We start from the raw sequence: 41,720 nt of genomic DNA, 5'->3' as shown, positions 1-41,720 counted from the left end.
ATGTTCATCGACGACGCCCACATCTTGCGCGCCTCATCCGACACCGTCTGCGCGTGCATCTCAAAACGGCCCGCCATCGCACGCATCGCGTGCGGATCGGTCATAAAACGTGTTGCCATACTGCCTATTCCTTAGCTGAACGGACGTAAACCCTCTGACCTGCCGACCCCTGGCCGGCCGCCTTTCCCTCTCAGCCGGCCCACGGAGAATGCGGTACAACGCGGCCGGTTCGTGGCGCTTCGAAACGAGGTTCGGCGTCGCCTCCCCATTCGTTCCAATGCCCCCATTCCTTCTTTTCACTCATGCCGTCGGCCGTCGCCTCGGAATCCGGCCCGTCGGTCACCTTGCCATCGGCATCGGCGAGCTCTTCGCGCTCCGGTGCCCAATGGTCGTAGTCGTCCGGCGGAACGGCCACGCCCCAACTGAGCGGAACCGTCAAGCGACCGAGCATGCCTGACTCACCTCGAACTGCCGCGACCGAATCGTCCGGCAGAGGTGAACCAAGAGGCAAAAGCATGATGCCCCCTTTCCACACCCGAAACTCTGTTCACACAGACCTCAACGGCGCGAAATCACCGCCGAGTATTTTTCATACTAAAGCAAAGCTAAGGACAATTGTTGGAAATTTACGACTTCTGTCGACGTTAATGACGAAATTCGGCCACCCGGTAACCCGGCAGCGCGAGCGGCTCGAGCCGCTCGGTCGCCGCATTGACGGACGCCACCGTACGGGGTGGCACGCAGTATCAAGCAGCCCGGGGGCGGTGAGTACGAAAACCGTTGCTCGACAGGGATTCTGCGGGCCGACGGCAGTTCCGTTCGTGGCAGGGGTCACCGCACGCCCTCGGCGCGTGAGCCGCTGGTGCACGCCCGTCAGATCCAGGAACAGTACCGGCGCCCAACGATGGGGCTGCCTGCGGTACGCGTGTTCTGGCGAACATTGCGCGGGTCGGAATCATTCGCCCTCGCAAACCGTACCTAATAGTTTGATTAAGCGGGTAACCGATGAATAGCAGTTGGCTGCATGTTGAGAAATTTGCGACACGCTGAAATCATTCGTATGACCGCCCCGGCAATTGCACCCGGGCTCGCTCACGCCCCCCTCACGCGCCCTTTCTAGGCACCACCTTGGGCCGGGACTGCACCACGTGGGTCGCACTGGTTCCGGCCCGGCCCACCATTTCGGCCGGTTTGTCATGATCCGCGGCCGCCCGCGCCGGCATCGGCATGCCGCTGGTCGATCCGACCGGCTCCGCCACGGCGCCGGACGCTCCCGCCCCCGCCATCGCCGAGCTGACGATCGGGGCCGGCGTCGAGCCCTGCCAGACCGGGGGCACCGATATCGCGCCCACCAACCGCGCCCTACCCAGACTGGCCGAGATGGACGAGCCCCAGCTCCCGTCGCCGCTCATCATTCTCATCGCCGGTGCGGTCGAACCGACGGTCTGCGACGCACCCGTGGCCGTCATATTCGTCGCACCGGCCAGCGACGTCACCGGCGCGGTGCCCTGGGCCAGCGCCATCATCGGCGGCAACGCGGTCGCCGGATAGACCCCGACCTGGGCCACCGACATCAACGACGAAACGGGCGCCGACGTGACGATTGAGCCCACCTGGGTCAACGCGGACTGAATCGCGGTCACCGCCGACGAAAAGCCCGGGCCGAAGATCTGACCCCCCACCGACGACAACGCCCCGGCGAATTGCGACGCCAACGTGCTCAGCGGCGTGGTCAGCAATCCGGCCAAACTCGACGGTGCCGAACTGATCGACGGCAATGCCGCCATGACAGATTGCGCCCCGGCGTGATACCCGAACATGGCCATCACGTCCTGAAGCCACATCTCCATGTATTCGAATTCGGTGGCCGCGATTGCCGCCGTGTTCTGGCCCAGAATGTTCGTCGCGATCAACACCATCAGCTGGATACGGTTCGCTGCGATCGCCGCGGGAGGCACCGTCGCGGCGAATGCCGACTCGTACGACGTCGCCGCCACCCGGGCCTGCACGGCCGACATCGAGGCGTGCGCCGCGGCGGTGTGCAACCACTGCAAATACGGCGCTGCCGCCTGCGACATCGACTCCGACGACGGACCCGTCCATTGCCCATTCGACGCCAGGCCCGAGACCACGGAGTCGAAGGACGACGCCGAGGCCCACATATCGGCGGCCAAGCCGTCCCAGGCAGCGGCCGCAGCCAACAACGGCCCTGAGCCTGCACCCGCGTACATCAGGGCCGAGTTGATCTCCGGCGGCAAAAACGCAAAATCCAGAACCATCTACTACCTCGACACGACCAGCCGTTTAAACGGCCTTACAACTGCACCCCGACAGTCACAGCGACTGGACACTGCGTATAAGACTAAGGCTGGATCGTAGGGCAGCACCACACCAAAATGGCCCGGTTTATCGAAATAGTCGGTTAAACGGCCGTTAGGCGCCCTTGAGTCGAACCGCCAGGTAGTCGGCGACAGCATCCATCGCCACCCGCTCCTGCGTCATGGCGTCGCGTTCGCGCACGGTGACGGCGTTGTCCTCCAGGGAGTCGAAATCCACCGTCACACAGAACGGCGTGCCGACCTCGTCCTGGCGCCGGTAGCGGCGCCCGATCGCGCCGGCGTCGTCGAAATCGATGTTCCAAGACTTCCGCAATTCGGCGGCCAGGTCCCGGGCCTTGGGGCTCAGGTCGGCGTGCCGGGACAGCGGCAGCACCGCCGCCTTGACCGGGGCCAGCCGGTGGTCCAGGCGAAGCACGGTGCGCTTGTCCACGCCGCCCTTGGCGTTGGGGGCTTCGTCCTCGGCATAGGCATCGATCAAGAACGCCATGAACGACCGGGTCAGTCCGGCCGCGGGTTCGATCACGTACGGCGTGTAGCGGGTGTCGCTGGCCTGGTCATAGAAGGACAGGTCGGCGCCGGAATGCTTTGCGTGCGTTGACAAGTCGAAATCAGTCCGGTTGGCGACGCCCTCCAGCTCACCCCACGGGTTGCCCTGGAATCCGAACTTGTACTCGATGTCGACCGTGCGGTCGGAATAGTGCGACAGCTTTTCTTTGGGGTGCTCGTAGAGCCGCAGGTTCTCGGGGTCGATGCCGAGGTCGGTGTACCACTGGTGCCGGGTGTCGATCCAGTACTGGTGCCACTCCTTGGCGGTCGACGGCTCGACGAAGAACTCCATCTCCATCTGCTCGAACTCGCGGGTGCGGAAGATGAAGTTGCCCGGGGTGATCTCGTTGCGAAAGCTCTTGCCGATCTGCCCGATGCCGAACGGCGGCTTGCGCCGCGCGGTGGTCACCACGTTGGCGAAGTTGACGAAGATGCCCTGGGCGGTCTCGGGCCGCAGGTAGTGCAGCCCTTCCTCGGTCTCGATCGGGCCGAGGTAGGTCTTGAGCATCATGTTGAATTCGCGCGGCTCGGTCCACCGACCTGGCTCCCCGGTCTCGGGGTCGCGGATATCGGCCAGTCCGTTGGGCGGCGGGTGCCCGTGTTTGGCCTCGTAGGCCTCGATCAGGTGGTCGGCGCGGTAGCGCTTGTGGGTGATCAGCGACTCCACCAGCGGGTCGTGGAACACCTCGACGTGGCCTGAGGCCACCCAGACCTGCCGCGGCAGGATGATCGACGAGTCGAGTCCCACGACGTCGTCGCGGCCGGTGACCACGGCGCGCCACCACTGCCGCTTGATGTTCTCCTTGAGTTCCACACCCAGCGGCCCGTAGTCCCACGCCGATTTGGTGCCGCCGTAGATCTCACCCGAGGGATAGACGAATCCACGCCGTTTGGCCAGGTTAACGACGGTGTCGATGACGGACGCCACGGGGTGGTCCACTCCCTTTCGGATGAATGAAGAGGCGGGGCGGCGAATCGTCGCCCGCGAAACATCAGCAATCGTATCGACAGGGCCGTGGTCTTTGACATGCGTCATCATGCATGTGACAGTGGAAGTCGTTCCCTATAGTGGGCACTCCACGTACTCGGCACTTTCGAGGAGATGACGCACGCATGGTGATGCCCTCCTCATCGCCGACCGCCGCACCTGGCTCACCGTCGCATTCGGGGTCGGATCTACGTGCCCACCGGCACGGCGAGACAGGCTCAGGGGGGCACGCTCCGTTCGCCGAATATCCCGAGCCGCCGTCGCGAGAAATCCTGGATGCCGCCGGTGAGCTGCTGCGGGCCCTGGCCGCACCGGTACGGATCGCCATCGTGCTGCAACTACGCGAATCCCAGCGCTGCGTGCACGAGCTGGTCGACGCGCTGGGCGTGCCACAACCGCTGGTCAGCCAGCATTTGAAGATTCTCAAGGCGGCGGGAGTGGTCGCCGGGGAGCGGTCCGGCCGCGAGGTGCTGTACCGACTGGCCGACCACCACCTGGCCCACATCGTCGTCGACGCCGTCGCCCACGCCAGCGAGGACACGCCATGACGCGCGCCTGCGACGATGCAGAGCGCAGCGAAGAGGTGGGGGCACCTCCCGCTTGCGGGGGAGAGTGGCGCCAATGACCGGACCGAGCGTCCGTTCCACCCGTCAGCGAGCGGCGATCTCGACGCTGCTGGAAACGCTCGACGAATTCCGCTCGGCCCAGGAGCTGCACGACGAGCTGCGCCGCCGCGGCGAGAACATCGGGCTGACCACGGTCTACCGGACGCTGCAGTCCATGGCATCGGCGGGAATGGTGGACACGCTGCGCACCGACACCGGCGAGTCCGTCTACCGGCGCTGCTCGGAGCACCATCACCACCATCTGGTGTGCCGCCACTGCGGCTCCACCATCGAGGTGGGCGACCACGAGGTCGAGGAGTGGGCGTCGCAAGTCGCCGCCAAGCATGGCTACTCCGAGGTCAGCCACACCATCGAGATCTTCGGGACCTGCGCGGACTGCGGCCGCTGATCGCCCGTGACTGCCCGGCTGGCCGGGCGCTCGGCGGTTAGTGCCCGGGTGGCCGGGCGGTCGGCGGTTGTGCAGCGTCGGCCGGCTCAGGCCGTCAGGACACGCCGCATCTGAGCGCCCGAATCGAGCACCAGCAGGATCAGGGTGCGCAGGGCGTCGTCGGCCAGGCCCGCACCGGGAAAGTTGTAGCGCAGCATCACGTCCGCGGTCTTGGCCGCGCCCTTGCCGGAGTTGCGCTGCGCGGCCTTGTCGCTGACCTTGTCGACCATGGTCACATTGCCGAAGTTGCTGTTGTGCGCCTGCTTGGCCACCTGATCGCTGAGCCTCTTGGTCAGCGGCAGATCCCACGCGACGACCTGGGTAAGCGACACCAGGTCGAGCCCCTCGGCGATGTTCACCACTCGCAGCGACGCGAAGGTCCCGTCATGGTGCACCGTCAGTCCGCCGTCGGGTTCGTCCTCGACGGTCAGCACGTCACGCAGAATCGACCCGAGGCGCTCCTGCAGAGATGGCATCAGGCGCTCCCAAACCGTCGGTTGCGGTCCGCGTACTCCTCGCACGCCGCCCACAGGTCGCGACGGTCGTAGTCGGGCCACAGCTTGTCCTGAAAAATGTATTCGGCATACGCCGCCTGCCACAGCATGAAATTGCTGGAGCGTTGCTCCCCCGAGGTCCGCAGAAACAGATCCACGTCGGGGATGTCGGGCCGCTGCAGGTGATTCGCCACCGTCGCCTCGGTGATGCGCTCGGGGTTCAGCCGGCCGGCAGCCGCCAAGCGTGCGATTTCCTTTGCAGAGTCCGCGATTTCGGCGCGGCCGCCGTAGTTGACGCAGTAGTTGACGGTGATGACGTCGTTGCCTTTCGTCATCTCCTCGGCGACCGCCAATTCATTGATCACGCTGCGCCACAAGCGGGGCCGCGAACCCACCCAGCGGATCTTGACCCCGATTGCCTTGAGGTTCGCCCGCCGCATGCGCACCACGTCGCGGTTAAAGCCCATCAAGAAGCGGACCTCCTCGGGAGACCGCTTCCAGTTTTCGGTGGAGAAGGCGTACAGGCTGAGCCACTTGATCCCGATTTCGATTGCGCCGCAGACGACGTCGATGACGACGGCCTCCCCCGCCTTGTGGCCGTCGGTGCGGGTCAGGCCTTGTTGGGTGGCCCAGCGGCCGTTGCCGTCCATCACGATCGCCACGTGGTTGGGCAGTCGATCCGCCGGGATCGGCGGTGCGGCCGCCTTCGAAATGTGCTGCGGCGGCCGGCTCGGTCCGCCGTCCGGAGACGGCGGCAACTCGGGGAACGCCACTGGCCACGTCGACTTGTCGGGAAACGTCGGATAGCTGTCGGGCGCGGGGGGCAGTTGCGGGAAGGCCGGAGAGTCCCGGGACCTCAATTTGCGCTCGTGGTTCCTAGCCACAGGCCTCATCCTGCCCGATCAGCGCGGCGCGCTGATCGGCGACAGTGGGGGCACTCCCCGGCTCCGCGGGGGCCCCACCCGCTTGCGGGGGACGGTCGACCCGATAATTTCGCTCCACCAGCGGCAACGTCTTGAGCTGGCGTTCCAGATGCCATTGCAGGTGGGCAGCCACCAATCCGCTGACATGGCTGCGGTGGGATTGCGGCGTCGCCTCGGCGGCCTGCCAATCGCCGTCGTGCAGCGCGGACATCAGTTCCAGCACGCCCAGCGGCGGTGTCGTCGAGCCCGCGGGACGGCAATGCGGGCAGACGCTGCCCCCGGCGGCGATGTGAAAGGCCCGATGCGGGCCGGGCGTGGCGCAGCGGGCGCACTCGGTCAACGCCGGCGCCCAGCCGGCGATGCCCATGGCCCGCAGCAGGTAGGCGTCCAGCAGTAGGTCACGAGGGCGGCGTCCGTCGGCCACCGCCCGCAGCGCGCCCACCGTGAGCCGCTGCAGCGCCGGGACGGGCGCGCGCTCCTCACCGGCGAGACGCTCGGCGGTTTCCAGCATCGCGCACCCGCAGGTGTACCGGCCGTAGTCGCTGACGATGTCGGTGGCGAACGCGTCGATGGAAACGACCTGGGTGACGATGTCCAGATTGCGGCCGGGATGCAGCTGCACATCGATGTGCGCGAACGGCTCCAGCCGCGCGCCGAATTTGCTGCGGGTGCGGCGCACCCCCTTGGCCACCGCACGGACCAATCCGTGATCACGGGTCAGCAGGGTCACGATTCGATCTGCTTCGCCGAGCTTGTGCTGGCGCAGCACTACCGCTCGGTCTCGATACAGCCGCATATCAACAGTTTTGCACCCCGCCGCGACATCGCGGGGATCCGCGCCGATAGTCTCGTACCCCGTGATCGGCGCTTCCGAGTCGGCTTCCGGGTCCGTTTCCGGGTCCCGCAGCACGCGCCTGCCCACACTCACTGACCTGCTGTATCAGCTGAACAGCCGTGCGGTGACATCCGACACATTGGTGCGCCGTTCGCTGCACGCGATCGATGCCAGCCAGTCCACGCTCAACGCGTTCCGGGTGGTCCTGACGGAGTCGGCGCTGGCCGACGCGGCCGAGGCCGACCGCCGACGGGCCGCCGGCGAAACGGCGCCGTTGCTGGGCGTCCCGATCGCGGTGAAGGACGACGTCGATGTTGCTGGCGTGCCTACGGCCTTCGGCACCGACGGCCATGTGCGTCCCGCTACGGAAGACTCCGAGGTGGTGCGCCGTCTTAAGGCCGCCGGAGCGGTGATCGTCGGCAAGACCAACACCTGCGAGCTGGGACAGTGGCCGTTCACCAGCGGGCCCGGATTCGGGCACACCCGCAATCCGTGGTCGCGGCGACACACCCCGGGCGGCTCGTCGGGCGGTAGCGCCGCCGCGGTGGCCGCCGGTCTGGTCACCGCGGCGATCGGCTCCGACGGCGCCGGCAGCATCCGCATCCCGGCGGCGTGGACGCATCTGGTCGGCATCAAGCCGCAGCGCGGCCGCATCTCGACCTGGCCGCTACCGGAGTCGTTCAACGGAATTACGGTCAACGGCGTGCTGGCCCGCACAGTCGCCGACGCGGCGCTGGTGCTCGACGCGGCGTCGGGCAATGTCGAGGGTGACCGGCACAAGCCGCCGCCGCTGCGGGCGTCCGACTATGTCAGCATCGCGCCCGGACCGTTGACCATCGCATTGTCAACCCGGTTCGCGTACACCTTCTTTCGGGCCAAGTTGCATCCGGAGATTCTGGCCGCGACCCGAGCAGTGGGCAAGCAGCTGCAATTGCTCGGCCACACGGTCGTGAGCGGGAATCCGGACTACGGCGTGCGGCTGGGATGGGATTTTCTGGCCAGATCGACTGCGGGACTGCGGGAATGGGAGGAGCGGCTGGGCGACGGCGTGGTGTTGGACCCGCGCACCCTGTCCAACCTGCGGATGGGCCATGTGCTGGGACAGGCGATCCTGCGCAACGCGCGCGTGCACGAGGCCGCGCTGCAGCGACGGGTGGGCTCGATTTTCGACATCGTCGACGTGGTGGTCGCGCCGACGACCGCGCAGCCCCCGCCACTGGCCCGATCCTTCGACCGGCTCAGTGGCTTGGGCACCGACCGGGCCATGATCAAGGCATGCCCGGCGACCTGGCCGTGGAATGTGTTGGGCTGGCCGTCGATCAACGTGCCGGCCGGGTTCACCGCGGAGGGCTTGCCGATCGGTGTGCAGTTAATGGGCCCGGCGAACAGCGAGGGCATGCTGATCTCGCTGGCCGCCGAGTTGGAAGCCGTCTGCGGCTGGGCTGCCAAGCAGCCGAAAGTCTGGTGGGAGCACGACCACTTCCGTCCACACGATTAGGACAAAGCGCTAAACGCTCACGCGCCCAACGCATTTCCTCGCGACGGAATGAGTATCGTAATCATCCTGCTCAGAAGTGTCTTGACGCCATCGCGCCAATTTTGTTTGCGTCATTCGGGTCGGCTACCCGCAGTCGGCATGCGCAAACGGTCTCTACGGGTACCTGGATAACCGCGTTTGGCACCCAATGCCCCGGGTACCCGCCTGCGCACACCAGCCGTGCCGACATGCCAGGAGGCAACCAATGTTCATGCATAACAAAGATCTTCAGTTCGAAGTACGGGTCACCGAACCCGACCCACGATTCGCGTCGCTGCTCATGGAGCAATTCGGCGGTGCCAACGGCGAACTCACCGCGGCGCTGCAGTATTTCACCCAGGCATTCGTGCTGCGCCAAAAGAACCCCAAGATGTACGACCTGTTCATGGACATCGCGACCGAGGAGCTCAGCCATCTCGAGATGGTCGGATCGATGATCACCATGTTGCTCGACGGACTCAGCGACGATCTCAAGATTGCGAATCAACGCTGCGACTGGATGCCGGCCGTCGCCAGTACGAACGGGCGCGACAACATCATTCATCAGGTCGCCGTCAACCCGATGTTTCTCGTGCTCAGCGGCGGTGGACCCGATGTCAAGGATTCCGGAGGCAACAACTGGACCGGGGCATTCATCGATGCCAACGGCGATCCCACCGTTGACCTGCGCAACAACGTCGCCGCCGAGTCCCGAGCCAAAGTCGTCTACGAGTACCTCAAGCAGTTCACCGATGATCCGGGCGTGCAGGAAACCCTGACGTTCTTGATGACGCGTGAGGTGGCGCACTATCAGCAATTCACCGCTGCGCTCAACGAACTTCCGGTCAACTTTCCGCCCGGGCAGTTGGCGGGCGATCCGCGCTTTCAAAATGTGGCGTTCAACATGTCCAACGGCGGCGGCGAATCGGTACGTGGGCCGTGGAACCAGGGGCAGGGTCCGTGGCCGCAGGGCATGGAATGGGAGTACGTGGAAAAGCCCGAACAGCAATGGCTGGGTGGAAAGACGCGTCAAAACAAGGGAACCGAACAGAACCCGCAGGGCTCACCGGCGGTCGAGGCCGACAAGCCGTTCACGCACGAACAGCATTCGCCCACAACCTGATCGGGTAACAACGAAGACTGGGCATCGGTGCTCCGATGCCCAGTCTTCGCGTTGCCTAATGGACCTGCGGGTCCGGCGGATTGTCTTGGCTGCGGCCGGTGATCGCATCGCGTACGTGGTCCACAACCGCGGCGCCCACTCCCATCGTCTTCTGCACCGCAGAGTTCGGCGGAGTGTCGGGGTGCGGCCTGGTGGGCGCGATTTTCTTTGCGGCTTCCAGCTTTTCGCCGATCTTCTCCAGATCCTCGCGGCTGATCGCCTGTTCGACCTGCGGCCACACCACCTCTTGCTCGTAGGCGATGTGTTCCCGGCCCGCTTCGACGAATTGCTGCAGCGCTTCGTGGTAATCCGGGTCGCCGGGCTTGCCGCCTTCCAGCCGCTGCAGCAATTTCTTGCCGGTCTGCTCCTGTTCGATCGCCTTGTCTGCGAACGCATCACCGAGCGCCTCGCGCACCGCGGGCCAGAAGAACTGCTCTTCGATCGCTTCATGCTGCGACTCGGCGATGATCAGGTTGTTCACCATGGTTTCCAGGCCGCTGACTTCAGCGCCGGAGCCCGACGGTGCGCCATCGAGCGTCTCGAACAAGCCGAGCACGCTTTCGTGGTCTTGACGGAGAAAAGTTAATGCATCCATGCCTTGCCTTCCGATTGTGGCTGTATCGGTCGGTGGTACCCGGGCAACGGACACTAAAACGTTAACCACTGGTGCTACCAGCGGCGCTCTGAAAATTTTGTGGCGCAACCCTTCTCCGCTTCTGGCGAATCGGCAATGACGCCCTCCCACCAGCGGTGGGAGGGCCTCCTCCGATCAGCGGCTAACGAGCTGCTTGTCGATGTTGCCGGCCGCCTGTTCGTCGGTGCTCGCGTAGGCGGCGGCGGCCGTGCCGAGCTTGACGGCGAGGTCCTGGCAGACACTTTGCATTGCTTCGACCGCGCCACGGCGCGCGGCCTCGACACGTGTCAGCGCAATATTGGAGGGCTCGCTGCCCACGCCGTGGGTAAGCCAGACGTCGGAGCTGATCCCTTTGGTCGCCGCGGCCGCCGATGCGATCCTGGCGGATGTTTGGTTCTCAATTGTGGCCAGCTGGCCGAGGTAGTTCGGGGTGACGACTAAATCGGACATGGGTTGTTCTCCTTTTTGATTCTCGAGTCTGTATTGGTTGCTTCACAACAGTTTTGGCGGCGCTTTCGGCTTTACCCGACGCGTTGTACGGTGGCCGCGGCCGCCGCGAACTCGATCGGTGCGCGCTCGACGCCCGAAGTACCAGGGGCCGCGGCGTCGTCGACGTTTTCGGCGGACCCGTCGTTCTCGATGAGGCCCGCCTTCTGGCCCGTCCGGGACACGGGGTAAATCGGCCGCGGCCCCGCACCCTGACCCAGTTGTGGCACTTTCACTGGCATTTGAGCTACCGGAGCTACGGTCGGCGCGCCGGACGACAACGTGGTCGCGAAAGTCGCCTCATCCGACGCTTCCAACACGCGCCGTCGCTGCGAGGTTTCAGCCGCGCCGGTGGGAGTACTTTGCTTCGTCGAAACATCCGGGCGTGCCGGCGTCGCGACGTCGATCGCGCTGAACACGCCGGTCGTCTTCCTCGAGACCTCCCCGAAGTCGGGCGTGGTGGACTTCAGCGCGGCGGCCACGTGAGACTCGGCCGACGTGGTACCCGTTGAAACCGGGGCCAGCTTTTGGTATTCGGAAATCATCTGGTTTGCCTTGTCCGCATTGTCTTGCGAGTAGCGGAACAGCGTCAAAACGAAGGAGCTGGCAGCGCCGATCCCTAGGACGGCGACCGTGGTGGCGAATGTTTGGGCCAGGGCGAGGCCGGCCGGCTGGGGCACCGATATCTTCAGGGCCAACTCAATGGCGAATGCCGCCATCAGGAGGTCCTTCAATATGCCGAAGGCCAACCGCATATGGGTGACCCACTCGGCCTGATTCTTTGTGATGTCGGCGAGCTGGCGGTCCAGCTCAGCCATCCCCTGCGCGAGAGTCCTCAGTGCGGTTACCTGTTGGGCGTAGGCCTGCGAGGCGTCGCCCTGCCAGTCGTCATCCGGGAGCGCCGAGGTCAATTGGTCGGAGATTTCGATGAGCTGTTGCGATCCTGCGGCGAAATCCGCTCCGTCGCAGGGGGGCCCGAATCCGGTCATCAGTTCCACGAGGTCGACGACGGTGAGCGTCTTGAGGATGAGGCTGGTGCTGTCCTTCATCCCCTTGTTCATCTCTTCCAACTCTGCGGGAGACATATTCTGGGACAGTCGATATTGCTGAACCATCTTGTAACCGACGAGGCCGCCGGACAGCGCGTCCGCGCTCATACTGGTCACACTCGACGCAATGTATTCACCGCCGTAGCTCGCGCTGCCTGAGCCGTTGAATTGTGCGCCTATGCCGCCCAGATTGGCGATCAGCCTTGCGGCATCTACGAATACGTTCATCTGCGTTTCCTTGCTCTCGATGCGCTTGGTGCGGTTCGGCGATGAACCCGGCCGGCGACTTTCCGGCCGTTGCGTAAATTTTCGGCGATGACCCTTGACAGATTCTTGGAATGAATTCCGCGAGTTACGCCGCCTCGGCGAGGGTGTGGTCGAGTCGCCCGGTGAGGTGATTCCAGTACAGCCAGTCGGCGACGGTGTGGCGCTGGGCGGCCGGATCCACCGTGGTGCGGGCCCGGTTCAGGAGTATCTCCTGGGTGTGGACGGCGTAGGCGTGCATGGCCCGCAGATGTGCGGCTTGGCGCCCGGCAAGTTGGCTGGCCAGGGGCTGCATCACCGCGATCCACAACGTGGCACGTCGATCGGCCGGCGGATCGCCGGCCGGTGCCGGACCAAGTAGTTCGAGCAGATCCCGATCCGGGGTCGCTGCCAACCGATCAGCCGCTCGCGGGTCCACCACTTCGAGCCGGGTTCGCCCCACCATCGCACCGCTGTCCGGAATGTCATCAGAGTTCAGGACGATCTTGGCCACGCCGGGATCGCAATTGGCCAATTGCTTCTCGGTCCCGATCACCGCCCTCAACTGGCTGCCACGATGGCGCGCCCAGGCCTGCACGGCCAGCACCGGATAAGTTGCCCAGCGCGCCCGCTCGGCGGCCGGAACCGCCTCGTCGGCGCTTGCCATGTTTACCTTCTCGGGCAACTGCACGCCGTCGGGAATGTAGGCCAGCCCGTAGCTGTTGGCCACCACAATCTCGCCGTCGATGGTCAGCGCGGTCAGCCAGAAGAAACCCAAATCCGGCGTGCTGCCGACGACCGGCGCGTTCAAAGCAGCCGCGATCCGACGCGCCAACCGCAGCCGGCCAGACTTGACGTCACGCGCCGCGTTGCCCACGGTGGTATCGGCTATAGCATCACGCGCGGCCCGCGCCGCTGAAACCGAAACAAGCTGCACTGCAACGCTATCCGGTGTGCGCTCAGCGGGTTCCTGGCGCGAAGCAGCCGCTTGCCGCGGGGCTGCCCTGTTAGTTGCGGCCGGGCGCACAGCGGACTTGGTCTGCCCGACTGCAGGACGCGAACCCGAGCCCTGGTTCCCACCGGCCGCGGCTGGCGTCGTCGGCCCGGCCGGCGCCATGGGCATGCCCGGCATGACGGCGGCCTCCTCGGCCTGTGTCGCCGACGGGTCGCCCGACGAGGGTCGAACCGACACCACACCCTTACTTCGTTCGCCGCCATGCGAAATTAGATGTGTCGCGGAACTTTTCGTGACGGCAGGTCCCCCGCCGGAAGTCCCCGGCATCGCCGTGGCAGGGCGCCCGGCGGCCGCCGACGTTACCGGCACCGATGCGGGGGCTGAAGACGGCGAAGCCGGTGTGGCCCCCGGCAACGAAGGCAGTCGAGGAGTGGGCCGCGGGCCCACGCCCGGAATTGACGGCAACAGCGTTGCCGGCGCAACGCGCGCCGGCGTTAGCGACGCCGGCCGGTCGGGAGCGTCTGCCTGGGAATCGTGGTCAACGGGCGCTAATGCCAGCTGGCTCAGCAGGATCCGCGGGGCACTGGCGGGCGGCGTTGTCTGCTTGATGGCCCGAATCTGTTCGGCGGTGTCGCTCACCACGCCGACATTGGCCGCCAGCGTCGCACTCACCAGCGTTTCGATCGCGTCGGTTCGCTCGGCCGTCTCGAGGCGGGAGTCCTTCTCCAGTTCGTTGATCTGCCGGTCAGCGAGCTCCACGTTGTCGCCGATCTCCGACTTGGCTCGAACCACCGCCCCCGCGATATCCCGTTGCCAGGCAATCACTCTCGCTAGATGACGCTGCAGCGTGGTCAGCTCATCGATACGTGTGGCAAGCTCGCCGCCGGCGGCGCCGGCCGCCCCGCCCGTCCAGACACCGATCTCGAAGATCGAAATCTGCTCGTGTCGACAGGCTTCCAGGACTGCAGTGACCTCCGACATCACCCGCGTGAACTCCCGGGCACGGTCATAGAAGGTGTCCTCATCGACCTGCGGCCACCCGTTCGGTCCCAGCATCTGCTCGGCATACCGACCCGTCGGCTTCACGATGCTCACGGCTTCTGGCCTTTCTGGTCGGTAGCGCTCTTCGCCGCCGGGAGTCGCCCGATGATGCCCTCGGTCCATGCACGGTTCTCGGTATAGATCGCGTCATCGTCTTGCTGCAGGCGCTTGCCCTTGCCGGCACCTCGATCGCCCTGGGCGCCCAGTGGGGCCGCGCCCATGCCGCCGCCACCCATCGCACCGCCCGCGCCCCGGCCGGGCACCGCAAGGCCGGGGCCCTCGGCACCCTTCGCCGCGGCGCCTGGCGACGCCGTGGTGTAGTGCGGATCCTGCAACGGAGTCGACGGCATTGCGAGCCCGCCGAGGCCGACCGACGCCGGCTTGAGCCCCGGCGCACCCGCTTTGGGCAGGCCCGGGGCCTTGGTGTCTTTGCTGCCCGCCAAGGCCGGACCGGGCTGCGCCGGCGTCTTCGGGGTGGCGCCCATCGGCAGACTCGGGATGCTGGGGACGCCAGGTACCCCGGCCGGTGCGTCGCCGGCTGAGCCGTCCGGATACAGTGACCCGCTGCCGTCAGGAAGGTTGTCGTCTGACGGCGGCTGGATTCCGGTGGCCGCCGGCGGCGTCGGAGGGTTGATCGGTGCTAACGGCAGGTTCGCCTTCTGCTGGTATTGCCCGACGAGCTCGTCCGACTTTTCCTGAGCTTTCTGGAAAAACTCGATGTAGGACTGCTTGTATGCGGCCTGCGCGGGGTCGTCCCAAATGCGTTCCCAAGTTTCTTCGCAACGCAGAATTTCCGCGTAGTCGAGGACGTAATCGCCGCCGGCGGGGTTGAGATCGGGAAATACGATGTGCGCACTGCGCATCCAGCGGTGCGCATCTACGACGGTGTGGGCTTGAGTGACCAACTGGTTGCACAATTCCGCCATGCCGGTCAACCACGATCGCTGTTGATCGAAGTTCGCCTCAACCGCCGAGCACGCCGTGCCCGACCATTCGGTGAAAGGCCGGAAGCGAACGACAGCTTGCAGCAGCGCGACCCGGTGGGTCGCCCATGCATCCGCGAAGGCGAGAAATGCGGCACCTTGGTCGGGTTGCTCCAGGTCGAACGCCCGTTGTTTGACCGTCTGAAATTCGCCCGGCAACGGGTCGGCCGCCAGGCGCGTGTCCTTCAGCGATGCTCGGTCCACCGCCTGATCGGCGTGCTTCACCGGCCGGTTCGACACGGAGGTTTCGTCGTGCAGAGCGTGCGCGGCGCCCTCGTCCGCGTCCTCGTAGGCATCGGCCGCGTTACGCAGCGACTCCGCCAGATTTGCCCGCTCCTTTTCGCCCACCGCCAAATAGATCCGCATGTTGTTGGCGGACAACACAAGTTGTTCGGCCGCCGCGACGATCGGCGCAAGGTTGCACGGCGCCTGCAGGCCTTGCAACTCGGAGGGCAGATTCGGGATCAGTTGCTCCAGCTCGCTGGCCCGGGCCAGAAGCTCTTGCTTCTCCACATTGACCGTCAACGGTTGCGTCATCGCGAGCGACCCTCCTTAGCTGCCAGGTGTCTGGACTCCGTCGGCCGTTGTCTCTTCGACCGTTAGGGGAACCATCTAGCAGAGCCCTCAAAGGATTCTTGGCGCGGATCGGCTCGATTCGCGCAGCGGATCGGCACAGTTGTTGGGCACCAGCCGGTGCGCCCGTCGGCCGTGAACTCTGATTTCGCTAAAAGCCTAGTCGCCCAAGTTGTTTGGGGTCGCTTTGCCAGTTCTTGGCGACCTTTACGCGCAGTTCGAGATAGACCTTGGTGCCGAGCAGTTTCTCGATTTGCGCGCGCGCCGCCGTGCCCACTTCGCGAAGCCGGGCCCCGCCCTTGCCGATGATGATGCCCTTCTGGCTGTCCCGCTCGACATAGAGCAGCGCGTGCACGTCGATCAGGTCGTCGCGGTCCTCGCGCGGGTTGACCTCGTCGATCACCACCGCCAGTGAATGCGGAAGCTCGTCGCGAACACCTTCCAGTGCGGCCTCGCGGATCAGCTCGGCCATCAAGATCTCTTCGGGCTCGTCGGTCAGCTCCCCGTCGGGGTAATACGCCGGGCCGGGGGGCAGCGCGGCGGCCAACACGTCGATCAGCACGTCGACCTGGGTGCCGGCCACCGCTGACACCGGAACGATTTCGGCCGCACCGTCGACGAGTTCACTGACCGCGAGGAGCTGGGCGGCCACCCGGTCCTTGGGCACCTTGTCGATTTTGGTGACGATGACGACGAGGGTGGTCTTCGGGGCGACCGAACGAATCTGGTCGAGGATCCAGCGGTCTCCGGGTCCGATGGCCTCGTCGGCCGGGATGCACAGCCCGATCACGTCGACTTCGGTGTAGGTGTCCCGGACCAATTCATTGAGCCGCTTGCCCAGCAGGGTGCGCGGCCGGTGCAGGCCCGGGGTGTCGACCAGAATGATCTGAAAGTTCTCCCGGTGCACGATGCCGCGGATGGTGTGGCGGGTGGTCTGCGGGCGCTTCGAGGTGATCGCCACCTTGGTGCCGACCAGAGCGTTTGTCAGCGTCGACTTGCCGGTGTTCGGCCGGCCCACCAAACATACGAAGCCCGAACGGAATTCGCTCATAGCGGGGTGCCGCCGCGATCGGTCAGGATGATCGCCGCGGTGGGGCTGAGCTCGCGCACAGCGGCGATGCCGGCGTCGTCGGCCGACCCCGCCACCAGCACGGCGGCCTCCAGCCCCGTCGCCCCGCTGGATACGGCCGCGGCGACCGCGGCCTGCAGTCCGGTGAGCCGCAGCGCCGACAAGTCCACGGGCGCAGCCGCATACGTGCGGCCGTCGACGTCGCGCACCGAGGCGGCGCTGCGGGCGTGGGCGTGGGCCATTGCGGCGCGGGCCAGCACCACCAGCTTGGCGTCCTCGGAGTCGAGTTGCTCAGCCATGATGCGTGCCCTCGAGTTCGTGGTCCGCCGGCTCGGCCGGGCTCAGCAGCACGGTGCCGATCCGCACCCGCCCGCGATGGTCGGTGCCGCCTTCGGCGCGCAGCCGCAGGCCGTGCGAGACCACCTCGGCACCGGGCAGCGGAACCCGCCCCAACTCGAGTGCCAGCAGGCCGCCCACCGTGTCGACGTCGAGATCGTCGTCGAATTCGACGTCGTAGAGTTCGCCGACGTCTTCGATCGGCAGCCGCGACGACACCCGAAAGTGCTTGTCGCCCAAATCTTCTATCGGTGCCACCTCGGCCTCGTCGTATTCGTCGGCGATTTCACCGACGATCTCCTCCAGCACGTCTTCGATGCTGACCAGACCGGCGATCGCGCCGTACTCGTCGACGAGCAGCGCCATGTGGTTGCGGTCGCGCTGCATTTCGCGCAGCAGCGCATCCAGCGGCTTGGAGTCGGGCACGAAGACGGCCGGGCGCATCACCTGCGCCACCTTGATGTCACGCCCACCGTCAGCGGCCAAGAACGTCTGCTCGACAAGGTCTTTCAGGTACACCACGCCGACGATGTCGTCGACGTTCTCGCCGATCACCGGGATGCGCGAATGTCCGCTGCGCACCGCCAAGTTCATCGCCTGGCTGGCGAACTTGTCACTCTCGATCCAGATCATCTCGGTGCGCGGCACCATCACCTCGCGCGCCGGGGTATCGCCGAGTTCGAACACCGACTCGATCATCCGGCGCTCGTCGGCGGCCACCACGCCGCGCTGCTGGGCCAGGTCGACGACTTCGCGCAACTCGATCTCGGACGCGAACGGTCCGTTGCGCAGGCCGCGGCCCGGGGTGAGCGCGTTACCGATGACCACCAGCAGGCGGCTGACCGGCATCAGTAGCGACGAAATCACCTGCAGCGGAATGGCCAGCACCAGCGAGATCTGATACGCGTGCTGACGGCCGAGCGTGCGCGGGCCCACCCCGATGACGATAAAGCTGGTCAGCACCATGATGGTCGCCGCGCCGAACACCGCCCAGTTCAGGCCGAAGTTGTCGTACAGAAAGACCACCAGCAGTACGGTCGCGGTGACCTCGCATGTGATGCGCAACAGCACCACGAGGTTGATGTAGCGCGGCCGGTCGGCCATCACCTTCGACAGCGATCGCGCACCGGGCCGCTCGTCGCGCACCAGCTCGGCCACTCGGGCCAGCGACACCGTGCTGATGGCTCCGTCGATCGCCGCGAAGACCCCACCCAGAACAATCAACGCGAGCGCACCGAGGAGCTGAGATATCCCGGTCAACGGTGCTAACGCCTTGGCTCGGTCGCGGACTCTTTCTTGACCTCATCACCCTTGGCTCGACGATTGAGCAAGCCGGCAATGAACACGACCGCCAGCACCAGCAGCCCGTACCGCACCGCCCACGGCCACCAGGGTTGGGGCGGCGGGGCGGACGCGGCGGGTTGGGTTTGGTCCCCGTGGACGGCCAGCGTCACCAAGAAGTCGCCGTTGTCGGTCGGCCCGAAGCCGGGCAGCGACTGGGTCTTGCTGACCCTGATCTGCACGCCGCTGGTGGGATCGCTCACCTGGCCCCAGGCAACGGTGGTGTCGTCGAGCAGGAAGCTGTCCTGGCTGCCCGTTGGTTGACTTTCGTCGCGCCCCAGCACCGCCACCTGGCCGACTTGCACGATCTGGTTGTCGGCGGGGACTTCGGCCAAGACGTTCTGGTACAGCGTCGGGGGCGCCGGCGCGGCGTACTTCGGGGGCGGCGGACCCTGCGAGTTGGGCGGCGGCACGAAGGCCCCGCCGTAGAAGCTGCCGGCGACCAGATAGCTCTCGCCGACCGCGGTGAACGGGACCAGGCCCGCGATGCCGGCATCCAGCACGATCCGGCCGCCGGCCGGCAGATACGCATCCCGGGACGCGCCGTCGTAGGTGTAACGGAAGGTCATCGCCTGGCTGAGCGGGTTGTACAGCGTCGGGCGGTGATACTCGTCGTAATCGACGAAGTCCCAGTGGCGGGGGCGGACCAGCACCTTATTGTCGGCCCTGATCTGGTCGATGTTTTCGCTGTGGTTGCTGACGACGTTCTGTACCTGCTGGTTGAAGTCCGTCGAGGTCGGCGGTTTCGGCGGGTCGGCGGGATTGAGCCGCGCCACCGGTGCGGCCTTGGCCGCCGCGACCGCCTGCGGGGGTGCATCCAGCTTCTTCGGCGGGGTCACCACCCCGACGTTGCGTGGCCCTCCGGGGGCCGGCGGATTGATCTTCGGGGTCTGCACCGGCGTCGGCGCCGGGCGGGTGGGACTCGGCGGTATGGGCAACGACGGCGGCTCGGGGATATACACCGGGGTACTCGTCGGTGCGGGGGCCGGTCGCGGCGCCGGGGCGTTGCACACGTTCGCGGTGTGATACGCCTCCACATAGAACATGCAGTGCTGGCAGGAGACGGGGTTAGCCCCCTCGCCGGCGCACGGAGACGCCGCTGCCACACCGGACATGCTGACCAGCACCACCGAGGGTGCAAAGGCTATGGCGGCCGAAACCGCGATCCAGAGTGCTCTCTTCAAAGGGCTTTTTAGTGGGCTCAATTGTCGAAGTACCTTGACTTGTCCAGCAACCGGCGGTCGCGCTCATCCTGCCGGTCGTAGTGGTACGCCTCGACCTGGTCGGCTACCCACTCTTCGAGAAGCCGCCCCTGGAGGGCGAACATCTCCTTCTCCTCGTCGTGCTCGGCGTGGTCGTAGCCGAGCAGGTGCAGCACGCCGTGAATCGTCAACAGCGCCAACTCTTGTCCGAGACTGTGGCCCGCCGCGGCGGCCTGCTCGGCGGCGAATTCCGGGCACAGCACGATGTCGCCCAGCATCGACGGCCCCGGCTCGGGTGCGTCCGGACGGCCACCGGGCTCGAGCTCGTCCATCGGAAAACTCATCACGTCGGTCGGGCCGGGCAGGTCCATCCAGCGCATGTGCAGGTCGGCCATCGCCGCGGTGTCCAGCAGCACCATCGACAGCTCGGCGCCCGGATTGACGTCCATTTTGGCGATGACGAAGCGCGCGACGCTCACCAACTCCGCTTCGGAGATGTCGATGCCGGATTCGTTGGACACTTCGATCGTCATGGCCTGCTCACCGCACCATCATTGGCGACTTCGGGTTCCGGATGCCCGCCGAGCCGCCCGATTCATGCCCGAGTTGGGTTCCTCAAACCTCGCATAGGCGTCGACGATCTCCGAAACCAGCCGATGGCGCACCACGTCCACGCTGGTCAGCTCGGCGATGTAGATGTCGTCGACGTCATCGAGGATGTCGACGGCCGACCGCAAGCCGGACCGGGCGCCGCCCGGCAGGTCGACTTGGGTCATGTCCCCGGTCACGACGATCTTGGACCCGAAGCCAAGTCGCGTGAGGAACATCTTCATCTGTTCGGCGGTGGTGTTCTGCGCCTCGTCGAGAACGATGAATGCGGAGTTGAGCGTGCGTCCCCGCATGTACGCCAGCGGCGCCACCTCGATCACCCCGGCCGACATCAGCTTCGGAATCAGCTCGGAGTCCATCATGTCGTACAGCGCGTCATACAACGGACGCAGATACGGATCGATCTTCTCGCTCAGCGTGCCGGGCAAAAAGCCCAGGCGCTCACCGGCTTCCACCGCGGGCCGGGTCAGGATGATCCGGCTGACCTGCTTGGACTGCAGCGCATGGACCGCCTTGGCCATGGCCAGGTAGGTCTTGCCGGTACCGGCCGGGCCGACCCCGAACACGATGGTGTGGGCGTCGATGGCGTCGACGTAACGCTTCTGGTTGAGGGTCTTGGGCCGGATGGTCTTGCCACGGCGCGCCAGGATGTCGAGGGTGAGCACCTCGGCGGGTGACTCGTCGCCGGTGCCGGCCAGCATCGCGACACTGTGGCGCACCAATTCCGGGGTCAGCGATTGGCCGCTGGCCACGATCGCGATCAGTTCGGAGATCGCGCGCTCGGCCAGCGCGACGTCGGCCGGTTCACCCGAGAGGGTGACGGCGTTGCCGCGAACATGCAAGTCGGCGGCCAGGATGCGTTCGAGGGCGCGCAGATTCTCGTCCGACGAGCCCAGCAAGCCCACGACGAGATCGGGAGGAATGTCGATGCTGCTGCGAACCTGAGCGTCGGCCTGCAGGGCCCCAGCTGCGTCAGCAGCGTTGGTCTCGCGTGACGTCACGTGGTTTCCGGTGCCTGCCTTCTCGGCTCGTCAGGGGTTGATCGGATGCCTCAGTCTACGCCGAGGGCTCCGTCTGGTCAGCTCCGAGCGGCTGCGCCGACTCGACCTCGGCGGTTCGCTCCCATCGCGCGGTGAGCACGCCGAGTGCGCCCAGGGCCACCGCGGCGGCCGTCGAAGTCCGCAGCACCTGCGGGCCCAGCCGGGTCGCGACGGCGCCGGCGTCGGTCAGCAACGCGAGCTCATCCGGCGCGATGCCTCCCTCGGGACCGACCACCAGGAACAGCGAATTCGCCCCCGCCACCGCGACGTCCGCGATCCGTTCGGTCGCCGACTCGTGCAAGACCGCGACCGCCGCGCCGGCTGCCACCTCGTCGCGGATCCGCTGGACCAGTGCCGCCGTCGACAACACGCCGTCAACCGGTGGGAGGTGGGCCCGTCGCGATTGCCGGGCCGCCGACCGGGCCACGGCACGCCAGCGGCGCAGCCCCTTCTCGACGCGGGCGCCCTGCCAGCTGGCCACGCAGCGGGCCGCCTGCCAGGCCAAGAACGCATCCGCGCCGGCCTCGGTGGCCAACTCGATCGCCAACTCCGAGCGCTCGGATTTGGGCAGCGCCTGCACCACCGTCACCGGCGGCGCGGCGGGCTCGACGGTCCAACGGTCGAGCACCCGGGCCCGTAAGCCGTCGCGTCCGGATTGTTCGACCACGCAGCGGGCCACGTTCCCGGCGCCGTCGCCGAGCACCAATTCCTCCCCGGACCGGATCCGGCGCACCGTCGCGGCGTGGAACCCCTCGTCGCCGTCGACGACGGCCAGCCCACCGGTGTCGGGCAGTGCTTCGACGTAGAACAGCGTCGCCACCATGTGCGGGCCCCTCGGATCGTGGCTAGCGCCCGGTGAAGGTCTCGCGTAGCCGGCTGAACAGCCCGCCGCCGGCGTGCGTCGAGCGGACCTCGGGCACGTCGCGGCTGCGGCGGTTCTTCAACTCGCGCAACAGTTCGCTGTCGTGGCCGTCCAGCCGGGTGGGAACCACCACCTCGACGTGGACGTGCAGATTGCCGCGGGTCGCCGAGCGCAGCTGCGGCATCCCGTGGCCGCGCAGCGTGATGACCGAACCCGGTTGTGTACCAGGCGGAATGGTGATCTCGCTGGTGCCGTCGAGGATGGCGTCGATGCTGACTGTGGCGCCTAGTGCGGCGTCGACCATCGGCACCGAAACCGTGCAGTGCAGGTCGTCGCCGTCCCGGACAAAGATGTCGTGGGCCTGCTCATGCACCTCGACGTAGAGGTCGCCGGCCGGCCCTCCCCCGGGCCCGACCTCACCCTGAGCGGCGAGCCGCACGCGCATGCCGTCGCCGACACCGGCGGGAATCTTGACGCTGATCTCGCGGCGCGCCCGCACCCGGCCGTCGCCCATGCACTGATGACACGGGTCGGGGATGACCACGCCGACGCCGCGACAGGTGGGGCACGGCCGCGACGTCACCATCTGACCCAGCAGCGAGCGCTGCACCGATTGCACCTCGCCGCGACCGCCGCAGGTGTCACACGGGATCGGCGCGGAATCGCCGTTGGTGCCCTTGCCCTGGCAGCGGTCGCACAGCACCGCGGTGTCGACGGTGACCTGTTTGGTCACGCCGGTCGCGCACTCCTCGAGGTCCAGCCGCATCCGCAGCAACGAGTCCGAGCCCGGCCGAACCCGGCCGATCGGGCCGCGCGACGTGCCGCCCCCGCTGAAGCCGCCGCCGAAGAACGCCTCGAACACGTCACCCAGGCCGCCGAATCCGCCGAATCCGCCGCCGGCGGCCGCGTTCTCCAGCGGGTCCCCGCCGAGGTCGACGATCCGGCGTTTCTCCGGGTCACTCAGCACTTCGTAGGCGACGCTGATTTCCTTGAACTTCGCCTGCGCGGCCTCGTCGGGGTTGATGTCGGGATGCAGTTCGCGCGCCAGCTTTCGGTATGCGCGTTTGATCTCCGCATCGCCGGCGTTTTTGCTCACGCCCAGCAGCCCGTAATAGTCGCGTGCCACGCCTGATTCTCCTGTAAGGGGTCTTTCGCCGCGCTGTTACGCGGCTGTCCACAAATCCTGGGGGTGCGCGATCATCGAGCACCCAGGACTTCGCCAATATAAAGAGCAACCGCGGCCACGCTGGCGATAGTTCCCGGATAGTCCATTCGAGTGGGCCCCAGCACACCCATCCCGCCGTACACGGTGTCCATGGTGCCGTACGCGGTAGACACCATCGACGTCCCCGCCATTTGCTCGACCGCCGTCTCGTGGCCGATACGCACCGTCACCTTGCCGGCCTCCTGCTGAGCCGCCAGCAACCGCAGCACCACCACCTGCTCCTCGAGTGCCTCCAGGATGGAGCGCAGCGAACCGCCGAAGTCCGCGGAATTGCGGGTCAGGTTCGCGGTGCCGCCCATCAGCAGGCGCTCTTCGGTGTGCTCTACCAACGACTCCAGCAACACCGTCGCCGATCGTCCGATCGCGTCGCCCAGCCCACCGTGGCCGCCCAGTTGCTGGGCGAGGTCGGCGACCGCGACCGAGGCCGCGGAGAGCTTCTTGCCCTCCAACGCCTGGCCCAAGATCTCGCGCAGCTGGGAGAGCTGGTGATCGTCGATGACGTCACCGAGCTCGACAATGCGCTGATCCACCCGCCCGGATTCGGTGATGACCACCATCAGCAGCCGCGCCGGCGTCAGCGCGATCACTTCCAGATGCCGAACCGTCGACGTCGACAGCGTCGGGTACTGCACCACCGCCACCTGACGGGTCAGCTGAGCCAGCAGCCGCACCGCGCGGCGCAGCACGTCGTCGAGGTCGACGCCGGATTCCAGGAAGCTTTGAATCGCCCGCCGCTCGGCCGACGACAACGGCTTGACGTCATCGATCCGGTCGACGAATTCGCGGTAACCCTTCTCGGTGGGCACCCGCCCGGAGCTGGTGTGCGGCTGGGTGATGTAGCCCTCGGCCTCCAGCACCGCCATGTCGTTGCGGATGGTGGCGCTGGACACGCCGAGGTTGTGCCGCTCGACCAGAGACTTCGAACCGATGGGTTCTTTGGTGGCGACGAAGTCGGCGACGATGGCACGCAGCACCTCGAAGCGACGGTCGTCAGCACTGCCCATTGGTTGCTACCTCCTTGATCGCGTCCATTTTACGGTCTCACACGACGCGCTGACCTCGCTGCGCGAGCGTCTGCCGCGCACTTTCGGCAACTTTGCGGCTAGCCTGTCCACCAGGTATTTGCAGGGGGCTCGACGACGCATCGGAGAAGATCCGCCAATGATTTTCAAGGGTGTACGAGACGGCAAGCCCTACCCGGAACACGGGCTCTCCTACCGGGACTGGTCCCAGATACCGCCGCAGCAGATCCGGCTCGACGAATTGGTCACCACGACCACGGTGCTGGCCCTGGACCGGCTGCTCTCGGAGGACTCCACCTTCTACGGCGACCTTTTCCCGCACGCCGTGCGGTGGAAAGGCGTCATCTATCTCGAGGACGGCCTGCATCGCGCGGTCCAGGCCGCGCTGCGGAATCGCACCGTGTTCCATGCCCGGGTGTACGACATGGACGTACCGCTGAGCCAGCAGACCCAGGGATCGGGTTCGACGTTCGGGCACTAGCCCGGTCACGTTTACGCGCCGCCGGGTGTCGACGTAGTGAGGGCCATAAAGGTCCGCACGTTGACTGTTCAGGACTATTCGGGAGGTTCGCCATGTCCCGGCTTCAGGGAGTCTCCGACCACGACGCCAGTCTGGGCGCCAAGATCGCGTTCTTCTTCACCAAACGCAAGCTCGGGCAGATGGCCGGGCTGGAAACGGCCGGCATGCTCGAGCCGCTGCGCATGTATGCCCACATCCCCAAATTGCTCAGCGCCATCGGCAAGCTGGAAATGGCCGAATCGAAGCTGGACATCCTGCGCCCGCGCCACCGCGCGCTGGCCGAGCTGAAGGCGGCGACGACGGTGCGCTGCGAGTACTGCATCGACCTCGGCTCGCAGATCGCCCGGCAGTGGGGAATCACCGACGAAGAACTGCTGTGCATGGCCGATTACCGCAACGCCGCATGCTTCGACGACGTCGACAAGCTGATCCTCGGGTACGCCACGGCGATGAGCCGGACCCCGGTCGAGGTGACCGACGAGCTGTTCGACGCGCTGCGCGCCCACTTCGACACGCCGCAGCTGGTCGCCCTGACCCACGTCATCAACCTGGGCAACCTGCGTGCCCGGTTCAATGTCGCGCTCGGCATCGGCTCGTCCGGCTTCTCCGGCAACCGGGTGTGCGCCCTGCCCGAATCCGGCCGCGCGTGACGGCTTCGTTGACAGCCCGGTTCGAGGCGGCCCGGCCGCAGCTCGGCGCCATCGCCTACCGGATGCTGGGCTCGATCGACGACGCGCAGGATGCCGTGCAGGAAGCCTGGCTGCGGCTGGACCGTAGCTCCGCCGACGACATCGACAACCTGGATGCCTGGCTGACCACCGTGGTGGCCCGCATCTGCCTGAACACGTTGCGCGACCGGCACGCTCGCCACCGCGAGGAGCCGGTCGCCCAGCTGCCGGATCCGATCGTGGACACCCGGGGCGAGTTCGACCCCGAACACCGCGCGATGCTGGCCGACGCGGTGGGCCTGGCGTTGTTCGTCGTGCTGGACACCCTGACGCCGGCCGAGCGGCTGGCATTCGTTCTGCACGACGTCTTCACCGTCCCGTTCGACCAGATCGCACCCATCGTCGACCGCACTCCGGAAGCGACCCGCAAGCTGGCGAGCCGCGCGCGCCGTCGGATCCAGGACGCGGACCCGCTTCCCGACGCCGACCTCACCGCGCAGCGCGAGGCCGTCGACGCCTTCTTCGCGGCCGGGCGCTCCGGGGACTTCGACCGGCTGGTGTCGGTGCTGCATCCCGACGTCGTGCTGCGGGGTGACTTCGGTTCCGGCGCAGGGCTTTTCCGCGCCCAGGGCGCGTCCTCGGTGGCCCAGCTGGCCCGCGGCTACTCATCCCCCGAGCGCGAGGTCCGCGCCGCGACCGTCAACGGCGCGGCCGGCGCGGTCGTCTTCGTCACGGGCCGGCCCACCGCGATCATGGCGTTCGTGGTGCGCGCCGGCGTGGTCGCCGCCATCGACGTGCTGGCCGACCCGCAGCGCATCGCCCGGCTCGACCTGAAAGCCGTGTCCGGCTAGTTGACCGCGGTCGCCGCCTGCAGCAAAGCGAGCGCGGCGTCGTGTTGCAGCACCCAGTTGCCACCCTGCTGGACGAACACCAGTTGCTTGGTGACCGGCCCGGCGAACTTCGGCCCCGCGATCGCCACCTGAGCGGCGGCCGTATTAGGACCGGCCGGCACGATGTTCGTCACGGTGAAGGTCTCCGGAAAGTTGCCGTTGCGGTAGGCCTTACGCAGGTCGTGGTCGGCAACATGGCCCTCGTCGGGATTGATGCCGTTTTCGACCAGACCGACCTTGACGGAGTAGCCGACGCCGGGATCGGTGGCCTGGAGGCACAGGTTGCTCAACTGCTCTGGCGTCGGAAGGCCCGGCCCCACCGGCGCGGGCGCGGGGGGCGGCGGCGGCTCTTGCGGCAGCGGCGCCCCGACCGCGGCCAGTTGCACTGCAGGCACTGGCGTTGCGACGGAAGCGATGCCGACGGCCGCGCCGCCGATGACGGCCAGCGCCGCCGCGCCCATAGCTACGGATTTCATGTTTCCCCCTTTAGCGGCCCGGTCCAGGCCAACCTGACGGATGCTACTCACTGTCCGGCGGCTTGCAGCAGCTCCATCGCCGACGAGCGCGACAACATCCAGCTGCCCTGGTTGACGAAGGTGACGTTCTGCATCACCGGGTTCGTCAGCTTGGGGCCCGAAACCGCGACATCCGCCGTCACCGATCCCGCGGCGGCCGGCGCAATGTTGGTGATGGTGAACGACAACGGCAGGTCGCCATTCTTCGCCGCCTTCTGCAGCTTCTTGTCCGCGATGTGTGCCACCGTCCCGCTGACGCCGCCTTCGACCAGATTGCCCTTGTTCGTGAACGACACGCTGGGGTCGGCGAGGGTGTTGAGCAGCCCGGTCAGCTGGTCGGCGGTCGGAACGTCGACGGCGGGAGCCGGCAACGACGGTGGGTCCTGCGGCAGCGGCGCGCCGACGGCGGCCAGTTGCACCGCGTTTTCAGCCGGAACAGACGCGATCGAGGTGACGCCGATGGCTGCGGCGCCGACGGCGCCCAGGGCTGCCACACCCGTCACAATGGCTTTTAGCGATTTCATGATTCCCCCTTCGATGTGCAGCGACGTGACGGAATGTCACCCACACTCTCACCTGGTGTAGATGGTGTGGTTGTGCACCTTGTGACAGATGCTACGCGGGATCACCCTGACTAATCTGTGCGCGACCTGTGTAGCAACCCAGAATTGGGCTTCGCCGGCTAACCGGCCGAACGACTCCCGGAGAGGGATTCGCGCAGGCTCTTCGGACGGATGTCGGGCCAGTTTTGTTCGACATAGTCCAGGCATTCGGCGCGGGTCGCTTCACCGTAGACCACGCGCCAGCCCGCCGGGACGTCGGTGAACACCGGCCACAGGCTGTGCTGTTCTTCATCGTTGACCAGCACGAAGAAGGTGCCGTTGTCGTCGTCGAATGGGTTAGTGCTCATCGTTTCTCCACCATCGTTTGGACTCTGGACAGACCACCCGCCGGACCGACCCAGGACCCCAGGACGCGATCCGACAGCAGGCCAAGACAGCTCAGGTTGGGAAAGCCCGGCCCCTGGGTGAGGCCGGACAGGTTGGGCAGGAACAGCTTGGGGGTGACATCGCTGACGGACAGGTCGTAGCCGATCCCCTCCTGCAGGCGATCGGACGCCAGCGGGCCGCCCAGACCCAGCTCGAGCAGATCGAGCGCGTCCTGGCTGAACAGTGAGGTGAACCAGAGCGCATCGGCGCCGGAGCCGTCGATGACGAGATCGAATCCGTGCACCGTCTCCAGGTTCTCGCTGAACCGGTTGGTGGACAGGGTCAGCCGGATCTGTCCGTCGCGGCCCACCGCGTGTGCGACCCGGCCGCGCAGGTGGTGGATGCGGTCGTCGGCCAGCAACGCTTCCTGCACGTTCGCCGAGAACACGCCGCGGTCGGTGCGCGCCAGCGCGTCGCGGCGCTCGTCCAGCGTCAGGGCGGTCCAGTCGGTGGGGTCAGAGAACAACGAGTTCTCGAAGAAGCTCTCGCCCCGCGTGAACAACGTCACCTGTGGCGAGATGACCGTGATGGTCGAAACCCGGTGCCGGAAAAGCTCATTGAGCATCGAGGCGGCCGTCTCACCGCCGCCGATCACCGCAACCCGCTCGGCGTTGATGCGGTCGTGGCCGGCGGCGCGATCCCAGAACTGCGCGATCGACATCATGCGCGGGTTGCCGGGCAACAGCGATTTCTCGGCCTGACCTGGTCCGGTGATCATCAACGCATCCGCGTGCACGGTGGTCTCGCGGGTGTGCAGTGCCCAGCGGTCACCGACGACACCGAGCCCGTCGACCTCGCCGTGCACCACCTGCATGCCGACCTGGTCGGCGACCCAGCCCAGGTATTGGCTCCATTTGCGATGCGGCGGAGCGGGTCTGCCGCGGTCGATCCACTCGGCGAACGACGCCGTCGCGATCAGATAGGACTGCCAGCTGTACCGGGTCATCAGCTCGTCGAGCTCGCCGTTGCGGCGCGGCACCAACGCCGACCGGTAGGGAAAGCCGACATCTTTTTCCGGGCTGGTTCCGAGCCGGTGCGCCCCGTCCGTCCAGCCGCCGCTCGCCTGCCAGTTCGCCCCGACTCCGGTGCGTTCGACGGCGATCACGTCGGGGACCTCTGGGATATCGGGGCCCATGTCGCGCAATGCCTTGGCCTTGGCGGCCACCGCCACCGCCTTGGCGCCGGCGCCGAGGATCGCTAACGTGCTCATGTCACCACCTCCCGCAGTGATTCAATCCAAAGGTGTTGCAACGCAGAGACGTCCGCGTCATCGAGAATGCCGGGCAGTGCGCGCCACTGCGCGGCCAGGACACGCTGACCGTCGAAGGGCAATACGGTGGCCATGATCGTGAGTTCGTGGCGCACCGCCAGATCCGGCTCCGGCTGCGGCGATACCCCGGCCAGCAGTCCGCGCTCCAGCTTCAGCACGGCGCCGCCGCCGGTGTGGGCCGCCCCCAGGTAGTTCAGCAGCACCTGCGGACCGGGCAGCGGGCCCAGCCGCTCGGCGGTGTCGGTGCGCAGATAACGCAGCAGGCCGTAGTCGAGTCCGTCGCCGGGGATGGCCGCCAACTGCGCCCCGACCTGCCGCGGGTCGGCCGAGGCCACCCGCACCGGATAGATGGAACTGAGCAGCCCGATCGTGTCGCCGGTGTCGACGGCGTCGTCGACCAAACTGTCTGCGCGGCCGTGGGTTTCCAGCGCCAGCAGTGGCGGCGGCGTGGCCTGGTGTCGCTGCCGGCGCCAGCGCGTCACCGTCGCCGCCGTGGCGGCCACCAGCAGATGCGGCAGCGGCAGCCCGGAATCCAGGAGCCGGCGGGTGGTGTCCGCATCGGCGGCGACCATCCGGACGATCAGATCGCCGGCCCGGTCACGACTCGGATCCACCCGTCGGGCACCGAGATTGGGGTCGTCGCCTTCGAGCTGCGCCGCCCAGAACTGCGTGGTGTCCAACGTCTCGGCACGCGCGGCCAGCGCTTCGGCCCAGCGCCGGTAGCTGGTGTGCTCCCGGATCGGCGCGGGCGGGTGGCCGGAGGCCGAAGCCTGCAGCGCGGCGTCCAATTCGCCGAGAACGACCCGCCACGACGCCGGGTCCATTGCCAACACGTGGGCGGCCAGCAGCAGCACGCTCGGTCCAATCGGGGGGCGAAGCCAGACCGCGGCCAGCAGCACTCCGCGTTCGGGGTCCAGACGTTCGACGGCCGCTGCGACGTGCCCGGGGACGACGGCATGCAGATCCCCGGAAACCGTTACCTCGTCGACAAGAGCCGCGGCGACCTCCGTCGGAACCAGGGTCATCGTGGCGCGATCCAGTCGCGTGCGCAGCACTTCGTGCCCGGCGACGATGCGCGCCAGCGCGGCATGCAGGTGCTCGCGGCTGACGTCGTCGGGCAGCTGAATGGCTTCGGTCTGCGCCAGCCGACGAGGCTCGCCGTATTCGTAGAGCCAGCGGCCGTTGGGCAGAACCGGGATTGGCCCGACGCCGTCTTCGATATCGCTTGCAGCGTCGGCACTTTCGGAGTCGATGGCCTCCGCCAGTTCCCGGATGTTGACGCAGTCGAGGATCAGCCTGGCACGCAACGCCAGACCCCGCGCTCGTGCCGCCTGCACTACCGACAGCGCCATGATGCTGTCCAGACCCAGCTGCAAGAAGTCAGCGGCGACGTCGACCGCAGGCAGGTGCAGCAGGTCCGAAAGCACTTCGGCCAGTATGGTTTCCGTGGGCGTTTCGGGCTCGGCCCCGGCCGAGCTCGCGGTGTCGGCCGCATCGAACGCGCGCAGCGCGGCTTCGTCGAGTTTGCCGTTGTCGGTCAGCGGGATTTCGTCGACCCTGATGATGCGTTGCGGAATCATGTAGCGCGGCAACCGGGTAGCGAGCGTGGCGCGCAGCTCCGCGGTCGACGGCTGGTGCGCGGGTGAGATCATCACGTAGGCAGTCAGCCGCGCTCCGGTTTGCAGGCGCCGCACCAGAACACCGGCGTGCCGGACTGCGGGGTGCGACTCGAGCGCGGCGGCGATCTCAGCCGGCTCGACCCGGTAGCCGCGAATCTTCACCTGCGCGTCGGCGCGCCCCACGTACTGCAGCGAGCCATCGACACCCCGGCGCACCACGTCGCCGGTGCGGTACATCCGCTCGCCGGGGGCGAATGGATCGGCGAGGAAGCGGTGGCTCGTCTCCCCGGGACGGCCCAGATAGCCGCGGGCCAACTGCGCGCCGGCCAGGTAGAGCTCGCCGGTCGCCCCGACGGGCACCGGATGCAACCCGGAGTCGAGCACGTAACCGCGGGTGTAGTGAGTGGGCCGTCCGATCGACGGCTCGTCGTACTCCGTGATCGCGGCCACCACCGCCTCGACCGTGGTTTCGGTCGGGCCGTAGCAGTTGTACGCACGCAACCGGGTTCGTGCGCACTCGCTGCGGATCAGGGTCCACGCGGACTTACCCAGCGCTTCCCCGCCCAGCGCCAATACCGCCAGCGGAACCGTCGTGAGCAATCCGCAGGCGGTGAGTTGGGCGAACATCGACGGGGTGGTGTCGATCATGTCGACGCCGTGCTCGGCGATCGCGGCGACCAGGGCCTCGGCGTCGGTCTGGGTCCGTTCATCGACGACGTGCACGCCGTGGCCGTCGAGCAGCGCGACCAGCGGCTGCCAGGCGGCATCGAAGGCGAACGACCACGCGTGTGCGATGCGCAGCGGGCGGCCCAGCCGGGCGGCCGCGGGCCGCAACACGCTATCCAGATGATCGTCGGCGTACGCGCCGACGGCTGCGTGAGTTCCGATGACGCCCTTGGGTTCTCCCGTCGTCCCCGATGTGAAGACGACGTATGCGGCCTGCTCGGGCGGCACCTCGACGGCGTGGAAGTCGGCGGCGTGTCGTTTCCCGGCCCGCAGCAGCTCGTCGTCGACAATGATCGACGCCCCTGTTTGGCGCAGCATCGACTCCACCCGCTCGGGGGGCAGCCCCGGCTCCATCGGCACGCACACGCCGCCGGCTTTGAGCACCGCGAGTATCGCGACGATGTACTCCGGGCCGCGGAAAAGCCGTATGGCCACTGGGGTTTCGGATCGCACCCCGCGCTCGGCGAGCCGGGCGGCCAGCCCATTGGCGCGACCGTTGAGCTCGCGGTAGCTCAGCGTGCCGCCGGCCCAGCTGACCGCGACGTTGTCGGGCGTTGTCGCCGCGATCGCGGCGAACCGGGTGTGGATGCCGATCGCGCGCGGGGCCGCCGCGCCGGCGGGCGTGACGGCCTCGTCGTCAAAGAGCACGCTGACCTCACGCAGCGGCCGATCCCAGCCCTGCAGCAGTCGCTCGGCGGTGACCAGCACGCGCCGGCCCAGCCGCTCCGCGGAGGTGGCGCCCAGCGCGCCGTCCAACACCTCGACCAGTACCACCAGTTCGCGGCCCTGCATGTGGGCGGCGATCGCGACCGGGAAGTGTGACAGGCTCTGCAACGCGGATGGCCTGAATATCGCACTGCCCGCGGTCAATTCGCCGCCGGCGACCAGCCCGTCCATCGGGAAGTTCTCGTAGACCAGCAGGGTGTCGAACATCTCGCCCACGCCGCCCAACGCGCGCAGCTGTGCATGCCCGAGATAGCCGTGTTCGCGCAGCAGCGCGGCATTGCGTTGCACGGCGCGACATTGGTCGCCCACGCCGGCGGCCGGGTCCAGCTGCACGCGCATCGGCACGGTGTTGATGAACAGACCGATCATTGTCTCGACGCCGGCGAGTTCGGCCGGCCGGCCGGAGACGGTGACGCCGAAGACCACGTCGTGGGTGCCGGTCAGTCGCGACAACACCAGGGCCCACGCCATTTGCAACAGGGTGTTGACGGTGACGCCGCGCGACCGGGCGCCTTCGACGAGCCGATCGGCGACTTCGGGCGCCAGCCGCAGTTCGGTGGTGCGCGGCAGGCCTGCCGGCTGCCCCTCGGCCGGGCCGAGCGCGGCAGCCAGCAGGGTGGGGCCGGCCAGGCCGGCCAGGTGCTGGCGCCAAACCTGTTGGCTGGCCTCCGGATCGCGACTCGCGAGCCACCCGATGTAGTCCCGGTACGGCCGGGGCGCCACCGGAAGCGCCGCGGGGTCTCCCCCGGCGGCGTACAGGATCATCATCTCGTTGACGAACACCGGCAACGACCACCCGTCGATCACGATGTGGTGGGCGGTGATCACGAAACGCCATTGCGGGCCCGGCAATTCGATCAGCAGGAAACGAATGGCCGGCCCGCGTTCCAAATCGAACGGTCGCCGGCGTTCGCGGACCTCCAGCGCCGCTACTTCATCGGGTGCGGCCGTGACGAATTGCCAAGGCAACTCGACTCGGGACGGCACGATCTGCACCGGGCGCGCAATGCCCCGACTGAAGAAGCTAGCCCGCAGGTTCGGGTGTCGGGCCAACATCTTGGCCGCACAGTCGCGCAACAGCTCGATGTCCAGTACGCCAGAGATGTCCGCGGCCATGCCGATCATGTAGGGATCGTCGGCTGCCTCGCCTTCGACGAATTCGGTGAGCGCGCTCAGCGAATACAAGCCCTCTTGCAAGGGGCTCAACGCCATCACGTCCTCGATGTCAGGTGGTGCGACATCGGTTTTGGTAGCGGTCATGACGTCCCGTCACGCGACGACGACCACAGCTGCGACACCGCGGCCAGGTCGTCGGCCGACAGTCCGGACGCGGCCATCGGCGCGAAGCGGGTATCGGCCTGCTCGGTGTCGGCCTTGCCGTCTCCCACAGCGTCCAGGGCGGCGGCCAACTGCTCTACGGTCGGATGCTCGAAGACCATGCGCGGGCTGACCGCCAGGCCGGCCGCGCGGGCCCGCGATGACAGCTGCACCGACAGGATGCTGTCGCCGCCGAGGGCGAAGAAGTCGTCGTAGCGGCCGACTTCCGGGGTGCAGAGCAGTTCGGCGAACACCTTGGCCAGCGCTCGCTCGGTGTCGGTGCGCGACGGTTCGATCCGTCCGCCGGTGCTGACCGCCGGCTTGGGCAGCCCGGGCCGGTTCAGCTTGCCCGAGTCTGTCTTGGGCATCGCGTCCAGCACGGTCAGCGACGAGGGCATCATGTAGCCGGGCAACGTCGTCGCGACCGCGGCGCGCACCGCGCCCGCGAAGCCGGCCTTCTCGGCATCGTCGACGATCGGGCGTTGCGGCACAACATATCCGGCCAGCGAGAGACCTCCGTGCACCTCCCAGGTACGGGCGGCCGCCGCGGCGACGCCGTCGACGGCCGCCAATGCGGACTCGACCTCGGCCAACTCGACGCGGAAACCGCGCACGCTCACCTGATGGTCGGCCCGGCCGGCGAACTCCAGCTGGCCGTCCTCGGTCCAGCGGGCCAGGTCGCCACTGCGGTACAGCCGCGAACCGGGTTCGGGCGCATAGGGATTGGCAATGAACCGCGTCGCGGTCAGACCGGGTCGCTTCCAGTAGCCACGGGCCAGCTGGTCGCCGGCGTAATACAGTTCGCCGACCACACCGACCGGAACCGGGCGCAGGCCGTCGTCGAGCAGGTAGGCAGCGCTACCCGGGACCGGCTTGCCCACAAGCGGATTCGGCAGACCGAGCGGCCCGCGCGACACCGCACCGGAGGTCTCGGTGGAGCCGATGTTGTTCAACAGCTGGATGTCCGTATTGCCCGCACACGCGGATACCAGGCGCTCCAGCAGCGACGTGCTCACCGGCTCGCCGCCGCACACCAGCCGCGACAGGGATCGCACCACGTCGGCCCGGATATCCACCAGTGCGGAAACCAGGCTGGGCACCGCGGTCACCTGCGCCACCGAATGCCGGTCCATCAGCGCGGCGAGCGCTTCGGCATCCCGGTGTTCGGCATCGTCTGCGAGGATCATCGTGGCCCCGGCCGCCAGGCCGGCCAGCATTTCCATACCGCCCTCAAGGAAAGTGATCGAGGCCTGAGCCAACCGAATGTCGCCGGCGCAGGGCGGGTAATGCCGCAACTGCCAATCCAGCCGGGCGGACATCGATCGATGCGTGCCCACCGCGCCCTTCGGCTTGCCGGTCGAGCCGGACGTGAACACCAAATACATCGGGTCGTCAGGATGGGGCACCGGTAGGTCCGGACGAACCGTGCCGTTCTCCACCACCTCACGCACCTGCGGGTCGTCCAGCGAAATGACCTTTACCCCAGACACTTCCGGCGTGCTGTCCACGGCCTCGGCCGTCGCCAGTACGACCGGCGGCGCCACGTCGTCGAGCATGAATTGCTTGCGTGCCAGCGGATAGCCAGGATCGATCGGGAAGTAACCGCCGCCGGCTTTCATGATGGCCACCAGCGCCACCACCATGTCGATGCCGCGCCGTGTCGAGAGCCCGACCAGCGACCCCGGCGCCACGCCGTGTTCGGCGAGCAGCCCCGCCAGGTTGTCCGAACGGCGGTGCAGCGCAGGGTAATCGAGCTGCTCACTGCCGCAGCGCACCGCGATCCGGTCGGATCCCCAGTTGCGGCTGGGAGCGAGTAGCTCCGGGATGGTGCGCGGCCGGTCGGGTGGCGCCGGGGCGCCGCGGCTCCACTCGTCGAGAATCCGGTGCTGCTCGTCGTCATCGATCACCGCAACGTCGCGCAGGGTTTGGTCGACGTTGTCGGCGAACCCGGTGATGACCCGGGCCAGCCAGCCGGCCAGTCGCTCGATCGTCGACCGGCGGTACAGCTCGGTGCGGTAGATGACGTCGCAGTTGTATCCGGCGCCGTCACTACCATCGGCGCCCAGGAAGTTGACGCTGAGGTCGGCATGCGCCATGTCGAAGATCGGGTCCAACGAGGTGCACACCGTGTCCTCGCCGTCACCGGCGCCGGGCCCCGAATCGATGACCCGGGTGGCCGGCAAGTGATCGCGCACATGCACCACGACCTGGAACAACGGGTTGCGCGACAGCGAACGCACCGGGCTCACGCTGTCGACCACCCGGTCGAACGGCAGATCCTGGTGGGCGTAAGCGGCCAGCGCCGTCTCGCGCGCCCGGGCCAGTGCTTCGCGCAACGTCGGGTTGCCGTCCAGGTCGTTGCGCAGCACCAGGATGTTGACGAAAAAGCCGATCAGCTGGTCCAATTCGGCCTCGGTGCGTCCGGCAACCGGGGTGCCCAACGGGATGTCGACGCCGCCACCGGCCTTATGCAGCACCACGGCAACGGCCGTTTGCAACAGCATGAATTCGGTGATGCCCAACTCGCGGCACAACTCGGCTAGCCTGGCGCGGGTGGCCGAGTCGATGCGGAAGGCAACGGATTCGCCCACGCCGCTGGGCACCGGCGGGCGAGCGAAGTCCGGCCGCAGTCCGGTGTCTTCGGGCATCCCCGCCAACTGCCGGGTCCAGTACTCGCGCTGCTCGGCGGCAATCGCGGACTCCTGGCCGCTGGTATCCCCCAGGAACGCGCGCTGCCATGCCGCATAGTCGGCATACTGCACCCGAAGCGGTGCCCACGACGGTAGCTCCCCGGACCGCCGGGCCCGGTACGCGGTGAGCACATCGGAGAACAGGACGCCTGCGGACCAGTGGTCGGAGGCGATGTGGTGGACCACGAACGACATCACATGATCGCCGTCGCTGCCGTTGCGCAGCAACGCAATCCGGATCGGCCGTTCGGCGTCAAGCTCGAAGCAGTGCTGACGCTCTTCGTCCAGCTGCTCTTGCAGCCAGGCTTCGCTGTGCTGGCCGGCACCCTCGAAGGAAGCGCGGCGGATCGGCAGATCACCGGCCGGATTGACCACTTGATACGGCACGCCGTCGATTTCGATGTAGCTGGTGCGCAAGATTTCGTGACGTGCGACGACGTCGCCGATGGCCGCGATCAGTGCCTCGATATCCCAGGGACCGCTCAGTCTCGCGGCGAACGGAATGTTGTTCACCCAGCTGGGCCCGTCGATACGGTAGGCGAACCAGCTGCGCAGCTGTGACGCCGACAGCGGCTGGGGCTCGTCGTGAGCGGTCGCGATCAGCTTGGGTCGAGACTCGACGAGTTCGCCGGACCCGAGCTCGTCGACCCGCTCTGCCAGCCGGCCCACCGTCCCCAGCTCGAAGACATCGCGGATGCCAAGCTCCACACCGCAATCCGACCGGATCGCGGTGACCAGTTTGGTGGCCACCAGAGAGTGGCCGCCCAAATCGAAGAACGAGTCGTCGACACCCACCCGGTCGTGACCGAGCAGGGTGGCAAACAGGGCGGCGATGCGGCGTTCGGTAGGTGTCGTCGGGTCGCGATATTCGGCGCCGGCGGCGATCTGCGGTTGCGGCAGCGCGACGCGGTCGATCTTGCCGTGCGCGGTGATCGGAATCTCGTCGAGCACCACGTAGCCGGCCGGCGTCATATAGTCCGGCAGTGCGGCGGCCACTCGAGCCCGGATCCGTTCGACGTCAACGGATTCGGTGCCGCAGTCCGCTGCCGGCGTCACATAGCCGACCAGGCTCTTGCCCAGTCGGGGGAGATCCACGGCCAGCACCACCGCCTGTCCAACGCTGGGGTCGACCGAGATGGCGGCGGCGATTTCGCCGAGCTCGATGCGGAAGCCGCGGATCTTCACCTGCTCGTCCGCGCGGCCGACGAACTCGATGTCTCCGTCGGCGTTGCGGCGGGCCAGGTCACCGGAGCGATACATCCGACCGCCCGCGGTGAACGGGTCGGCGACGAAGCGTTCGGCCGTCAGTCCCGGCCTACGGTGATATCCCTGCGCGACATGCGTTCCGGCGATGTAGATTTCGCCGATCACGCCGACCGGGACCGGCTGCAGCGCATCGTCGAGTAGGTACACCTGTGTGTTGATCTTCGGCCGGCCGATCGGAACTATGCGGGTGCCCTGCGTGCCCTGCACCGGGTAGCTGGTGCAGTTGACGACGGTCTCGGTCGGTCCGTAGAAGTTGTACAGCAGCGCATCGAAGGTGGCGTGGAACTTGTCGGCGATCTCGCCGGGCAGGGCCTCGCCGCCGATCGGGACCCGCCGCAGGGTGCGCCATTGGTTGACGCCGGGCAGCGACAGAAACAGCCCGAGCAGCGACGGCACGAAGTGCATCGAGGTGATGCCTTCGCGGCGGAGCAGATCGGTCAGGTAGCCGATGTCGCGCAGCCCGTCGGGCCTCGGGATGACCAGCCGGGCGCCCATGATCAGCGTGCCGAAAATCTCGCCCATCGACACGTCGAAGCTGGGCGAGGCGACCTGCAGCAGCGATTCCGTTGCGTCGACCTGGTATTCGTCGCCGAACCAGACGAAGTACTCGGCGATCGGTGCGTGCGGAACGGGAACACCCTTGGGCAGCCCGGTCGAACCGGAGGTGTAGATGAGGTAGGCGGTATTGTGCGGAGTCAGTGGCCGAATCGGCTCGGGCGCGGTCACCGGGTAGTTCGACAGGCCGGTAACCGGTTCGCGCAGCACCAGTTTGGCATCCGCATCACCCAGGATGAACGCGATGCGATCCTGCGGGTAGGTGGGGTCCACCGGCAGGTAGACCCCGCCCGCTTTGAGGATGCCCAGCGCCGTGATGACGAGTTCGGGTGACTTGTCCAGCAGTAGCGCGACCCGGTCCTCGGTGCCGATCCCTTGTTCGATGAGCCAGTGCGCCAACCGGTTCGACTCTTCGTCGATCTCCCGGTAGCTGTAGTTGCGGCCTTCGTAGCCGACGGCGATGGCATCGGGCGCCGAACTCGCGCGCCGACTGACCAACTCCGGCAACGTGGCCGCCGCAGTGGTGAACTCTTCGCCCGTCGACACTTGGCGTAGCCATTCGGCCTCTTCGTCGCTCATCAGCGCGCATGCCGACAGCGTCGCGTCGGGATTGCTCAGCGTGCTGTCCAGCAAGACGACGTAGTGCCGCAGCAGCTGTTCCACCAGCGGGCGATCGAGCACCTCGACGAGGTATTCGGCCTCGATGAGCCCGCCGTTCCCCGATCGCTCCAGCTCCACCATGAAACTCAGCGGCAGCTGGTTGAAGTGACCGCGCAATTCGGCGCGCGCGCATCGCACACCCGGCGGGCAGAATCCGGCGCCGTCGGCGTCTCGCTGTCCGAAGCTCACCCGGGTCATCCGGTCCGCGCCGTGGCGGCGATCGGGATTGGATTCGCGCACCAGCCAATCCAGGTCGGCGCGGGAATGCGCGAAGGCGCCGACGGCGCTATCGCGCGTTTGGGCCAGCAGTTCGCGGAATGTCTGGTGGGACTGCGGTTGCAGCCGAATCACCACGGTGTTGCCGTAGTAGCCAATGGCATCCTCGGTCGCGACGCCGCGATTCAGCACCGGAACGGCGACCAGGAAGTCGCTCGACTGGGTGTAGCGCTGGACGAGTGCCGCGAAGGCGGACATCAGCACCATGTACGGGGTGGCACCGGTGTCCCGGGCCAATGCCGCCACCCGATCGACAACGTCGGCCGACAACCGTGTCGTCGCGCGCTGGGCACGCCAGGTGCTGGGCACCACCGAACCGTTGGGCCCCGGAAGCTCAAGTGGCTCCGGCAGATTCGTGATCAGCGGCCGCCAGTAGTCGGCGTCCTCGTTATGGCTTGGGGTGTCGGCGAAGGCAGGCTCGACCGCGGGGGCCGGCGCCGCCGGTGCGGCGGCGAATCCGTCCGGGTCGGTGTAGGCATGCGTCAGATCGGCGAAGAACGGCGCCCACGACCCGTCGTCCCACGCGATGTGGTGGGCGGTGAACAGCAGCATCAGTTCATCGGCCGACAAACGCGCCACGGTGACCCGCAGCGGCGAATCCTTGGCGAGGTCGAAGGGGCGGCAGAAGTCCCGCTGCGCCAGCACGTCCAACCGCAACCGCCGCGACTGATCGGACAGATCCGACAGGTCGTGCTCGGCCCATTCCGGCCGAAGATCCTCGCGGACCACCGGATACGGAAAGCCCTCGGCGTCGGTCTCGTAGGTCGTGTGCAGCACTTGATGCCGCGCGGCCACGGCATTGACGGCGTCCCCCAGCCGCGCTACGTCGACCGTGCCGGTAACCCGGTACGAGACGCAGACGTTGAGCAGCGCGCTGTCGGGGTCGACCGACTGCACGAACCACATCCGGTGCTGACCACCGGACATGCGCGGCTCGTCGACGCTCGGCACCGAGCCCTCGGCCTCGGGCCGGGTCAGGCCGCGTTCAGCGAGCTTGCGGCGCAACAACTCCAGGCGCTTTTCGTCGAGCAGGCCGCTGGCATTGGTTTCAGTCACGCTAGGAGTCCAACCTTTCTAACATCGCGAGCGTGGAATGTTGCGCCCCGATCGGAGCTGCGGCGGCGTCAAACCGCGGTTGGGGTTTCGGGCCGCCGGTTGAGCCGGCGCCCAACGCATCGATCAATTCATGCACGGTGATGCCGCCGAGCATGCGGGCCACCGGAACCGAGTTCCCCACCGTCCGGCGTAGCCGCTTGCGCAGATCCAGCGCGAGCAACGAGTCCACACCGAGGTCGATCAGCGAGGCACTGGAGTCAATCGATGACGAATCACCCAAGTGCAATGTCGCGGCCAGCTCGGCACGCACCACGTCGGCGACCGGTTTCACAGCGGAGCCGTTGTCATGCTCGGAGCTCTCGCCGCCGCCCGGACCACTGAACGGCATTGGCATTCCCTGGCTTTCGAAGAACACCGCGAGCCGGTCGAAGTCCGCGTCGAAAATCAGTGGATCGCCGTCGTAACGGTACAGGCCGGCTTCGATCGCCAATTCGGGATCCATGGCAATCAGACCCGAACGCTCGGTGCGGGTGATCTCGCTGGCCGCCACCACACGGGCGGCCTGCCATAGTCCCCATCGAATCGCCGTGCAGTCTCGGCCCCTGGCCCGCAACTGGGCGGCCAGCACGTCGAGCATCCGGTTGGACGCCGCGTACGCCGCATGGTGGTAGCCGCCCCACACGCCGAACACCGACGAGCAGGCCAGGATCCGGCAGTCGGGCCGCGTCGGCCAGACCTCGGCCAGCAGCGCCAATCCGCGAACCTTCGCATCGCATACCTCGGCCACATCCGTGCCGGTGAGATCGTCGCGCACAACCGCTTTGGCGATGCCCGCGGTGTGGATCAGCAATGACGCGCCGGAGCCGGCAAATTCGAACGCGGCGGCGGACAACGCGACGCGGTCGGTGATGTCACACAGCGGTGCCTGGACCACCGCGTCATGATTTTCGGCCAGGCGTGCCAACGCGTCGGGGTCGACGCCGTTGCGGCTCAACAAGGTAACCGTCCGCGCCCCGTGCTCGATGCAGTACCGCGCGTACTGCAGGCCGATCGCTCCGCTGCCGCCGGTGATGACCACGTTGTCCAGTGCGGCGCCATCCAGTGGCCGGCTGGTTGCCGAATCGCGGCAGTCCCGGAACGTCCGGACATAGCGTCGGGGCGATTCGGTCCCCCGCACGGCGATCTCGGCCCCGTCGCCGATCAGCGCTTCGACGACCGCGAGCGCGGTTGCGGCATCGACATCGCGACTGGGCAGGTCCAGGTGCCCGAAGATCTGGTCCGGGAATTCGAACCCGACGCTGCGGTGCATCGCGGCCAGAGCGGCCTGTGCCGGCGAGACATTCGAATCCTGTTGTTCGACCTGCTCGGCACCGGCGGTCAGCAACCAGACGGCCCGGCAATGTGGGCCGATGATCGCGGCGTAGTCGGGTAGGCCGGCGTCGGGTCGCCCG

General features: G+C 67.1%; 34 protein-coding genes and 1 pseudogene (1 of these 35 only partly in view). 7 read left to right on the top strand and 28 right to left on the bottom strand.

All coding sequences use genetic code 11. The features are described 5' to 3' along the window. From SKC41_RS17350 to SKC41_RS17335, 4 genes and pseudogenes are all read right to left on the bottom strand, one after another. Positions 1–119: pseudogene (locus tag SKC41_RS17350) on the bottom strand (WXG100 family type VII secretion target); the annotation flags it as partial. Between the two features lie 71 nt (positions 120–190). Next, positions 191–451, bottom strand: a complete 261-nt coding sequence (locus SKC41_RS17345; protein WP_330978694.1) for a hypothetical protein — start codon at positions 449–451, stop codon at positions 191–193. 652 nt (positions 452–1,103) lie between these two features. Then, the gene (locus SKC41_RS17340; protein ID WP_330978693.1) at positions 1,104–2,279 is read right to left on the bottom strand and encodes a PPE family protein; all 1,176 of its coding nucleotides are present in this window, start codon (positions 2,277–2,279) and stop codon (positions 1,104–1,106) included. A 154-nt stretch (positions 2,280–2,433) separates the two neighbouring features. Continuing rightward, positions 2,434–3,825, bottom strand: a complete 1,392-nt coding sequence (locus SKC41_RS17335; RefSeq protein WP_330978692.1) for a glycine--tRNA ligase — start codon at positions 3,823–3,825, stop codon at positions 2,434–2,436. 173 nt (positions 3,826–3,998) lie between these two features. Between SKC41_RS17335 and SKC41_RS17330 the strand changes: the two genes are divergently transcribed. Both SKC41_RS17330 and SKC41_RS17325 read left to right on the top strand, forming a co-directional pair. Continuing rightward, positions 3,999–4,421, top strand: coding sequence for an ArsR/SmtB family transcription factor (locus tag SKC41_RS17330; RefSeq protein WP_330978691.1), 423 nt, complete (start codon positions 3,999–4,001; stop codon positions 4,419–4,421). A 73-nt stretch (positions 4,422–4,494) separates the two neighbouring features. Then, the gene (locus SKC41_RS17325) at positions 4,495–4,887 is read left to right on the top strand and encodes a Fur family transcriptional regulator (protein ID WP_330978690.1); all 393 of its coding nucleotides are present in this window, start codon (positions 4,495–4,497) and stop codon (positions 4,885–4,887) included. 86 nt (positions 4,888–4,973) lie between these two features. Here SKC41_RS17325 and SKC41_RS17320 read toward each other — a convergent pair whose 3' ends face one another. The 3 genes from SKC41_RS17320 to recO are packed head-to-tail and all read right to left on the bottom strand — an operon-like array spanning position 4,974 to position 7,139. Further along, entirely contained in the window at positions 4,974–5,402 is a 429-nt protein-coding gene (locus SKC41_RS17320) for a hypothetical protein (protein WP_330978689.1), read from the bottom strand. Next, positions 5,402–6,304 carry a decaprenyl diphosphate synthase gene (locus tag SKC41_RS17315; protein WP_442931641.1) on the bottom strand — a complete coding sequence of 301 codons (903 nt, stop codon included), beginning with the start codon at positions 6,302–6,304 and terminating at the stop codon, positions 5,402–5,404. The genes SKC41_RS17320 and SKC41_RS17315 overlap by 1 nt, the downstream gene beginning before the upstream one ends. Further along, the gene (gene recO / locus SKC41_RS17310; RefSeq protein WP_330978688.1) at positions 6,297–7,139 is read right to left on the bottom strand and encodes a DNA repair protein RecO; all 843 of its coding nucleotides are present in this window, start codon (positions 7,137–7,139) and stop codon (positions 6,297–6,299) included. The genes SKC41_RS17315 and recO overlap by 8 nt, the downstream gene beginning before the upstream one ends. 61 nt (positions 7,140–7,200) lie before the next feature. On the opposite strand from recO, the gene SKC41_RS17305 reads away from it, so the two are divergent. Continuing rightward, positions 7,201–8,676, top strand: coding sequence for an amidase (locus tag SKC41_RS17305; RefSeq protein ID WP_330978687.1), 1,476 nt, complete (start codon positions 7,201–7,203; stop codon positions 8,674–8,676). Between the two features lie 244 nt (positions 8,677–8,920). Beyond that, the gene (locus tag SKC41_RS17300) at positions 8,921–9,817 is read left to right on the top strand and encodes a manganese catalase family protein (protein ID WP_330978686.1); all 897 of its coding nucleotides are present in this window, start codon (positions 8,921–8,923) and stop codon (positions 9,815–9,817) included. A gap of 55 nt (positions 9,818–9,872) precedes the next feature. On the opposite strand, the gene SKC41_RS17295 is transcribed toward SKC41_RS17300, so the two are convergent. The 14 genes from SKC41_RS17295 to hrcA all read right to left on the bottom strand — a co-directional run bounded on the left by SKC41_RS17295 (position 9,873) and on the right by hrcA (position 24,508). Next, the gene (locus tag SKC41_RS17295) at positions 9,873–10,451 is read right to left on the bottom strand and encodes a hemerythrin domain-containing protein (protein WP_330978940.1); all 579 of its coding nucleotides are present in this window, start codon (positions 10,449–10,451) and stop codon (positions 9,873–9,875) included. A 174-nt stretch (positions 10,452–10,625) separates the two neighbouring features. After that, entirely contained in the window at positions 10,626–10,940 is a 315-nt protein-coding gene (locus tag SKC41_RS17290) for an ESX-1 secretion-associated protein (protein ID WP_330978685.1), read from the bottom strand. Positions 10,941–11,011: 71 nt separating this feature from the next. Continuing rightward, positions 11,012–12,133 (bottom strand): EspA/EspE family type VII secretion system effector, encoded by a 1,122-nt coding sequence (locus tag SKC41_RS17285; protein ID WP_330978684.1) that lies wholly within the window; start codon positions 12,131–12,133, stop codon positions 11,012–11,014. 244 nt (positions 12,134–12,377) lie between these two features. Beyond that, positions 12,378–14,318 (bottom strand): secretion protein EspK, encoded by a 1,941-nt coding sequence (locus tag SKC41_RS17280; RefSeq protein ID WP_330978683.1) that lies wholly within the window; start codon positions 14,316–14,318, stop codon positions 12,378–12,380. Then, on the bottom strand, positions 14,315–15,784 hold the full coding sequence (locus SKC41_RS17275) for a PPE domain-containing protein (RefSeq protein WP_330978682.1): 1,470 nt from the start codon (positions 15,782–15,784) through the stop codon (positions 14,315–14,317). The genes SKC41_RS17280 and SKC41_RS17275 overlap by 4 nt, the downstream gene beginning before the upstream one ends. 187 nt (positions 15,785–15,971) lie before the next feature. Further along, positions 15,972–16,871 (bottom strand): GTPase Era, encoded by a 900-nt coding sequence (gene era, locus SKC41_RS17270; protein ID WP_330978681.1) that lies wholly within the window; start codon positions 16,869–16,871, stop codon positions 15,972–15,974. Further along, a complete protein-coding gene (locus SKC41_RS17265; RefSeq protein WP_330978680.1) occupies positions 16,868–17,188 on the bottom strand; it encodes a cytidine deaminase in 321 nt (106 codons plus the stop codon). The genes era and SKC41_RS17265 overlap by 4 nt, the downstream gene beginning before the upstream one ends. After that, positions 17,181–18,485, bottom strand: coding sequence for a hemolysin family protein (locus SKC41_RS17260; RefSeq protein ID WP_330978679.1), 1,305 nt, complete (start codon positions 18,483–18,485; stop codon positions 17,181–17,183). Before SKC41_RS17260 ends, SKC41_RS17265 begins: the two co-directional genes overlap by 8 nt. 5 nt (positions 18,486–18,490) lie before the next feature. After that, positions 18,491–19,681 carry a hypothetical protein gene (locus SKC41_RS17255; RefSeq protein ID WP_330978939.1) on the bottom strand — a complete coding sequence of 397 codons (1,191 nt, stop codon included), beginning with the start codon at positions 19,679–19,681 and terminating at the stop codon, positions 18,491–18,493. Positions 19,682–19,767: 86 nt separating this feature from the next. Beyond that, positions 19,768–20,301, bottom strand: a complete 534-nt coding sequence (gene ybeY / locus SKC41_RS17250; protein WP_096289128.1) for an rRNA maturation RNase YbeY — start codon at positions 20,299–20,301, stop codon at positions 19,768–19,770. A gap of 18 nt (positions 20,302–20,319) precedes the next feature. Further along, on the bottom strand, positions 20,320–21,378 hold the full coding sequence (locus tag SKC41_RS17245) for a PhoH family protein (RefSeq protein ID WP_330978678.1): 1,059 nt from the start codon (positions 21,376–21,378) through the stop codon (positions 20,320–20,322). Between the two features lie 55 nt (positions 21,379–21,433). After that, positions 21,434–22,240: a 16S rRNA (uracil(1498)-N(3))-methyltransferase gene (locus SKC41_RS17240; protein ID WP_330978677.1), complete on the bottom strand. Its 807-nt coding sequence runs from the start codon at positions 22,238–22,240 to the stop codon at positions 21,434–21,436. Between the two features lie 22 nt (positions 22,241–22,262). Then, on the bottom strand, positions 22,263–23,405 hold the full coding sequence (gene dnaJ, locus SKC41_RS17235; protein ID WP_330978676.1) for a molecular chaperone DnaJ: 1,143 nt from the start codon (positions 23,403–23,405) through the stop codon (positions 22,263–22,265). A 71-nt stretch (positions 23,406–23,476) separates the two neighbouring features. Next, positions 23,477–24,508 carry a heat-inducible transcriptional repressor HrcA gene (gene hrcA, locus SKC41_RS17230; protein ID WP_330978675.1) on the bottom strand — a complete coding sequence of 344 codons (1,032 nt, stop codon included), beginning with the start codon at positions 24,506–24,508 and terminating at the stop codon, positions 23,477–23,479. Between the two features lie 157 nt (positions 24,509–24,665). Here hrcA and SKC41_RS17225 point away from each other — a divergent pair, with 157 nt between their 5' ends. The 3 genes from SKC41_RS17225 (at position 24,666) to SKC41_RS17215 (ending at position 26,565) form a co-directional block, all read left to right on the top strand. Beyond that, positions 24,666–25,007 (top strand): type II toxin-antitoxin system VapB family antitoxin, encoded by a 342-nt coding sequence (locus tag SKC41_RS17225; RefSeq protein WP_330978674.1) that lies wholly within the window; start codon positions 24,666–24,668, stop codon positions 25,005–25,007. 92 nt (positions 25,008–25,099) lie between these two features. Then, positions 25,100–25,696 (top strand): carboxymuconolactone decarboxylase family protein, encoded by a 597-nt coding sequence (locus SKC41_RS17220; RefSeq protein ID WP_330978673.1) that lies wholly within the window; start codon positions 25,100–25,102, stop codon positions 25,694–25,696. Beyond that, a complete protein-coding gene (locus SKC41_RS17215) occupies positions 25,693–26,565 on the top strand; it encodes a sigma-70 family RNA polymerase sigma factor (protein ID WP_330978672.1) in 873 nt (290 codons plus the stop codon). Before SKC41_RS17220 ends, SKC41_RS17215 begins: the two co-directional genes overlap by 4 nt. Here the strand turns inward: SKC41_RS17215 and SKC41_RS17210 are convergent. The 7 genes from SKC41_RS17210 to mbtD all read right to left on the bottom strand — a co-directional run. Continuing rightward, on the bottom strand, positions 26,562–27,080 hold the full coding sequence (locus SKC41_RS17210; protein ID WP_330978671.1) for a hypothetical protein: 519 nt from the start codon (positions 27,078–27,080) through the stop codon (positions 26,562–26,564). The two genes, SKC41_RS17215 and SKC41_RS17210, sit on opposite strands and share 4 nt — an antisense overlap. 47 nt (positions 27,081–27,127) lie before the next feature. Then, positions 27,128–27,643 (bottom strand): hypothetical protein, encoded by a 516-nt coding sequence (locus tag SKC41_RS17205; RefSeq protein ID WP_330978670.1) that lies wholly within the window; start codon positions 27,641–27,643, stop codon positions 27,128–27,130. A gap of 158 nt (positions 27,644–27,801) precedes the next feature. Then, entirely contained in the window at positions 27,802–28,029 is a 228-nt protein-coding gene (locus tag SKC41_RS17200) for an MbtH family protein (RefSeq protein ID WP_330978669.1), read from the bottom strand. After that, positions 28,026–29,318 carry an NADPH-dependent L-lysine N(6)-monooxygenase MbtG gene (gene mbtG, locus SKC41_RS17195; protein ID WP_330978668.1) on the bottom strand — a complete coding sequence of 431 codons (1,293 nt, stop codon included), beginning with the start codon at positions 29,316–29,318 and terminating at the stop codon, positions 28,026–28,028. Before mbtG ends, SKC41_RS17200 begins: the two co-directional genes overlap by 4 nt. Next, on the bottom strand, positions 29,315–33,709 hold the full coding sequence (locus tag SKC41_RS17190; protein WP_330978667.1) for an amino acid adenylation domain-containing protein: 4,395 nt from the start codon (positions 33,707–33,709) through the stop codon (positions 29,315–29,317). Before SKC41_RS17190 ends, mbtG begins: the two co-directional genes overlap by 4 nt. After that, on the bottom strand, positions 33,706–40,269 hold the full coding sequence (locus SKC41_RS17185; protein ID WP_330978666.1) for an amino acid adenylation domain-containing protein: 6,564 nt from the start codon (positions 40,267–40,269) through the stop codon (positions 33,706–33,708). Before SKC41_RS17185 ends, SKC41_RS17190 begins: the two co-directional genes overlap by 4 nt. A 1-nt stretch (position 40,270) precedes the next feature. Further along, on the bottom strand, positions 40,271–41,720 hold the end of the coding sequence (mbtD, locus tag SKC41_RS17180; protein WP_330978665.1) for a mycobactin polyketide synthase MbtD. 1,613 nt of this gene lie beyond the right edge of the window; only the last 1,450 of its 3,063 coding nucleotides appear in the window; the start codon falls outside the window, past its right edge; its stop codon occupies positions 40,271–40,273.

Source organism: Mycobacterium sp. 050128 (assembly GCF_036409155.1).
GTDB lineage: Bacteria > Actinomycetota > Actinomycetes > Mycobacteriales > Mycobacteriaceae > Mycobacterium.
The sequence above is the reverse complement of the archived record's forward strand: the minus strand, read 5'-3'. Positions and strand labels throughout refer to the sequence as shown.

Excerpts from the sequence above, each read along its gene's own strand:
- SKC41_RS17345 (WP_330978694.1), bottom strand. The coding sequence starts at position 451 with ATGCTCGGTCGCTTGACGGTTCCGCTCAGTTGGGGCGTGGCCGTTCCG.
- SKC41_RS17340 (WP_330978693.1), bottom strand. The coding sequence starts at position 2,279 with ATGGTTCTGGATTTTGCGTTTTTGCCGCCGGAGATCAACTCGGCCCTG.
- SKC41_RS17330 (WP_330978691.1), top strand. The coding sequence starts at position 3,999 with ATGGTGATGCCCTCCTCATCGCCGACCGCCGCACCTGGCTCACCGTCG.
- SKC41_RS17325 (WP_330978690.1), top strand. The coding sequence starts at position 4,495 with ATGACCGGACCGAGCGTCCGTTCCACCCGTCAGCGAGCGGCGATCTCG.
- SKC41_RS17320 (WP_330978689.1), bottom strand. The coding sequence starts at position 5,402 with ATGCCATCTCTGCAGGAGCGCCTCGGGTCGATTCTGCGTGACGTGCTG.
- recO (WP_330978688.1), bottom strand. The coding sequence starts at position 7,139 with ATGCGGCTGTATCGAGACCGAGCGGTAGTGCTGCGCCAGCACAAGCTC.
- SKC41_RS17300 (WP_330978686.1), top strand. The coding sequence starts at position 8,921 with ATGTTCATGCATAACAAAGATCTTCAGTTCGAAGTACGGGTCACCGAA.
- SKC41_RS17295 (WP_330978940.1), bottom strand. The coding sequence starts at position 10,451 with ATGGATGCATTAACTTTTCTCCGTCAAGACCACGAAAGCGTGCTCGGC.
- SKC41_RS17290 (WP_330978685.1), bottom strand. The coding sequence starts at position 10,940 with ATGTCCGATTTAGTCGTCACCCCGAACTACCTCGGCCAGCTGGCCACA.
- SKC41_RS17285 (WP_330978684.1), bottom strand. The coding sequence starts at position 12,133 with ATGAGCGCGGACGCGCTGTCCGGCGGCCTCGTCGGTTACAAGATGGTT.
- SKC41_RS17275 (WP_330978682.1), bottom strand. The coding sequence starts at position 15,784 with ATGACGCAACCGTTGACGGTCAATGTGGAGAAGCAAGAGCTTCTGGCC.
- era (WP_330978681.1), bottom strand. The coding sequence starts at position 16,871 with ATGAGCGAATTCCGTTCGGGCTTCGTATGTTTGGTGGGCCGGCCGAAC.
- SKC41_RS17265 (WP_330978680.1), bottom strand. The coding sequence starts at position 17,188 with ATGGCTGAGCAACTCGACTCCGAGGACGCCAAGCTGGTGGTGCTGGCC.
- SKC41_RS17255 (WP_330978939.1), bottom strand. The coding sequence starts at position 19,681 with ATGTCCGGTGTGGCAGCGGCGTCTCCGTGCGCCGGCGAGGGGGCTAAC.
- ybeY (WP_096289128.1), bottom strand. The coding sequence starts at position 20,301 with ATGACGATCGAAGTGTCCAACGAATCCGGCATCGACATCTCCGAAGCG.
- SKC41_RS17240 (WP_330978677.1), bottom strand. The coding sequence starts at position 22,240 with ATGGTGGCGACGCTGTTCTACGTCGAAGCACTGCCCGACACCGGTGGG.
- hrcA (WP_330978675.1), bottom strand. The coding sequence starts at position 24,508 with ATGGGCAGTGCTGACGACCGTCGCTTCGAGGTGCTGCGTGCCATCGTC.
- SKC41_RS17225 (WP_330978674.1), top strand. The coding sequence starts at position 24,666 with ATGATTTTCAAGGGTGTACGAGACGGCAAGCCCTACCCGGAACACGGG.
- SKC41_RS17220 (WP_330978673.1), top strand. The coding sequence starts at position 25,100 with ATGTCCCGGCTTCAGGGAGTCTCCGACCACGACGCCAGTCTGGGCGCC.
- SKC41_RS17210 (WP_330978671.1), bottom strand. The coding sequence starts at position 27,080 with ATGAAATCCGTAGCTATGGGCGCGGCGGCGCTGGCCGTCATCGGCGGC.
- SKC41_RS17205 (WP_330978670.1), bottom strand. The coding sequence starts at position 27,643 with ATGAAATCGCTAAAAGCCATTGTGACGGGTGTGGCAGCCCTGGGCGCC.
- SKC41_RS17200 (WP_330978669.1), bottom strand. The coding sequence starts at position 28,029 with ATGAGCACTAACCCATTCGACGACGACAACGGCACCTTCTTCGTGCTG.
- mbtG (WP_330978668.1), bottom strand. The coding sequence starts at position 29,318 with ATGAGCACGTTAGCGATCCTCGGCGCCGGCGCCAAGGCGGTGGCGGTG.
- SKC41_RS17190 (WP_330978667.1), bottom strand. The coding sequence starts at position 33,709 with ATGACCGCTACCAAAACCGATGTCGCACCACCTGACATCGAGGACGTG.